Source organism: Duganella sp. CF517 (assembly GCF_900110275.1).
In the GTDB taxonomy this organism is placed as follows: domain Bacteria; phylum Pseudomonadota; class Gammaproteobacteria; order Burkholderiales; family Burkholderiaceae_D; genus Rugamonas.
In genome coordinates this window covers 57085-114755 of sequence record NZ_FODC01000002.1, presented here as the reverse complement: position 1 = coordinate 114755, position 57671 = coordinate 57085, and the positions used below count along the sequence as shown (strand labels likewise).

The following is a 57671-nucleotide window of genomic DNA, read 5'->3' as shown; positions in this document are numbered from 1 at the left end:
GAGGCCGACGTCGATGCCGCCTGCCGCCGGCTGGTGCGCCAGCTGGGCGAGGGCGGCTGGCTGCGCCACGCGGTCGCCGGCACCGCGCACGGCGGCGAGGCCGACGTCATCGACACCCGCGCCATCTGCCTGATCCGCGAGACGCTGGCGCGCCACGACGGCCTGGCCGATTTCGCCTTCGCCATGCAGGGGCTGGGCGCCGGCGCCATCAGCCTGCACGGCGACGCCGCGCAGCGCCAGGCCTACCTGCCGCGCGTGGCGCGCGGCGAGGCCATCGCCGCCTTCGCGCTGTCCGAACCGCAGGCCGGCTCCGACGTCGCCGCGATGCAGTGCGCCGCCATGCGCGACGGCGGCGACTATGTGCTCGACGGCGAAAAAACCTGGATCTCCAACGGCGGCATCGCCGACTTCTACGTGGTGTTCGCCCGCACCGGCGAGCAGCCGGGCGCGCGCGGCATCAGCGCCTTCATCGTCGATGCCGGCACGCCCGGCTTCGCGATCGCCGAGCGCATCCAGGTGATCGCGCCGCATCCGCTGGCGCGGCTGGTGTTCGACGGCTGCCGCATCCCGGCCGCCAACCGCATCGGCGCGGCGGGGCAGGGCTTCAAGGTGGCGATGGCCACGCTCGACGTGTTCCGCACCTCGGTCGCCGCCGCCGCACTGGGCTTCGCGCGGCGCGCGCTGGACGAGGCGCTGGCCCACGCCACGCGGCGGCCGATGTTCGGCCAGATGCTGTCGGAGTTCCAGTTGACGCAGGCCAAGCTGGCGCAGATGGCGACCGGCGTCGACGCCGCCGCCTTGCTGACCTACCGCGCCGCGTGGCAGCGCGACCAGGGCGCGGGCAACCAGCGCATCACCAAAGAGGCGGCGATGGCCAAGATGGCCGCCACCGAGACGGCGCAACAGGTGATCGACGCCGCGCTGCAGATGTTCGGCGGCCTGGGCGTGGTCAGCGGGCAGCCGGTCGAACGGCTGTACCGCGAGGTCCGCGCGCTGCGCATCTACGAGGGCGCCACCGAGGTGCAGCAATTGATCATCGCGCGCGAGCTGCTGCGCGCGCAGGCGGACAAGGACGCATGATGGAGATACTTCAACCGCCGCAGTGGGCCAAGCCGCGCGGCTATTCGAACGGAGTGGCCGCCAGCGGCCGCATGGTGTGCGTCAGCGGCATGATCGGGTGGGACGGGCAGGGCGTGTTCCACACCGACGATTTCGCCGGACAGGTGCGCCAGGCCCTGGAGAACATCGTCGCCGTGCTGGCCGAGGCGCACGCGCGGCCCGAGCACATCGTGCGCATGACGTGGTACGTGATCGACCGCAAGGAGTATGTCGCCGCCTACAAGGCGGTGGGGGCGGCGTACCGCGACGTCATCGGCGCGCACTACCCGGCGATGACGGCGGTACAGGTGGCGGGCCTGGTCGAGGACCGCGCCCGCGTCGAGATCGAGGTCACGGCGATCGTGCCCTAGCGGCGGCGTGGGCGGCACGGCCCCCGCGCCGCCCGGGTTGCGTTTTAGTTTTTGATGAGGACGCCGTTTACTTTCGACGCGGTCCAGACACCGCTGTCGGCCAGCACCGCCACCGAGATCTTGCCCAGCGCCGCGTCGGGCCAGGTGAACGTGGTCGACGAGCCGTTGCCCAGGAAGCCGCTGTCGTAGTACAGCGCGGTGCCGACCCGCACCTGCAGACGGACGGTGGCGCCGCCGCTGGCGACCGACGTGAAGCGCATCTTGTCGCCCCGCTTGAGCGCGCTCCAGCTGACGTGGCTCGCGGCCGTGCTGTAGTTGACCTGGCTAAGCTTCTTCTCGGTGTACGGGAAGACCAGCGCCTGCTGCCAGGTGTCGAAGCTGCCCGGTCCGTTGCCGCCGCCGCCGATTTTCTGCCAGTCGCCGCGCATCGACAACACGCCCAGCTTTTGCGGGTCTTCAAACGAGTTGCCGTCGCCGTCGACCCATTTCTCGCCCCACAGCACCGGGCGCAGCGCCGCGCGGATGCGCTCGAGGTCGGCCACCACGCGGGTGTCCCAGCCGTTGGGCATGAGCGTGTAGTTGGCGCCGTTCTCGACATAGATCCCGAACGCGACATCATAGGTGCGGTCGACCACCATGGCGCCGAAAACCTTGAGCGTGTTGGCGACCTTGCGCAGCGCCGGGCTGGTGATCGATTTGTGGTCGAACGAGGCCGGCAACATCATGCGCGTTCCCAGCGGGATCTGGCCGGTGTTCAGGTGCGCCGTGGCGTCGGCCGTGGTGGCCGGGAACACGTAGCTCGGGTAGGTCACGCCGTTGGCCAGCGACTGGCTGGGCAACGCCATGGCCAGCGCGTGCTGGTAGTAATCGGCGCCGTCGTCGATCTCGTGGCGCCGGATCAAGCCGCCCGTGGGCGGCACGCCCGACGAGCGCACGCCCTGGGTCCAGTGCACCGCGTCGCCCCAGCCGCGGCCGTCGATCCGCGTCCACGAGTACATGGTGGCGGTCCACCTGCCGCCCACCCAGCGCAGCTGGAAGAACGAGTGGACGATGCCCGTTTGCGTATCGACAATGTCGGCGTGGCCGTCGCTGCCGCTGGCCCCGGTCACTCCGACCGGCCAATGCGGCAGCGTGACGTTGCGCGAGTAGCTGGCCGAGTCCGGGTCGGCCACGTTATAGACCGTCATCGGCGTGTCCGTGGCCGAGGCCTTGAACACCGTGAGCGAATAGGCGCCGTCGTCGACGGCCGGCAGCCAGGACGGATTGAAGACCGGCTTGCGCAGCTCGAAAGTGCCGAGTTGCGGACGGATCGGACGGGCGTTCCACGGCGAATCGGCGGAGAACGGCCGCTTGTAGGTGCCCCATCCGGTGGCGGCATCGTAGGCGGTTTGCGCCTGCGCGGTGAATGGAATCGACGCCATGACGGCGCCGGCGATGCAGGTTGACGCGAGCAGGGCGCGCAGTTGGGTAAGGCTAAATCTCATGTACAGTCCTCGAAATTGATGAAGGCTGTAACTGACCGTGAGCAATTTATGCTTTTATGAAACTTATTATAGGGCATTAAATTTCCTTTGTAAAATTTCTTTTGAGAATATTTTACAGTGCCCCAAAGCTATCAATAGTTCCTGAAAAGATTGTTTTATAAGAGAAATGGTGCGATGCGGAATTTAGTGTTTCGCTGTATTAAAGGTGCTTGCGGCGCGTCATCGGCGCCAGGCGCTTATTTTTTGTTGCGCCGCAAAATAGCCCGCAAAAGCAGGTAAGATGTCCGAATGCTAAATTTTTACCTGTCTTTAAAACACTTCTAATTCGTGGGGGATTTATGCTAACGCTGCAACAAACGTCCGCTTTGTCGGGGCATCGTCCCACCGGTTTCGACTATCTGCGCATCCTGCTCGCCGTGTTCATCGTCGCCTGGCACTCGGTGTCGATTTGTTACGGGGCCGCCGTCGAGAAGCAATATTTCCTGCCCATGCGGCCGCTGATCCTGACGTTCGTGCCGGCGTTTTTCGCGCTGAGCGGATTTTTGGTGGCGGGCAGCCTGTTCCGTACGAGCCATTTGCCGAGTTTTCTGACATTGCGCGCCCTGCGCATCTTCCCGGCGCTGTGCGTCGAGGTGGTGATCTCGGCGCTGCTCATCGGCGCCGCGCTGACCACGCTGCCGCTCAACGAGTACTTCGCCAGCCCGATGCTGCACAAGTACTTCCTGAATATCCTCGGGATCATCCAGTACACCTTGCCCGGCGTGTTTGCCGATAACAATACCAACATGGTCAATGGCCAGCTGTGGACCATTCCGTACGAGCTCGAATGCTATATCGCCATCTCGATCCTGTATGTGGTGACCCTGCACCGGCGTCCGCGCACCTTTGTGGTGTTGCTGGCCTTGCTGACGGTGGCGGTGACCGTGCGCAGCTTTACCAAGGATCTTGGCGAGTTCAACTTCAAGCCGTCCGGTCGTTGCGCGCTGTGGTCGTTCCTGTGGGGCGTGGCGCTGTACACGATGCGGGAAAAGATCAAGCACAGCACGCTAACCTTCGTCGCCTGCATCGGCGCGGCGTGGGTGGCGTTGCAGTGGCGCGAGGGCGAATATTTCGCCTCGGCGGCGATCGCCTACATCACCGTGTATATCGGCTTGATCGACTTCAGGAAGACGTTCGTGCTGCGCGCCGGCGATATTTCTTACGGCATTTATCTGTACAGTTATGCGATCCAGCAGGCGGTGTACCAGCTGCTGCCCGAGCACCGTGCGTGGCACGAGAATTTCGCCATCTCGCTGGCGCTGTCGTGCTGCGTGGGTTATCTGTCGTGGACGTATGTGGAGGAGAAAGTGCTGAACCGGAAGAGGGCGGCGCTGGCGTTCGTGAAGTCGGTCACCGACCGGTTGAGCGCGGCCTTGCCGAGGCGGACTTGAATCGCCCGCCCGGCCGGCGTGTCAACCCGCGGCGGCCGACAGCGGTTGCGCGGGCGTTTCCTGCGCGCGGTCGGCCGTTTCGGCCGGCAGCGCGACCCGGTTGTAGCGCACCGCCACGATGACGATCGCCATCAGTTGCAGGATCCAGATGATGCGGCCCTGGTAGCGATCGTGCGGCGTCGACAGCGCGCCGCAGACGCCGGCGTTGATGACCATGCTCAGCAGCATGATCGCGATCAGCGTCAGCTCGGCGTAGCGCCGCCGCCTGAACAACACCACCACCGCCGCCAGGCACACCAGCAACGCCGCCACGCTGGTGACCTGGATCAGCAGCGCGGAATAGGCGACGTTGAACTTGCCCTTGGCCGCGCGCGTGCTCTCCAGCACCGCCTGCTCGTCGGCCGGGATCTTCGGTTCGAAGTTTTGCACCATGCCCGGCACGTAGACAAATTCCTCCAGGCCGATATACCCCAGCTGGGCGGCGATGTTGCGCGCCGAGTTTTCGATCACCTGCAGCGGATACTCGGCGAAGACGGCCTTGGCGAAGGCGAAATCCTCTTGGCCGAGGCGGGTGCGCGAGGCTTTCGAGGCCAAGGTGAAGACGCCGATGCGCGGGTCCGCGCTCCACAGGAAGTCGTCCGAGGTCGCGCGCGTGAAGTCCCTGGCGTAGTCGCAGACCTCGAAGCCGGCCCGCGGGCACTGGCTGTGGACAAAGGTGTTGCCGGGACCGTCCGCCAGCAGGCGCGCGCTCATGAACGGCGGCCGGATCGGCGTGGTGTGGGTGAAGTGGCGCACGCCGAAGTTGAACGCGGCCTCGCCGGCCAGGCCGGCGCCGACCAGCGCCACCGCCAGCGCCACCGCCGTCCAGCGCAGCGGTTCTTGGCGGTTGAGCACGAACCACAACACGACCAGCGTAATGATGGTGGCGAGGATGATCATGATATTGGCGGTGTGGAACAGCACGGCGGCCACGGTGAGCAGCGCCCAGAACAGGCGCACGCCGCCGGGGGCGCGCGGCATCATGATCAGGGCGACCACGCCGGCGATGCCGAGTCCGGCGAACACGTCCGGCATCAGCATGCTGTTGAAGAACGGCAGCGGGCTGGCCACGGCCAGCAACAGCAGCGCGGCGGCGATGGTGCGGTAATCGATGGTGTAGCGCTGGCGCAGGAAGGTGGTGATCATCGCGGTCGACAGCAGCGCCTGCAGCAGCGGCACGCCTTGCAAGCCCAGCAGGCAGGCGGTGACGAACATGAACATGCCGTAGTAGATCGAACGGCCCGAGATCACGCCGCTTTTATCGGGCGAGCTGCTCAGTTGCGCCGACGGCGCCGGGACCGGCGCGGCGGCGGGCGCGGCGCCGGCCTGGGCCGAGGCCGGGTGGGCGGCGCCGGGCGGCGGCATGCCGGCCGTCAGCCAGTTGCGCGCGGTTTTGGTTTCCACCAGCAAATTGGCGGCGCTGGCGGCGCCCTTGATGTAGGCGGTGGTGTCCTGGAACAGGAACGGCTGGCCGTTGAACCAGGCGGGCCAGCTCAGCAGAAATGGCAGGACCAGGAACGTCAGCAGCTTGTAGGGGTTCAGTGATTTCATCGTCTTAGCGCGTCATGTTCTTTTTGTTGAAAACAAAGAAATTTGCCATGATGAAGTTGGCGAACAGGCCGGCAATGCTGCCAACGGCGGTCGACAGCCAGGCGTTGTTCTGCGTGAACGGCAGCGAGTGGAACGCCAGCAGCGAGGCGCCGGCGTTGATGCAGGCGCCCGGCAGCTGCGACGCGGCGAACTTGAGCAGCTCGCGCCAGTCGGCGCGGCCGGCCTGGCGGCGGAAGGTCAGCGCCCGGTTCAGCGCCCACGACAGCGTGATGGCCAGCGCCACGCTGATGACGCGCGCCAATGACGGCCAGCCGGTCAGCTTGATCAGCAGCCAGAAGCAGGAAGCGTCGAACAGGAAGACGACGCCGCCGATGCAGGCGAACTGGAGAAACTTGATGAGGAAGGCGGTGTCGAGGCGCATGGGCTTACTTCGGTCGGGTGAAGTAGCGCGGCGTCGCCAGGAAGGACAGCTGCTTGACCTCGCGCCGTCCCTGGGTGACCGAGCTCAGGATGAGCCCGCACACGGCGCTCAGCACGCCGAGCGAGACGATGAAGGCCGCCAGGATCGCCGTCGGCAGGCGCGGCACCAGGCCGGTGTGCAGATAGTCGCTCAGCACCGGCAGGAACAACGCCAGCGCCAGCAGCACGGCCACGGCGCCGAAGCTGTTGAAGAACAGCGCCGGGCGTTCCAGCTTGATCAGTTTGAAGATCATCCACAGGATCTTGAAGCCGTCCTTATAGGTGCTCAGCTTGCTGACCGAGCCTTCCGGGCGGGCGCCGTAGTTGGTGTCGAAGTCTTCGCTGCGCATGCGCAGTTCCAGGGTGTGCACGGTCAGCTCGGTTTCGATCTCGAAGCCCTTGGACACGACCGGGAAGGACTTGACGAATTTGTGCGAGAACACGCGGTAGCCGGTCAGCATGTCGCGCGTGGCGCGGCCGAACAGCTTGGCGACGATGGTGGTGAGCATCCAGTTGCCGAATTCGTGGCCCTGGCGATATGCCTCGATGGCGGTCGAGTGGCGCACCGCGTTGATGCAATCGAGCTGCCCCTCGACCAGGCGGCGCACCATCGCCGGCGCCACCGAGGCGTCGTAGGTGTCGTCGCCATCGACCATCACATAGACGTCGGCGGTGATGTCGGAGAACATGCGGCGGACCACGTTGCCCTTGCCTTGCAGCGGCTCGTGCATGACGACCGCGCCGGCGGCCAGCGCGATGGCGCTGGTGTCATCTTTTGAATTGTTGTCGTAAACGTAAACGGTGGCGTGCGGCATTGCCAGTTTGAAGTCGGCAACCACTTTGGCCACGGTGGTCGCTTCGTTGTAGCAGGGTACTAAAATGGCGACGGAAATATCTGACAAATTTTTTTGTTCGAATGTCATTGCTGGCAATCCTTCAAAATGAACGGGGGCAACAGATATAGCGTTGCGGGCGACGACGCCGCGTTAGCTTTATCCTAATGCCGCTAGTATAACGCTGCGCTGCACAAAAAGGTTATCAAAGGAAAATCAAACAGCAACTTTCGCGATGAAATAGGCGCTTGCGGGCCGGCCGCGAGCGACCGGCGACGACATGCCATGGTGTAATAATTGCGTTTTGGAAATCTTTTCGGCGGCCGGCACCCCGCTTGCGGCGCCGGACTTGCCACTGCGGCAGGCTCGGCGCGGGAGCGAGGAGAGCTCGCGTCCCGCAGCGTCAGCCAGGCGGTATTGCAGTGGTCATTGTCGGTGCAACGCAGGCCGAGCCGCCTATTGTAGATGATACATCGAGCGGTGTCGCGCACGCGCGGGCGCCGCGCCGGCGCCGTCGGACCGATGCGCCCGACCCGGAGGCCGACTGGCTTTTTAGCCAGCGCCCATCCAATCGTGCGCAGCCCGGCATGGCTTAAAATTGCGTTTGATTAATGTTGAGTGAATGACGTGATTATTTCCAGCCCACCCGCAGTGCCTAAAAAATGGATAGACGTCCTGAAGGGGATCGGCATCATCGCGGTCGTCGCGGGGCACGCGTACACGTGGGAAAACGGTTTGATCCTGCCCTTCATCTATCTGTTCCACATGCCGCTGTTTTTCTTCTTGAGCGGATACCTGTACAAGCCCAGCCCGGATCTGGCGGAGTACTTCCGGAAAAAAACGTTCCACCTGCTGGTGCCGTACGCGGCATTCCTGTTGCTGCTCGTGATCGTGCCGGAAATCTACCGTTTCATCGCCACCCAAAATTTCGTCATGTACGAAGCGAAACTGCTCATCAAGAATGCGGTGCTGGGCGGGCACAGGCTCGAAGGCGTGGCCGCCGTTTTCTGGTTCGTCACTTGCCTGTTTCTGACGCAGCAGATATTTAATTTTCTTGTGGTCCGGTTCAGGCAAGGGATGCTGCTCCCGGTGATCGCCCTGGCCACCGCGTTAGGCTTCGTCAACTCATGGTGGTATCGCGCCGCGCAGGCGCCCCTGGCCGCCAACGCCGTGCTGGCCGCGCTCCCCCTGTTCTATGCCGGATATGTGTTTAAGCGGCACGAGAAAGCGCGCTGGATCACCCCGCTGGCCTGTTTCATCGGCGGCCTCGCGGTCGTCTCGCTCAAGGCCGGATTGGCCAATTTTTACGATATAAAAGTGACGGTGTACGGGATACCCGGTGTGACGATGGTGAGCGCCCTGGGCATCACGATCGCGCTCATCGCGGTCGCCAAGCAGCTGGCGCGGGTTCCGCTCGCCGCCGACGGGCTGGTCGCCCTGGGGCAGGCGTCCATGGTGATCATGTTTGTGCATCAAACAATTCTGCTTCGGCGGGCCGACCTCGGTTCCGCGAATCGGGTCTACGGCATCGTTCTTGCCATTGCCGTTTCCTACCTTCTCTACCTGGTGTTTAAGCGCTTTACGCTGTCCAGGGCCTTCTTGTTAGGCTCGGAAGCGGATCTGCGCAAGCTGCTCGCCTGGCTCAGGCCGGGCAACCGTGCGCCGTCCTTATCGCCTTGACTGCTTCGTTAACGCCGCGGACAAGAAAAAACCCGCGCTCCATGATGAAGGCGGGCGATGCCGTCGCAAGCCTCGCTTGCGGCGGGGTGCTGGTCCCCCCGACTGGAATCGAACCAGTATCCCACGCTTAGGAGGCATGTGCACTATCCATTGTGCTACGGGGAGGACGCTAGAAGCGAGCGCATTATAGCCGAAGCCGGGCCGCCCGTGCAGGCGATGGCGGCAGCCGTGGCGCAGAATACCCTTGGCAAACAGGTAACGCCACGCTACAGTGCCGGGGTTGGCCGAGTCGGCCCCAGCTCCCACGCCATCATGGACCAAAAAGACATCATCACCATCTCCCAGTTTCCGATAGAGAGCACCACGCAGCAGCAATTGGCGCGCCGCTTGTTGGACGCTGTTGAGACAAAACAACAAGTTATGTTGTTTTTTGCAAACACCAACCTGGTGGTCAAGGGGCGCTTCCTGCTCGCGCACACGGCGGACCCGGCGTTACTGCTGGTGAACGACGGGGTCGGATTGGATATCGCGGCGAAATTACTGCACGGCAGGAAGTTCAGGGAGAATCTGAACGGCACCGACTTCACGCCGTTCCTGTTGCGTCAGAGTCCGTCGCCATTGAAGGTGTTCATGATCGGCGGCAAGCCGGAGGTGCTGGCGCGCGCGGCCGAGTACGTGCGCACGGTGTTGGGCCAGCCAGTGGTCGGCGTCTGCGACGGCTATGACGGCATGCGCCAGGGCGGGCTGGTCGAGCGCGTCAACGCCAGCGGCGCGCAGGTGGTGCTGGTGGCGATGGGCAATCCGATCCAGGAGCGCTGGATCGTCGAGCATCGCGCCGCGCTGCAGGCCAATATTTTGATGGGGGTCGGCGCGCTGTTCGACTTCTGGGCCGGCGACAAGCCGCGCGCCCCGCGGCTGTTCCAGCGTCTGCGGCTGGAGTGGTTGTACCGTCTGAGCCTGGAGCCGCGCCGCCTGCTGCGCCGATATACCTGGGATATCCTGGTGTTTCTGCGGTTGTGCTTCAAGTACCGCTAGATCGCAGGGCGGCGCCGCCGCCGCGTCAGGCGGAAGCGGTCGGTGCCGGACCGCGCGCCAGCAGATAGATATGCTTGGCGCAGCGGGTCAGCGGTTTTTCGAGCAGGAAATGGCACAGCAATCCGACCGCCACGCACGCGATCATCGCAGCGATCGCGCCCCCTTCGGCGGCCACCGACGGATAGCCTAGCCGGGTGAGTTTGCCCATCGCCCGGGGCGCGACGGTGTAGAGAACAGTGACATGCACCAGATAGATCGAATAGGACGCGTCGCCCAGCAGGATGATGGCGCGCGGCCAGCGAATTTTGCTTTCCGATAGCAGCACAAAAGCGAATAGCAGTGCGGCCGGCACGCCCCGCGTAAGCAGCCGGAAGCCTTCGTCCGCCGGCACCGGGGCGAATATCGCCAGTACGACAAGCCCCGCCGCCAGGCAGGCGTAGGCATGTTTTGCCACCAGTGCGCCTCTCATATAGGCGCTCGCGACCGTCGCCCCCAGCAAAAATTCCAAGATCACGCTATTGAACAGGAAGGCGCGCAGCACCGAGCCGTGCGGCAACAGTGCGCCGATGGCGTAGCTGCCGCCGACCAGGACGACCGCCACGGCAAGGATGTGTTTTCTTTCTATCAAGATGGCTGCGGCGAACACCAGGTAAAAAAACACCTCGTAGTTCAGCGTCCAGCCTACTCCCAGAATGGGTTGCAGCACGCCGGCCTCGTTGAAGGAGGGGACGAAAAATAGCGACAGCAGCCGCATCGGGGTCAGATCGAAGCCCGAGCCGCCGGCGCGGGTGTTGTAGTAGGCTTGGCACAGCAGGAGGACGGTCACCACCGCGTACAGCGGCCATACTCTGATCAGCCGGTTCGCGACGAAATCCGCGGTCGACTTGTGTCCCTGCTGGTACGGGCGTGAGATGTAAATCATCAGGAAGCCGCTGAGTACGAAGAAAAGGTCGACACCCATCGCTCCGAGGTCGACCAGGATGGGGTGCGATAACAGCGGGGAGGCCGGCAGATGGAGGTCGGCGGGCCGGTTGATCGTGACCGCGCGCAGCACGTGGTGGAAGACCACGGCCAGCGCAGCCAATCCGCGTAGCGCTTGTAGCGAAGTTATACTTTGTTTAGACATTGGCGGGTTGGCGTGGATGCTGGGTGGCGGCTGACCGGCCGGCGTCGGTACGGTTGGCGGGCGGCATGTCCGGAAGTTGCGATATTACATTTATTATGTTCGGTTTGCAATTTTGTGTTGCTTCGCCGCGAATCCGGCTTGGCAAAGGAATATGGCACCTTCACGCCCACTGTCGGTACAATGCACGTTTCTTCCATCTAATGACGTCGGGCCCGCCCGCGGCGCGTCGCCAACACACTCTACTCACTATGGCTGTCATCTCTCTTTCTTCGGCGCAACTCGCGTTCGGACACGTCGCGCTGCTCGATCACGCGGAATTTTCATTGGAGGCCGGCGAGCGCGTCGGCCTGATCGGCCGCAACGGCACCGGCAAGTCGTCGCTGCTGAAGGTGATCTCGGGCCGCTTCAAGCTCGACGACGGCTTGCTGGTGATGCAGCAAAACTTGCAGATCGCCTATGTCGAGCAGGAGCCGGTGTTCGATCCGGAGATGAACGTGCATGACGCCGTCGCCGCCGGCATGGGCGAGCTGCCGGCGCTGCTGAAGGAATACGACGCGCTGACCGGCCAGTTCGGCCAGGGCAACGACGACGCCGTCATGGAACGCATGCACGACATCCAGGTCAAGCTCGACGCCGGCGACGCCTGGAACCTGTCGAACAAGGTCGAAACCGTGCTCGACAAGCTGAACCTGACCGGCGACATGCTGATGAAGACACTCTCCGGCGGCATGCAGAAGCGCGTCGCGCTGGCGCGCGCGCTGGTGTCGGCGCCGGACGTGCTGCTGCTCGACGAACCGACCAACCACCTCGATTTCAGCTCCATCCTGTGGCTCGAAGGCCTGCTGCGCGACTTCAAGGGCAGCGTGCTGTTCATCACCCACGACCGCTCCTTCCTCGACAACGTCGCCACCCGCATCATCGAATTGGACCGCGGCCGCCTGCTGTCCTACCCGGGCAACTTCACCACCTACCAAAGCCGCAAGGCCGAGCAGCTGGAGAACGAGGAAGTCGAAAACGCCAAGTTCGACAAGTTCCTGGCGCAGGAGGAGGTGTGGATACGCAAGGGCGTCAAGGCGCGCCGCGTGCGCGACGAGGGCCGCGTGCGCCGCCTCGAGGCGCTGCGCCTGCAGCGCTCGGCGCGCCGCGAGCAGCAGGGCCAGGTCAAGCTGGAGGTCGGTTCGAGCGAGCGCTCGGGCAAGATCGTCGCCGAGCTGGAAAACGTCAGCAAGCGCTTCGGCGAGCGCGTCATCGTTGACAACTTCACCGGCACCATCCTGCGCGGCGACAAGGTCGGCCTGATCGGCGCCAACGGCGCCGGCAAGACCACCATGCTCAAGATGATCCTGGGCGAGCTGGCGCCGGACGGCGGCAGCGCGCGCCTGGGCACCAAGCTGCAGGTGGCGTATTTCGACCAGATGCGCACCCAGCTCAACGAGGAGGCCAGCCTGATCGAAACCATCTCGCCGGGCAGCGACTGGGTCGAGGTCAACGGCCAGCGCAAGCACTCGATGAGCTACCTGAACGACTTCCTGTTCTCGCCGGAACGCTCGCGCTCGCCCGTCAAGTCGCTGTCCGGCGGCGAGCGCAACCGCCTGCTGCTGGCGCGCCTGTTCGCCAAGCCGGCCAACTGCCTGGTGCTCGACGAACCGACCAACGACCTCGACATCGACACCCTCGAACTGCTGGAAGAGTTGCTCGAGGAATACACGGGCACCGTGTTCCTGGTCAGCCATGACCGCACCTTCCTCGACAACGTCGTCACCCAGGTCATCGTCGCCGAGGGGCAGGGCCAGTGGCGCGAGTTCGTCGGCGGCTACAGCGACTGGGAGCGGGTGCGCGACACCGTGGTGGCCACGCCCAAGGCCAAGCCGGCGGCGGGCGCGAAGCCGGCCGAGCCGGTCTCGACGATGGCGGCGCCGGCCGCCAAGGCCAAAAAGCTCAGCTTCAAGGAGCAGCGCGAGCTCGACGAGCTGCCCAAGCTGATCGCCGCGCTCGAGGACGAGCAGAGCGCGCTGGCGCTGCAGCTGTCGGACCCGGATTTCTACAAGAAAAACGCGGCCGAGGCCAAGCGGGTCAACACCCGCGTCGAGCAGATCGAGGGCGAACTGCTGGCCGCGCTGGAGAAGTGGGAAGAGATCGAGGCGCGGCAGCGATAATCCCCGTCGGCGCGTAAAAATGTTGCGGTGCGGTATAGACACTCCGGGTTGCTTCAAATATAATTTTACGGCGCCGGTCTCCCGCCGCCGATGCAGAAAATGTAATGTGTGGAAGTCTTGTTATCATGGTGATATGATTCAGCGTCGCCGTCACGGCCCCGCTTCCGTCCTGTGTCGGCTGGGCTGTTTCACGGGGTTTTCCACAGTGCGCCACGCAGGCGTGCACTCTCTAGGACTAAGAGCAAAAAAATGTTGAGATCGCATAAAAGAACATCCTGGTTGTTTCCCCTGACGGCGCGGACGGCACTGTGGGCGTAAGACGCGCTCCCGGCGCCGGGAAACTCATCGCGTTGCCGCTCATTATCAGCGGCCTGTTCGCCCCCGCGGCGCGGGCGCAGATCAGCGACACCATCCATCCGTACGTGTCGGCCGGCTATGCGTACGACGACAATTTGCTGCGGCGTGACAATACCAACAATGCCGACGCGGCCCAGTCCGACACCTACACCACGCTGATCGCCGGCGTGGCGCTGGAGCGCCCGATCGGGCGCCAGCGGGTGACCGCCTCGGCGCGCGCCAGCAAGGTCGCGTTCAACCGTTTCACCGAACTCGACTATACGGGCAAGGACGCCGCCGCCGAATGGAAATGGCAAGTGGGCAACCAGCTCAGCGGCCACCTCGGCGCCAGCTACAGCGAGTCGCTGGCCTCGTTCGCCGACTTCCAGAGTACCGCGCGCAACATCCGCACCGACAACAAGCGCTACGTCGACGCCAACTACCTGTTGCACCCGTCGTGGCAGGTGCACGCCGGCTACACCAACGAGCGCTTCGGCTTCGACCTGCCGTCGCAAAGTTATAACAACCGCACCGAGAAGACCGTCGAAACGGGCTTCGATTACATCGCCAGCAGCGGCAGCACCTTCGGCCTGGTGTTCCGCCAGCTCGAGGGCGTCTACCCGACGCAGGGCCTCAACCAGGTCACCGGCCTGCCGGTCGACAACGGCTACAAGCAGGACGAGGTCAAGTTCAACGTCAACTGGATCGCCAGCGGCGTGACCCAGGTCACCTTCCTGGGCGGCTGGGTCAATCGGCGCCACAACACCGAGAAGCTGCGCGACGACAGCGGCGCCAACGGCCGCCTGATCGTCAACTGGTCGCCGCTGGGCCACACCCAGTTCAACGGCATGATCTGGCGCGAGTTCGGCGCCGCCGAAGGCACGCTGGTCAACAGCGCGCTGAGCACCGGCGCCAGCGCCGGCGCCTCGTGGTCGCCGACGGCCAAGCTGAGCTACAACGCCAACGTCAAATACGAAAAGCGCGATTTCGAGCCGCTGAGCGGCGTCTCCGGCCTGGGCGGGCTGACCGACAATTCGCGCACCGCGTCGGTCGGCGTGACGTACCAGGCCTGGCGCCAGGTCAGCCTCAATCTGAACGGCTTCACCACCCGCCGCGACGGCAGCGCCGCGGCGGCGACCTCGAGCTTCCGCGCCAAAGGCGTCTCTTTCAACGCCACCGTGAAGTTTTAAGCGTCATGACGGTCAACGAGAGTCCCCTGATCACCTTTTTCGAGCGTGTCGTCGATCCCCTGATCATCATGGGGATGTTGTATTTGTGCACGATCGCGCTCGGCGCCAGCTTCACCGGGTATTCGCTGGTGCTGACGATCATCGCGTTCTTCGTCGCCTCGTCGGTCTACAAGTATATCGATCCCTACCGCAGCTGGCACACCGGTGGGCGCTGGGCCGCCGCGCGCGACCTGGTGCTCGGCTGGCTGCTGACGGTGGTGCTGCTGACGCTGATCGGCTACGCCAGCGGCATGGTGCCGCACTACGACCGCACCGTGGTGCTGGTGTGGATGGTGGCCACGCCGGTGGCCATGCTGCTGTGCCACCTGGCGGCGCACCGGCTCGGCGCCGACCCGCGCCGTGGCCAGCTGAGCTCGGTGGTGATCGTCGGCGCCAACGATGTCAGCGTCAAGTTCGCCGCCACCATCGGCCGCCTGCCCAACCTGTTGATGAACGTGCACGGCTACTTCGACGACCGCGGCCCGGAGCGCCGGGTCGACGGCGTGGCCCATCCGATGCTGGGCAAGATGTCCGACATCGCCGCCTACGTGCGCCAGCACCAGATCAAGATGATCTTCATCAGCCAGCCGATCTCGGCCCAGCCGCGCATCCGCCAGCTGCTCGACGAGCTCGAGGACACCACGGCGTCGGTCTACTTCCTGCCCGACATCTATGTGTTCGACCTGATGCAGGCGCGCTTCGGCAGCGTCGGCGGCATGCCGGTGATCGGCATCCGCGAGTCGCCGTTCACCGGCGTCAACAGCATCGTCAAGCGCTGCAGCGACATCGTGCTGGCGCTGGCGATCCAGATCCTGTTGATCCCGGTGATGGTGGTCATCGCGCTGGCCGTCAAGCTGTCCTCGCCCGGGCCGATCATCTTCCCGCAGCGGCGCTACGGCCTCAACGGCGAGGAGATCATCGTCTACAAGTTCCGCTCGATGACGGTGACCGAGAACGGCGACAAGGTGGTGCAGGCCAAGAAGGGCGACAGCCGCATCACCCGGGTCGGCGGCTTCCTGCGCCGCAGCTCGCTCGACGAACTGCCGCAGTTCTTCAACGTGCTGCAGGGGCGCATGAGCATCGTCGGGCCGCGCCCGCACGCGGTCGCCCACAACGAGCAGTACCGCAAGCTGATCAAGGGCTACATGTTGCGCCACAAGGTCAAGCCGGGCATCACCGGCTGGGCCCAGGTCAACGGCCTGCGCGGCGAGACCGAAACGCTCGACAAGATGGAGGCGCGCATCGAGTACGATCTGGACTACCTGCGCAACTGGTCGCTGTGGCTCGATCTGTGGATTATCGTGCGCACGGTGCTGGTGGTGGCCAAGCGCGAGAACGCGCATTGACGGCGCGGCGGAAGGTCCGCCAAGGCGCCGTCGCCGAAGGAAGACGAATTGAAATGCTGCATTGCGATATTTGTGCCACAATCCGGGTCGGAGGTTGCATTTAATGCATAGCCTTTATAATATTGACAATCGTTTGAGTGGCACGCATACTTTGCCCCCACGCCGGTCGCAGCCGTTGACCGCCGCCACACGTGACTGAGGAAGACTATCTTGAACCATACACAATTTGACGGCGTCACGCGACGCCACGGTCTGCGCCGCGTCGGCGGCGGCGCGCTGGCGCTGCTGCTGGTGGCCGGCTTGGCCGCCTGCGGGAAGAGCGACACCAAATCCGGCCAGGCGCTGGTCAAGGTCGGCGGCGAGGAGATCACCGCGCTGCAACTGAACGAGGAACTGGCGCGCTCGGGCGTGCCGGGCGCCCAGCAACAGCAGGCCCGTCCGCAGATCCTGGCGTCGCTGGTCGACCGCCAGCTGCTGATCAACGAGGCCGTCAAGGACAAGACCGACCGCGACCCCAAGGTGGTGCAGGCGATCGAGCGCGCCAAGTCGCTGATCCTGGCCCAAGCCTACCTGCAAAAGAAGGTCGGCACGCCGGCCAAGCCGACCCGGGACGAGGTCAAGGAGTACTTCGACAAGCATCCGGCGCTGTTCTCCCAGCGTAAGACGATCGACATGCGCCAGTTGGTGTTGCCGACGGCCGACCTGAACGACGGTCTCAAGAAGGAGATCGACGACGCCAAGACGCTGGACGACGTCGCCGCCTTGCTCGACCGCAAGAACGTCAAGTACGCCCGCAACCAGATCTCGCGCAGCTACGCCGATCTGGCACCGGCGTTGGGCGACAAGCTGCTGTCGCTGCCCAAGGGCCAGCTGTTCATCATCCGCGAGGGCGAGCGCAGCACCGTGGTGACCATCACCGACGTGCGCGACACGCCGGTCGAGCTGGCCGCGTCGACGGCGCAGATCGAGCAATACCTGATGAACACCCGCGGCAAGGAGGCGGCCGCGGCCGAACTGGCGCGCTTGCGCGCGGCCACCAAGGTCGAGTATGTCAACAAGGCCGACGAGCCGGCCGCGGCCGGCACCCCCGGTGCGCCGGCGGCCCCGGCGGCCCCGGCCGCGGCGGGCACGCCCGCGCACGACGACGCCGCCGCCCGCGGCGTGGCAGGACTCAAATAACGGGGCGGCCCGTCGGGCCGCCCACCGCACACACGGAGAACATACTATGAAACGACTCGTATTTTGGATGATGGCGTCGCTGCTGGCGCTAACCCTGGGCACGGCCGGCGCGGCCGAGCTGTTGCTCGGACCCGGCGACGTGGTCAAGGTCTCGGTCTACAACAACCCCGACCTGACCACCGAGACGCGCGTGAGCGCGTCCGGCTTCATCACCTTCCCGCTGGTCGGCCAGGTGGCCGTGGCCGGCCTGCCGACGGCGGCGGCCGAAAAGAAACTGGCGCAACTGCTGGTGTCGGGCGGCTTCGTCAAGAACCCGCAGGTCAACATGATCGTCACCGTGCTGCAAAGCCAGCAGGTGTCGGTACTGGGCCAGGTGGGCCGTCCGGGCCGCTATCCGCTGGACGGCAGCCGTAGCGTGCTCGACGTGCTGGCGCTGGCCGGCGGCGTCGGTGCCGAGGGCGGCGACACCGTCACCGTGCTGCGCACCCGCAACGGCACCACCACCAAGGACGTCATCGACGTCGCCGAACTGGTTCGCACCAGCAACATGAAGGCCGACCTCGACCTCAGCGGCAACGACGTCGTCTACGTCGAGCGCGCGCCGCGCTTCTACATTTACGGCGAAGTGCAGCGGCCGGGCATGTTCCGCATCGAACGCTCGATGACGGTGCTGCAGGCGCTCGCCGCCGGCGGCGGCCTGACCCCGCGCGGCACCGAGCGCGGCCTGCGCATCAAGCGCCGCGACGCCGAAGGCAAACTGCAGATCCTCGAAGCCAAGTACGACGATCTGGTGCAGAACGACGACGTGCTGTACGTGCGCGAAAGCCTGTTCTGATGACGTGGGCCGGTGCGGCCCTCCGGCCCGCCAGCCGTTGCGGCGTTCGATCGATTCTTTAGAAAGACAATCATGAATTTCACCCATTTGCTCCTGGCGCTGCGCGCCCGCTACAAGATCTTGCTGCTGATCCTGGCCGTCACCGTCGCCGCCACCGTGGTCATCAGCCTGATGCTGCCCAAGGTCTACCGGGCCAGCACCGCGCTGGTGCTCAACACCAAGGGCGTCGATCCGGTCACCGGCATGAGCCTGCCGGTGCAGATGATGTCCGGCTACGTCGTCACCCAGGCCGACATCATCCGCAGCAAGAGCGTCGCGCTCAAGGTGGTCGACAACCTGCGCCTGGCCGACAGTCCGGCCGTGCAGCAGCAGTTCGCCGACGCCGTCAAGGGCAACACCGACGTCACCATCAAGGAATGGCTGGCCAACCTGTTGCTGGCCAAGGTCGACATCGAGCCCTCGCGCGATTCGAGCGTGCTGACGATTAACTTCCAGGGCGCCGATCCGAAGTTCGTCGCCGCCGTGGCCAACGCCTTCGCCGAAGCCTACATGCAGTTTTCCGTGCAACTGAAGACCGATCCGGCGCAGCAGGCCTCCGGCTTCATCAACACCCAGATCAAGCTGCTGCGCGAGCAGTACGAGGTGGCCCAGAGCCGCCTGTCGAAATACCAGAAGGATAACAACATCTACAACGCCGACACCCGCGTCGACGTCGAGATGGCGCGCCTGAACGAACTGTCGAGCCAATTGGTGCAGGCCCAGGGCCAGACCATGGAGGCGCAATCGCGCTCGCGCCAGGCCACCGGCGGCGCCGAGAGCTCGCCCGACGTGCTCAACAACGGTCTGATCCAGGGCTTGAAGTCGTCGCTGGCGCTGGCCGAGGCCAAGCTGGCCGACACCTCGGCGCGCCTGGCGCCGAACCACCCGCAGTACATCTCGGCCAAGTCCGAGGTCGACAAACTGCGTTCGAGCCTGAACGACCAGATCCGCATCGCCTCGAGCGGCGTGGCCGGCACCAGCACCATCTTCAAGCAGCGCGAGGGCGAACTGCGCGCCGCGCTGGCCGCGCAAAAAGCGCGCGTGCTGGAGATGAACGGCGCGCGCGACGAGTTCGTCGTGCTCAGCAACGAGGCCGACAACGCCCGCCGCTCGTACGAGTCGGCCATGGCGCGCTACAACGCCACCAACCTCGAGGGCCAGTCCAAGCAGTCCGACATCGCCGTGCTGTCGACCGCCAACACGCCGGGCTCGCCGTCGTCGCCGCGCCTGATGGTCAACCTGGCGCTGTCGCTGGTGATCGGCACCATCCTCGGCGCCGGCGCCGTGCTGCTGCTCGAAATGCTCGACCAGCGGGTGCGCTCGGCCGCCCACATGGCCGACGCCTTCGGCCTGCCGGTGCTGGGCGTGATCGCCACGCCGCGCGCGGCCAAGCGCGTGCTGCGCCGCAACCGCCCGGCCGCGCCGATGGCCCAGCTGCAGTAACCGACCCGCACGCGGACCACTGACATACACGGAGCACCAACATGAATTCCAATTCCACCGTCCCATCCTACCCGGCGCCGGAGCTGCGCGACAAGCCGCCGGCGGCGTCCGTGCCGGACCGCTCGATCGGTGCCATCCTGATCAAACAGGGGCGCCTGTCGGTGGCCGACGCCGAAAAGGTGATGCGCCACCAGGTCGAGCACAACGTGCGCTTCGGCGACGCCGCGCTCGCGCTCGGCGTGCTCAGCACGGCCGACATCGAGTTCGCGCTGTCGCGCCAGTACGACTATCCGTACCTGCTGCGCGGCGAAAGCGCCATCAGCGAGACCGTGGTGGCCGCCTATGAACCGTTCACCGCCCGCGTCGAATCGCTGCGGGCGCTGCGCAACCAGCTGATGTGGCGCTGGTTCGAGACCGGCGACGAGCGCCGCGCGCTGGCCGTGACCGGCGCCGAGCGCGGCGACGGCCGCAGCTTCCTGGCCGCCAACCTGGCGGTGGTGTTCTCGCAGCAGGGCCAGCGCACGTTGCTGATCGACGCCGACATGCGCCACCCGAGCCAGCACGCGCTGTTCGGCCTGGAGAACCGGGTCGGCCTGTCGTCGGTGCTGTCGGACCGCAACGGCGTCGAGGCGGTGCAACGGGTGCCGGCGCTGCTGGACCTGTCGGTGCTGACGGCCGGCGCGCCGCCGCCGAACCCGTCCGAATTGCTGGGCCGCCCGGCGATGGGCAAGCTGCTGCGCGAGCTGGCGCCGCAGTTCGACGTGATCCTGATCGACACCCCGGCCGGCAGCGAATGCTCGGACGCGCAAATGGTGGCCGGCCGCGCCGGCGCCGCGGTGGTCGTCACCCGCCAGGACGCCTCGCGCATCAACGAGGTGCATAACCTGATCGGCGCCCTGGGCGAAGCCCGCGTGCACGTCGTCGGCACCGTGCTCAACAACTTCTAACGCGATGGATACCATGGCCACCCAACCAGTCGGCACGGCGCGCGCGGCGCTGGCTCCCTCGATCCTGCTGCTGGTCGGACTGGGCGTGGTGTATCTGCCGACGTTCTGGGACCTGTTCCACGGCGCCTGGAGTTCGGACCGCAACGCCCACGGCCCGATCGTCATGACCGTCGCCTTCGGCTTCCTGTATTTCCGCATGCGCCAGCTGCTGTCGCAGCAGCGCTTCGAGCGCAACCCGGCGCCGCTGGCCGGCGCCGCCGCGCTGCTGGTCGGCCTGGTGTCCTATGTGCTGGGCCGCTCGCAGGGCGTGCTGCTGTTCGAGGTCGGCTCGCTGCTGTTCGTGCTCAGCGGCGTGCTGATCGCCTTCTACGGCGTGCGCACCTGGTCGCGCATGTGGTTCGCCTTCTTCTTCATGCTGTTCATGATCCCGCTGCCGGCCTCGATCGTCGACGTGCTGACGTTGCCGATGAAAATCGGCGTCTCGTACGCCACCGAGCACCTGCTGTACTGGTTCGGCTACCCGATCGCCCGCAGCGGCGTGATCCTCACCATCGGCCAGTACCAGTTGCTGGTGGCCGACGCCTGCGCCGGCCTGAACTCGCTGTTCACGCTCGAGGCGCTGGGCCTGCTGTACATGAACCTGGTGCGCCACCCGTCGGTGGTGCGCAACGTCGTGCTGGCGGTGCTGATCGTGCCGATCTCGTTCACCGCCAACACCTTGCGCATCATGTTCCTGTCGCTGATCACCTACCACCTCGGCGACGCCGCCGGCCAGGGCTTCCTGCACGGCTTCTCCGGGCTGGTGCTGTTCCTGTCGGCGCTGCTGCTGATCATCGGCGTCGACAGCGCGCTGAGCTGGCTGGTGCGCAACCGCACCAAGCGCGACGACGACGAACAGGCCGGCCTGCAACTGCCGGCCGTGGCGGCCGGCGCCTGGAGCAAGCTGACCCACGTGGCGCTGCGCCCGGCGCTGGCGATGCTGGTGGCCATGGTCGCCACCGTCGGCCTGGCGCACGCGCTGACCCCGACCCTCGAGGCGGCCGCCGGCGGCACGCCGCTGGCCAACAGCGTGCCGACCCGCTTCGGCGACTGGACCGAGGTGCCCAACGCCGGCGCCCAGGCCGAGCTGTCGACCGCCGAGGACGGCGGACGCAGCCTCGAGCAGCCGTACGACGACGTGCTGATGCGCACCTATGTCAACCGCGACGGCGTGCAGGTGATGCTGGCGCTGGCCTATGCCAAGGAACAGCGCCAGGACGTCAAGCTGCACCTGCCGGAGATTTGCTACCCGGCCCAGGGCTACAAGGTGATCTCGCTGAGCCCGGCGAGCCTGGCGGTGACGCCGGCCGGCGCGCTGCCCGGCAAGCACATGGTCGCGTCCAGCCAAAACCGGCTCGAGGCGGTGACCTACTGGACCCGCATCAGCGACGCCTACCCGCAGGGCGGCTTCGACATGCGCATGAAGATCTTCCGCGACGGCCTGGCGGGCAAGGTCGCCGACGGCATCCTGGTGCGGGCGTCGACCCTGGTGCGCGACCAGAGCGAGACCAAGGCGGCCTACGCGATGCAGCAGGACTTCCTGCGCCAGCTGGTGGCGGCCAACGACCCGCGCGGCCACGCGCTGGTGGCGCGCTAAGGCGTGTTAAGGCGCGTTAAGGCGCGTTAAGGCGCGTTAAGGCGCGCCGGCGCTGTCGGCGGCGCGGCCGGGGGAAAGCAATGCCGTTCAGTCCAGACTGAACGGCATTTTTTTTTGGGGGATGGCCGACATCAGCCGATGCGCGCGGCCGGCGTGCCATGTTGGATGGGGGTTGCTGGGGCGCGCCGGCGCCGGTTGCGGGGCGCCGTGCGGGCCGCCGGCGACGCGGGCGGCCCGCACGGCCGGCATCGCCGGCTCGATCGGCGCGTTGCCCGCGGCGGCGGGCGGCGCCGCGGGCACGGCGAGGTCCGCCGTGGATCAGGTCAACGTGCCGGCCATCGTCGGTTTGAATTTGCGCCGGCGCAGCTGCGTGAACGCGTAGCCGCGCGTGGCCGGGTCGCCCGCCATCACCAGCAAATCGCCCAGGGTCAGCGTGATCTGCGGATACGCCCCCAGCGAGTGAAGCAAACCGGGCAGGGCGCCTTGCCCGTTGCCGTGCTTGGCGTAGAACAGCCGCGCCGCCTGCACGATCTTGTCGCCCGACTTGAGCGTGATGCGCTCGAACTCGTGCGAGATGTCCATCACATAGCTGTTGGCGCCGATGTTGTGCGCCGGGCCGCCGTGCGCCACCAGCCGCACCCACATTTCCCAATCCTGCCAGGCCGGCATGGCCGCGTCGAAGCCGCCGGCGCCGCGCAGCAGCGCCGGCGTGGTGAACACCTGGTTGCCGATGGCGTTGTCGCGCACGATACGCTCCATGGTGACCACCGGGTCGGTGTTGCCGAGGTTGACGCTGGGGCCATGGTCGAAGATGCGGCGGTCGAACAGGCACGAGAAGCGTTCGCCGGCGGCCGTGCGCCGTTCCCAATGGGCCACGAAGGTGGCCAGGCGGTGCGGCAGGAACAGGTCGTCGTCGTCGAGTCCGGTGATGAACTCGCCGTGCGCCACCGCGATCGCCTGGTTGCGCGCCGCGCAGGCGCCGACCGAGGTGTCGTTGTGGATCAGCTGGACGTTGTGGCGCCCCTGCAGGCTGCGCACGTAGTCGCAGGTGCCGTCGGTGGCGCCGTCGGATACGACGATGAGTTCGACGTCGGTGTGGGTCTGGCCGAGCACCGAATGGACCGCGCGCCGCAGCAGCGTCTCGCGGTTCTTGGTGGGGATGTAGATGGAAACGAGTTTGCCCATGGGACGACGGAACTCCAGTAGATAGATAGCGGATGAGGCGGGAACGGCGGCGGCCGCGGACGGCGCCGCCGGCGCCTAGCTGGACAGGCCCAGCATTTTTTTACAATCCTGCACCAGCGCCTTCGAGAACAGCAGCGTCAGCCCGCCGTACACGGCCGCGCCCAGCACGGCGATGACGACCAGCTGCAGCTCGGGACCGGCCTGACGCGCCAGCAGCCATTGCAGGGCCGGATAGATCGCCGCCACCATCAGCAGCGCGAACAGCGGCGGTTGCCAGATCGCGCGCGCCAGGGCGCCCATGTCGCTGTGCAGCTGGCGGGTGGCGTAATAGAAGTGCGGCAAGCCGTTGAGCACGTTGGCGGCGAGGTAGCAGATCGCCACCCCTTCGATGCCCCAGTGCACGCCGATGAAGAAGCTGCCCACCTGCAGGATCGAGCCGAGCAGGCCGAGCCGCATCATCAGGTCGGTGCGCCCGGTCGACATGAACACGGTGCCGGTGGTGGTGATGAGCGACTGGATGAAGCCGACCGGCGCCAGCCAGGCCAGCACCACCGGCACGGTGCCCCATTTGGGGCCGAGCGCGACGGTGACGAACGGTTCGCGCAGCACCCACAGGCCGGCCATCATCGGCGCCGTCATGGTGGCGATCAGGCGCAGCGCGCGCAGGTACAGCAGCGCCATCTGCGGGCGGTCGTTCTGCTGGCGGCTCATGACGGGGAACAGCGCCCGCCCGGCCACCGCGCTCATGCTTTGCAGCGGGAACATCATCAGCTTGTAGGCCTGGGCGTAGATGCCCAGCTGCACCTGGCCGAGCACGCGGCCGATGACCAGGCTGTCGGCGTTGCGGGCGAAAAAGTTGATGAAACTAAAGCCGGTCAGGTTGCCGCTGAAGCCCCACAGCGACTTGAACTCGGCCATGCTCCAGATTTTTCTCGGGCGCCAGTCGTTGGCCAGCCACAGCTGGATCGACGACACGGCTGCCGCCACCACGGTCTGCCACACCAGCGCGTAGACGCCGAAGCCGGCGTAGGCCAGCAGCACCGCCACCAGCAGGCCCGACAGCGCCGACACCAGCTCGACCCGCGCCAGCGTGCGGAAGCCGGAGCGGCGCTCCAGCAGCGCCTGGTGCACCGCGCTGGCGCTGGTGACGGGGAAGGCCAGCGCGAGCAGGCACAGCACCGGCGCCAGGCGGTCGGTGCGGAAATACGTGGCCGCGAACGGGGCGGCCGCGCACAGCACCAGGGCCAGCAGCGCGCCCATGCCGACGTTGAGCCAGAACACGGTGTTGGTGGTGTGTTCGCTGAGGTCCTCCTTTTGCACGATGGCGGCGGCGGTGCCCATGTCGCGCAGCAGGTAGGCGAAGTTCATGGCCACGGTGGCCATGGCCAGCAGGCCGTACTCGGCGGGGGGGAGCAGGCGCGACAGGATGACCAGCGACACCAGTTGCAGCACGATACGTGCCGCTTGCGCCAGCGTCAGCCAGCGCGCGTTCGACATGGCGGACATCAGGCGGTGCTTCTTTCATTGGTGAAACCGTAGGCCGCGATCATGGCCCGGATTTGTTCGTCGTTGTAATTGGCGCCGACGTTGTCGAGCCACAGCGCCACCTCCTGGGAACCGTCCCAGCAATAAATCTCGTGGCGGGCGTCGGCGCGGCGGAACGTGGCGCCGCGGTCGCGCGCCATCCACCAGAACCAGATGTCGTCGCCGCGCGGGCACAGCCGCGTGAAGGCGTCGACGTCGAGCACCTCGGGGCCGAACAGGCCGGCCGGATACAAGGTGCCGCCGATGCCGGTGGGGAAGTTGAGCCGGCTCGATTCGCGGTTGCCGGACTCGAATTCCCACTGCGTGTACGGCAGCGGCAGGCCGGCGCCGTCCAGGCGCATGCGGTGCATGCGGTGGCAGATGACCTCGAGCTTGCCGGGCACCTGCATCTCGGTGAGCTGGCGCAGCCAGTCGCGCCAGTAGTAGACGTCGTCGTCGGCGGTGACGATGGCGCGCCGCTCGCCCTGTTGCAGCAGCGGGATCATCTTCTTGTACGAGCGGGTGTCGTCGCAGGCCTCGATCTCGAGGCCGGCCGCGCGCAGCGCCGTCACCGCCGGCGGCAGCCGGTCCATGTCGCCGTGGGCGATCCACAACACCACCCGCGCCGGCGCCTGCGACTGCGACAGCAGCGACTTGAGCGTCAGGTGCAGCGTGGCGAAGCGCGGCGGATAGGAGGTCAGCGAGACGACCACGCCGGCGCCGCCGTCGGCGCCGCGGCGGGCGTCATAGTGCCGCCCGTACGCGAGCCAGTCGCGTTCGAGCAGGATGAAACGGCGCAGGTTCGCCGCGCGCTGGCGCAGCCGGCGCGCTTTGTTCATCAACCAATTGGTCATCGGCCGCCGCCCTTAGCCGGCGTGCTTGCCGGCGCGGCCGATCGCGTGGTATTCCACCCCGGCCCGGTGCATCGCGCCCGGTTCGTACAGGTTGCGGCCGTCGAAGATCAGCGGCTGCGTCAGCGCGGCCTTGAGCGCGGCGAAGTCGGGGCTCTTGAACGCCTTCCACTCGGTCATGATGATCAGCGCGTCGGCGCCGGCCACCGCGTTCATCGGCGCGTCGCTGTACGACAGCTGGCGCTGTCCGGCCGGCAGGTCGGCCAGGTCGAGCTCGAAGGCGTGGCGCGCCTCCTCCATCGACACCGGGTCGAACGCGACCACCTTGGCGCCGCGCTTGAGCAGCTCCTTGACCATCACGCGGCTCGGCGCGGCGCGCATGTCGTCGGTGTTGGGCTTGAACGCCAGGCCCCACATGGCGAAGGTCTTGCCGCTCAGGTCCTCGCCCAGGCGGGCGACGATCTTGCCCAACAGGATTTGTTTTTGCTGGTTGTTGACCGATTCGACCGCGTGCAGGATTTCCAGGTGCTGGCCGAACTCGCTGGCGCTGCGCACCAGCGCCTGCACGTCTTTCGGGAAGCACGAACCGCCGTAGCCGGTGCCGGCGTACAGGAACGAGAAGCCGATGCGCGGATCCGAGCCGATGCCCTTGCGCACGTTTTCAATGTCGACGTCGAGCTTGTCGGCCAGGTTGGCCAGCTCGTTCATGAACGAGATGCGGGTGGCCAGCATGGCGTTGGCGGCGTACTTGGTGAACTCGGCCGAGCGCACGTCCATGTACAGGATGCGTTCGTGGTTGCGGTTGAGCGGGGCGTACAGTTCGCGCATCTTGTCGCGCGCCTGCTGGCCGGCGGCGTCGGTGTCGGCGCCGATGACGATGCGGTCCGGACGCATGAAGTCGTCGACGGCCGCGCCTTCCTTGAGGAACTCGGGGTTCGACACCACGGTCACGCCGACGTCGGCGCCGCGGGCGGCCAGTTCCTCGGCGATGGCCGCGCGCACCTTCTCGCCGGTGCCCACCGGCACCGTCGACTTGTCGACGACGACCTTGAAGGACGTCATGTGGCGGCCGATGTTGCGCGCCGCGGCGACCACGTACTGCAGGTCGGCCGAGCCGTCCTCGTCGGGCGGGGTGCCGACCGCGATGAATTGGATGTCGCCGTGGGCGACGCTGGCGGCGACGTCGGTGGAGAAGGTCAGGCGGCCGGCGGCGCGGTTGCGCTCGATGATTTCCTTCAGGCCCGGCTCGTAGATCGGCACGCCGCCGTTGTTGAGGATGTCGATCTTGCGCGCATCGACATCGAGGCAGAACACCGAGTTGCCCAACTCGGCCAGGCAGGCGCCCGTCACCAGGCCCACATAACCCGATCCGATCACAGTAATATTCATTCGCGTTCCTTTTTTGTTCGACTAGCAGTTCAACCGTGCGGCGGGCGTCCGCGCCATGTTCTGTCGCGCAAGGAGGCGTCGCCGGTCCGTATTCTCATGATATGCTTCAGTGCAGCATTGTTGGGAATTTTACACGTTATCGCCGGGAAAATCGCATTATTTTTCCAATCGAACACGTTATGAATGCCCTTGAGAATTTTTGTGCCGCACCGCAGCATCGACTAGGCCTTGATTTTTTCGCATGTTAGAATGGCGCAGGCCGGGCAGGGATATATCCGTCCGGCAATGAACACGCGGCCCCGCCGCGCCCCCCCGCCGCGCCGCCGGCGGGGTTTGATGAACGTGTACGCAGGAGCTTGCAATTGGCGAAGATAGATATCTTGTTGCCCGTGAAAAACGGTGTCGACTTTCTGGCGGAGTCGCTCGACAGCGTGCGCGCGCAAACCTTCCAGGACTGGCGCCTGCTGGTGCTCGACCACGGCTCGACCGACGGCAGCCGCGAGATGGCCGAGGACTACCAGCGGCGCGATCCGCGCATCGAGGTGCACACGCTGCCCGAGGCCAACGGGCTGTCGGGCCTGCTTAACTGCGGGCTGGACCTGGCCGACGCCGAGTTCATCGTGCGCCACGACGCCGACGACGTCTGCTTCCCCGACCGCTTCGCCGTGCAGCTGGCCGCCTTCGCCGCGCAACCCGGCATCGTCGCCATCGGCGGCCAGGCCGACGTCATCGACGCGGCCGGCGCCGCCATCGGCGTCATGAGCATGCCGATCGGCACCGCCCGCGTGGCCGCCGCCAGCCTGTTCCGCAATCCGATCGCCCACCCGACGGCCATGCTGCGCCTGGCCGGGGTGCGCGAGATGGGCGTGCGCTACGGCATCGACGTGCTCAAGGTGCTGCCCGAGCACCAGCGCATCGAGGTGCCCAACCTGGCCGAGGACTATTTCCTGTTCGGCCAGCTGGCCATCGTCGGCAAGTGCGCCAACGTGCCGCAAAAGCTGATCCGCTACCGTTGGCACGGCAACAATGTCAGCGCCACCCGCTTCATGGACCAGATGGAGGTGTCGCTGCAGGTGTCGCGCTTCCTGGCGCGCTCGTTCTGCGCGCTGCACGGCCTGCCGTATTTCGATCCGGCGCCGTTCTGCAACCACGGCGGCATCCTGATGGACGTCGACGGCCGCAGCAATTTCGACGCCGAGTTCGCCGCGATGGCGGCCACGCTGCGCCAGGGCCTGGGCCAGTCCGCCGAGCTCGAGCGCGAGCTGGTGTACCGCAAGGCCATCGCCACCCGCGGCGAGGCGCGCCTGCTGTGGCGGTTCAACCGCTTCCGCCACGCCCACACGCCCGAGACGGGCGAATGGAACGCCGTGCGCTCCTGGCTGATCCGCCGTTTCCCCGGCAAGCGCAACATGCGCGTGGCCGCGCAACCGGCCTGAGCAAGATCCGCGCGGGCGACCGCGCCGCATTTATTTTGATAGGTATCCTATGGCAGTCTCGCTCAAATGGCCCGCTTTCAGTTCGTTTAAAGCGCCCGACATCGTAAAAAACCCGCTGCGCCCGGTCTATCTGCTCGGCGCGCTGTTGTTGCTGGTGGCGGTGGTGCTGGGCGCGGCCACGCCCCTGCTGGTCAACCTGATGGGCGCCAGCCCGGGCAAGCTGGTGGCGCTGCCGGCGGCCATGCTGTTCGGCCTGCTGATCATCTACGACCGCAAGCTGACCTTGCTGATGATTGTGCTGCTGCGCGCCAGCGGCGACAACGTGCTCGAGCTGACCCGCTTTTCGATCGGCAGCTATCCGCTGGGCATCGGCGGCGTCATCAACGGCATGGTCATCGTGCTGGCCATGATGCTGGTGTTCGAAAAGCCGGCCCTGGTGCCGCGGCGCGGCTACACCGCCTGGGCGCCGTTCCTGCTGGTGACGCTGTTCGGCGTGGCCACCTCGCCGGAAAAGGGCGAGGCGGCGCGGCTGTTCCTGACCCAGGTGTCCTACTTCGCCATGTTCATCGGCGGCTACTTCTGCGTGCGCACGCGCGAGGATTTCCGCGCCTGCCTCAAGCTGGTGCTGTGGTCTTCCGCCATCCCCGTACTCTACAGCTTCTACATCCTGGCCTACGTCAAGCTGGCCGTCGGCGGCGAGTTCCGCATGCGCGGCACGTTCGGCCATCCCAACGTCATGGCGTTCTACCTGACCGTCATCATCGGCGTGGCGTTCTACCTGCTCAAGACGTTGCCGGCGAAGGCGCCGACGCGGGTCAAGGTGTGCATGACGCTGTACCTGGTCGTGTTGCTGGGCATGCTGCTGCTGACCAAGACCCGCAGCGCCTGGACCGCCGCGGCGCTCGCCTTCGGCCTGTACGCGCTGATCTTCGAGCGGCGCTACCTGATCTACATGGCGGTGCTCGGCGCGCTGGCGCTGATGATCCCGGGCGTGGGCGACCGCCTCACCGAGCTGGGCGAGGGCAACAAGGTCACCATCTACGCCAACCTGAACTCGTTCGCCTGGCGCGTCTACCTGTGGGAGACGGCGATCGGCTACATGCAGCCGATCAGCTTTGTCATCGGCAACGGCCTGCAATCGTTCACCAAATATTCAATCGTGTTCTTCCCGTTCGCCGGCAAGACCAACTACGGCGCCCACAGCGTGTATGTGCAGCTGCTGTTCGAACTGGGCGTGTTCGGCCTGGCCGCGTTCGGCTGGCTGGCCTATTCGCTGTTGCGGCAGCTGGCGCCGGTGCTCAAGGTCGACAAGCTGGCCGGCTTCTCGCTCATCGTCATGGTCGTCAACCTGCTGGTGTGCTCGATCAGCGACAATATGTTCTATTACCTGTCGTACAACTGGTATCTGTGGTTCGCCGTCGGCGCCGGTTGCGCGCTGTACCGGCTGCCGCCGGCCGCCGCCGCCGCCGCGCCGGGCCGTCCCGGCGTGCCCGCCGCCGTCCCGGCGCCGCCGGCCCGTCCACTGTACTGAGCCGGCGCCATGGCAAGCCTCCCACTCCCGCCCGCGGCCGTGCCGCCGGCGCATCCGGCCCATCTGTCCGTGCTCGACGGATGGCGCGGCATCAGCATCCTGTTCGTGCTGGCGGCCCACCTGCTGCCGCTCGGCCCGCACCACTACATGCTCAACTACAGCACCGGCATCCTCGGCATGGTGATCTTCTTCAACCTGTCCGGTTTCCTCATCACCTCCTTCCTGATCAAGGACCAGCGCGTGGTCGGCTTCCTGATCCGGCGCTTCGCCCGGGTGCTGCCGCTGGCCTGGCTCTACATGTTCGTCGCGCTGATCGCCAGCGGCGCGCCGCTGGCGATCTGGGCGTCGCACTACCTGTTTTACGCCAACTTCCCGCCCGGCGACGGCCGCTTCAACCTGCTGCTGCCGATGACCGAGCACCTATGGAGCCTGTGCATGGAGATGCAGTTCTATGTCGGCGTGGCGTTGCTGGTGTGGGTGCTGCGCGCGCGCGGCCTGCTGTTGCTGCCGTTGCTGGCGCTCGGCTTCACCGGGCTGCGCGTGTGGGACATCGTCACCGCCTCGTCGGTCAGCTATTACCGCATCGACGAAATCCTGGCCGGTTGCACGCTGGCGCTGGCCTACCACGGCAAGCTCGGCGCCAACGCCCGCGGCTGGCTGGCGCGCGTGCCGCAGCTGCCGGTGCTGGTGCTGCTGGCGTGGTCGTGCATGCCCCAGGGCCAGTGGCTCAACTACCTGCGTCCCTACCTGGCCGCGCTGCTGGTCGGCGCCACGCTGGTGCGTCCCGACGCCACGCTGGGCCGGGCGCTGCACGGGCAGCCGCTGGTGTTCGTCGCCGGCATCTCCTACGCCCTGTACGTGATCCATCCGCTGCTCACCCATACCTGGCTGGGCGACGGCGACGGCGACGTGCTGGTCAAGTACGCCAAGCGCCCGCTGCTGTTCCTGGTGCTGTTCGTGCTGGCCTGGCTGTCGACCAAATACTACGAGGCCTGGTTCATGGCGGCCGGGCGCCGCTGGGCCGATCGGTTCGGCGGCCGCCGGGCGCCGTCGCCGGCCGTCCCCGGCCAGCCGGCCAAGGCCGACGATGCCACCCTTTCCCAGCCCTAAAGCGCTTCGCCGCGCATACCAGTGAGCTTCATGAAAATAGCGTATCTCATCAATCAGTACCCCAAGGTCAGCCACAGTTTCATCCGCCGCGAGATCCTCGCGCTCGAACGCCAGGGCTTCGACGTGCAGCGCATCGCGCTGCGCGGCTGGGCCGACCATCTGGTCGACGCCGAGGACCTGCGCGAGCGTGAAAAAACCCGCTACCTGCTGCGCGACGGCGCGCTGGCGCTGGCGCTGTCGACCCTGGGCGTGATGGTCAAGGCGCCGGGGCGCTTCTTCGGCGCGCTGGGGCTGGCGCTGCGCATGGCGCGCCGCGCCGACCGCCCTTGGCCGCTGCACCTGATCTACCTGGCCGAGGCCTGCCGCATGCTCGGCTGGCTGCGGGCGTCGGGCGCGCGCCACCTGCACGCGCACTTCGGCACCAACCCGGCCGAGGTGGCCATGCTGGCGCGCGCGCTGGGCGGGCCGGCCTACAGTTTCACCGTGCACGGGCCGGAGGAGTTCGACAAGCCCGAGTTCCTGCACATCAAGGAAAAAATCGCCCGCTCGGCCTTTGTCGTGGCCATCAGCAGCTTCGGCCGCAGCCAGCTGTTCCGCTGGATTCCGTACACCGAGTGGCCGAAGGTGGAGATCGTCCACTGCGGCCTGGAGCCGGTGTTCCACGCCGGCCCGGCGGTGCCGCCGCCGGCCGCGCCGCGGCTGGTGTGCGTCGGCCGCCTGTGCGAGCAAAAGGGCCAGCAGCTGCTGGTGCGCGCGGTGGCGCAGCTGGCCGCGCGCGGCGTGGCGGTCGAGCTGGTGCTGGCCGGCGACGGCGAGATGCGCGCCGAGATCGAGACGCTGGTGGCGCGCCACCAATTGCAACACGCGGTGCGCATCACCGGCTGGATCAGCAGCGACCAGGTGCGCGAGGAGATGCTGGCCGCGCGCGCGCTGGCCCTGCCGAGCTTTGCCGAGGGCTTGCCGGTGGTGGTGATGGAGGCGATGGCGCTGCGCCGTCCGGTGCTGACGACCTATGTGGCCGGCATTCCCGAGCTGGTGCGCGACGGCGTCGAGGGCTGGCTGATCCCGGCCGGCGACGTCGACCTGCTGGCCGCCGCGCTCGAACGCGCGCTGGCCACGCCGCTCGACGAACTGGCCGCGATGGGCGAGCGGGCCCACGCGCGCGCGCTGGCGCGCCATTCGATCGATACCGAGGCCGCCAAGCTGGGCGCGCTGATCAAGGCCCTCCCGCAGCGGTGAGCGCTTTACCGCCGCGGCGACCCCGCCGCCGGCAAACCAAGGAGTGTTGGCGATGAAAATAGCGTACCTGATCCAGGCGCACAACAATGTGGCCCAGCTGGCGCGCTTGCTGGCCGCGCTCGACGGGCCCGACGTGTCGTTCTTCGTGCACATCGACAAGAAGGTCGATAGCGCCCCGTTCGCCCATCTGGCCGCGCCCAACGTGGCGCTGGTCGAACCGCGCGTGGCCGTCTACTGGGGCGACTTCAGCCAGGTCGAGGCGACCTTGGTGCTGATCGCGGCGGCGCTGGCCAGCCCGGCCGGCGCGACGCGGCTGGTGTTCCTCAGCGGCGCCGATTTCCCGATCCGTTCGCGCGCCGAGATCGGGCGCTTCTTCGCCGAGCGCCCGCAAGCGGAGTTCATCAACACCGTGGCGATGCCGGCCGACGCCATGGGCAAGCCGATCTCGCGCCTGACGCGCTACCATCCGCGCCCGAGCGCGCCGCGCCTGCTGCGCGGCCTGCAAAAGGCGATGCTGCGCGTGGGGCTGCTGCCGCGCGAGCGCGACTACCGCCAGCACCTCGACGGGTTGCAGCCGTACGGCGGCTCGAGCTGGTGGGCGTTGACGCGCGCCACCTGCGAACACATCCTTCGGTTCGTCGAGCAAAAACCGGCGGTGGTGGAATTCTTCAAGCACACCGGGTGTCCGGACGAGTCGTTCTTCCAGACCATCGTCTGCAACACCGACGCCGCCGCCCGCGTGGTGCCCAACCTGACCTACACGGTGTGGGCGCCCGGCGCGGCCAGTCCGGAATATATGTCGGAGAAACACTTGCCGATCCTGCGCGAGGCCGCGCGCACGCGCACCACGACGTCGTTTGGGGAAACCGACATCCTATTCGCGCGCAAGTTTTCCGATCAACAGGCCGACGTGGTGGCGCAGTTGACGCGCCAGATCGCGCAGGACCAGGGGCCGGTCTAAAGGCCGGTCGGGCGGCGCCAGGCGCCGCGGTATCGGGGCGCCCGGCGGCAAGCGCCGCATTATCGGGGCGCCCGGCGGCAGCGCCGCATTATCGGGGCGCCCGGCGGCAAGCGCCGGGCGGTGCCGTTCAGGACGCCAGCAGGCCGCTCTGCCAGCGCCAGGCGTCGGCGCACATCTGGTCGACGCCGCGCGTGGCTTTCCAGCCCAGCTCGCGCTCGGCCAGATCGGTCGCCGCGTAGCACACCGCGATGTCGCCGGGACGGCGGGCGTTGATGGCGTAGGGGATCGGTTTGCCGCACGCCTTCTCGAACGCGCGCACCATGTCGAGCACGCTGCTGGCGGCGCCGGTGCCCAGGTTGTAGGTCAGCACGCCGGGGCCGGCGGCCAGTTTCTCGAGCGCGCGCAGATGGCCCACGGCCAGGTCGACCACATGGATGTAGTCGCGCATGCCGGTGCCGTCGGGGGTCGGGTAATCGTCGCCGAACACGGCCAGCCGCTCGCGCCGGCCGTCGGCCACCTGGGCGATGAACGGCAACAGGTTGTTGGGGATGCCGCGCGGGTTCTCGCCGATCCGGCCGCTCTCATGGGCGCCCACCGGGTTGAAATAGCGCAGCAGCGCGATGCCCCAGTCGGGCGCGGCGCGGGCGTGGTCGCGCAGGATGTTCTCGATCATCAGCTTGGAGCCGCCGTAGGGATTGGTGGTGCGCAGCGGCGAGTCCTCGGTGATCGGCACCGTGTCCGGGTCGCCGTAGACGGTGGCCGAGGAACTGAACAGCAGCCGCTTGACGCCGAACTCGGCCATCGTCTGCAGCAGCACGATGCTGCCGTAGACGTTGACGTCGTAGTAGCGCAGCGGTTGCGCCACCGATTCGCCGACCGCCTTCAGGCCGGCGAAGTGGATCACGGCGTCGAAGCGCTGGGCGCCGAACACGGCCGCCATGGCGGCGCGGTCGCGGATGTCGGCTTCGACGAAGCCGGGCGCGCGTCCGCCCAGCTCGGTGATGCGCTCGACCACGCCGGCCTCGCTGTTGGACAGGTCGTCGACGATGACCACGTCGTGGCCGGCGTTGAGCAGTTCGACGCAGGTGTGGGAGCCTATGTAGCCGGCGCCGCCGGTGACCAAAACTTTCATCGGTATTCCTTTTCCAGTTGCTTGATTGGGGTTATTCCGTGTCGCGCTTGGAGCGCACCCACTCGACCTGGCGGTTGACCAGGAAGCCGATATACACCGGCACCTTCCAGAACACATACAGCACCGCCATGGCCAGGTTGGCCGCGCTGAGGATCTTGCGGCCGTAGCGCCACCACGCCACCAGCACCGCCACGCCCAGCGCCGCCAGCAGCGCCACGGCCGCCAGCAGCGGGCCGGCGCCGCCGCCGAACAGCGTGAACACGGCGGTCAGCGCGCCCAGCGCCAGCACCATCAGCACCAGCAACGCCAGCGGCGGCACGGCCAGGTCGAGCGCCATGCCTACCATGCCGGGACGGCCCTTGAGCAGGCCTTCGAGCAGGAAGCGCGGCGCCGCCGACAGGATCATGCTCAGATGGCCATGCTCCCAGCGCTTGCGCTGGGTCTCGGTGCCGGCGTCGCTGGCGGGGAAGGTGCTCGACACCAGCGCCTGCGGACAGAACAGCGGCGGCGTGCCGGCGCGCGCCAGATCCATGCCCAGCTTCATGTCCTCGACGATGTGGCCGTTGGCCAGCGAGGCCGTGCTGATGATGCCCCACGGGAAAGCCATGCCGCTGCCCATCAGCGGGCAGGGGATGCCCAGGCGCAGGAAGCCGAGCGGCCGCACCAGGTTTTTGACGGCCCAGGCGAATTCGGCGATTTTCTTCATCGGGCCGCTGCCGGCCGGCGAGCGCATCAGGTACAGCGCCTGCACCGGGCGGCCGCTGGCGACGGCGGTGCGCGCCAGGCGGTCGATCGCGCCCGGTTCGACCAGGCAGTCGGCGTCGACGATCATCATCACCCCGGGCGGGTCCTCGGCCAGGCAGCGCACGCCGAAGTCGAGCGCGTAGCCCTTGCCGCGCAGGGTGGCGTCGAAGCGCTCGCGCACCTCGGCGCCGGCGGCGCGGGCGGCGCCGGCGGTGTCGTCGGAGCAGTTGTCGGCCACCACCAGCACCCGGTCGCCGTCCTGCAGCTGCGGCAGCAGCGTGGCGATGGTGGCGCCGACGCCGTCTTGTTCGTTGTGGGCCGGCACCAGGATCGCGATGCGCGGGCGGCGCCCGGCCGGCGGCGCGCCGGGGCCGGGCGCGGCGATGGCCAGCAGCGCTTGCGTCAGCAGCACCAGCACCGGCACCGCCAACAGCGCCAGCACTATATAGAGGAGACCGGCCAGCACGGCGCTCATGCGGCGCTCCGGGCGCCGACGGTGTCGCCGGCGGCCGCGCCGGTCGATGGAATTACGCGCGCCGGCGCGCCGACGGCGGTGGCGCCGTCGGGCACGTCGCACAGCACCACCGACATGGCGCCGATGCGGGCGTTGTCGCCGATGCGCACGCCGCCGAGCACCTGCGCGTATGCGCCGAACTCGACGTTGTCGCCGATGACCGGGGTCGGGCCGTCGGGATGGCGGTTGCCGATGGTGACGCCCTGACGCAAGGTGCAGTTGGCGCCGATGACGGTGTCGGCATGCAGGAAGATGTTACCGAAATGCCAGATGCGCAGGCCGGGGCCGATGCGCGCGCTCTTCGGCAGGCTCACGCCGGTGGCCGTTTCGATCGCGCGGAACATCAACCAGTACAGCGCCAGCGACAGCTTGCGCAGCGCGCCGGCGGGGGCGCGGTCGAGGCGGCGGCCACGCCGATACAGCCAGACGGCCCAGATCGATTGTTCTTTTAAGAAGGGGCGCCGCATCGCGTAGCGTTGCAGGTCTGCCGCCCAGTCCGGGTCATAGCTCATAAGATCGGTGCTTTCGTTGCCAGGCGGGCGCCGACGGCGGCGTCCATTGAAAAGATGTATTTTAATCCATTGCCGTCGGCGTCGCCGCTTTTTTGGTGCACCGCAAAAGAAAAGGCGCATGGCCGAGCGCGGGAAGCGTCGGGCATGCGCCGGGCCCGCTTTCGCGGGCGGGAAGCGTGCAGCTTATTTTTTGACGACGGTCGCGGTCGCGAGCGCGGCTTTGGTGGCGTCCGTTTCCGTGACCGCGGCCATTTCGGCGCGCACCGTGGAGACGGCGTTGGCGGTGCCGCTGATGCCGGTCAGGATGATCCAGGCGCCGCTCGGCCAGACGAAGCGCGCCGATTCACCGTTGGCCATGTTGCCCGACTGGAACTTCATCGTGCCGCCCGAATAGACCTGGATCTTCAGGCGGGCGCCGCCGGTGGCGATGACGCTGAACTTCTGCGTGCTGCCCACCACCGGCTTGCCCCAGGTGATCTTGCTCAAACCGGTCGAGTTGGCGTTGCTGACGACGGTGGTGGTCGGCGATGCCGGGAACACCAGCGCCTGGGCCCACGAATCGAAGTACGGCGTGCTGGTGCCGGAGCTGCGGGTCCACGGACCGCGCATCGACAGCGAGTTGACGCTGGCCGGCGCGGTGCCGCTGACGGCCCTGCCGTTGCCGTCGACCCAGCTTGGCGCCGACACCACTTGGCGCAGGTTGGCGCGGATGCGGTCGAGCTCGGCGGCGACGGCATTGTTCCAGCCGCTGCTGCCGTGCAGGTTGAACGGCGCGCCGTTTTCAACATAGATGGCGAACGGCGTGCCGACGTTGCGGTCGACCACGTAGGCGCCGTAGGTCTTGAGCGTGTCGGCGACCTTGCGCAGCGCCAGGTTGCTGATCTTGGACGTGTCGTAGCTGGCCGGCAGCATCATCAGCGCGCCCTGCGGGATCTGGCCCGAGTTGGTTTTGGTGGCGTCGCCATCGGACGAGGTGGCCGGGTAGATGTACGGCGTGGTGGCCGACAGCGCATTGTAGGTGAGCGACATGGCCAGCGCGTGCTGGTAGGTGGCTAGACCGTCGTTGATCTCGTGGGCGCGGATCAGGCCGGCGGCGGCGGGCACGCCGGTGGCGCGCGCGCCATGGTAGTAGTGCGCCGGATTGCCCCAGCCGGTGCCTTTCGACGGCGACCAGGCGTACAGCGCGGCGACCCACTTGCCGTTCACTTGCTTGAGCTGCCAGAAGGAGTGGACGATGCCGGTGACCGGATCATAGATGTCGGCGTGGCCGTCGCTGCCCGTGGCCGGCAGGGTGTCCTTCGGCCAGCGCGGCAGCGTCACCGGGGCGGCCACGGTGGTGTCCGGATTGTTGACGCCGGATACGCCGTTCAGGCCGTAGACGGTCATCGGGGTATCGGTCGTCTTGGACAGGAACAGGCCGGTCGACCAGGCGCCGCCCTGCACGGCCGGGAAGTAGCTCGAGGTCGGAATCTGATAAGTGCCCAGCACCGGATTGATCGGGCGCGAGTTCCATGGCGAGGTCGCCGAGAACGGCTTTTGATAGGATTCGAACGTGGTCGCCGTGGTGGTGGTCTGGGCACCGGCGTTGAACGCCAACGCGCCGGCGCCGAGCATCGACCAGCCGACCAGCTTAGCGAGGTGTTGGCCAGAGGTGCCAGTTGATTTGCCGAAGAACATGATTAACTCCTGAATATAGATGAATGTGGAGGGCATCAACCGCATCCCTGAAAAATATTATACACAGAAATTCTTGCCGTATGGAATTATTTTGAATATGTGGTTTTGAATGTGGCATATTCGCCCTATAACCGTGGCGCGGGGCGGCGGCATTGTCATTTTCTATTTCCTTCCCTTCAATACGGGGCGGCGACGCCGCCGCGCGGGCCGTTCTTGCGTAAATGGTACGTGCTATTTTCTAAAGTTAATCTAAGCATTCTATTAACTCCGAGCCGTTTCCGGAATATAAAAGGTGGTCGTGGTGATTAAATACCACGGGTATTAAAATAGAATTAATTAATCCGCGGCGCACGCCGCGTTACCGTGCCCGAATTAACCGCGGCGTCTTTGTCGTGGCGCAAAGCTTGGGCGCGGCCGCGCCGCGCCGGCCTGCGGAGCGCGGCCCGCCCGCGCCTGTCTGCTATATTTCGGTAGCGAAACGCAAGAGACGGGCGCGGTCCGGGAAATTTATGTGCGCACGCAGCATTTTTGGCTGGCCAAAGTGTTGTTGCTATGTCATGATCCTACCCGTCGGCCCGCGCCCTGGCCGCGCGGCGCCCCGCGCCGGCCGGCGCCGACGAACATTTTTCTTACCAATCTGAAGAGGACCATATATATGAAGGCGATGATTTTGGCAGCAGGCAAGGGGACCCGGGTGCGCCCGCTGACGTTCGATTTACCGAAACCGATGATACCGGTGCTCGGCAAACCGGTCATGGCCTACCTGATCGAACACCTGGCCAAATACGGCGTCAACGAAATCATGGTCAATGTCAGCTACCTGCACGAAAAGATTGAAGAGTACTTCGGCGAAGGCGACCAGTACGGCGTGCAGATCGGCTACTCGTTCGAAGGCTACACCAACGATAAGGGCGAGGTCGTCCCCGAGGCGCTCGGCTCGGCCGGCGGCATGAAGAAGATCCAGGAGTTCGGCGGCTTCTTCGACGACACCACCATCGTGCTGTGCGGCGACGCCGTCATCAACCTGGACCTGAAGTCGGCGCTGTTCGAACACCGCCGCAAGGGCGCCAAGGCCAGCGTGATCTGCCGCGAGGTGCCGTGGGACAAGGTCGAGAGCTACGGCGTGGTGGTCAGCGACAAGGACGGGCGCATCAAGCAGTTCCAGGAAAAGCCGAAGCAGGAAGAGGCGCTGTCGAACTTCGTCAGCACCGGTATCTATATCTTCGAACCGGAGATCCTCGACCTGATCCCGGCCGGCAAGGTGTTCGACATCGGTTCCGAGCTGTTCCCGCTGCTGGTCGAGCAGGGCGTGCCGTTCTACTCGCAGAACCGCACCTTCAGCTGGATCGACATCGGCAGCGTCAAGGACTACTGGGAAGTGTCGCAGAGCGTCATGATGGGCGAGGTCGCCCACATGGACGTGCCGGGCATCCAGCTGGCCGACGGCATCTGGGCCGGCCTCAACACCAGCATCGACTGGGAAGGCACCACCATCGAGGGGCCGGTGTATATCGGTTCGGGTTGCAAGATCGAAGCGGGCAGCACCATCATCGGCCCGACCTGGATCGGCCACGGCAGCCATATCTGCGCCGGCGCCAACATCGTGCGCAGCGTGCTGTTCGAGTACACCCGTGTGTTACACAACGTAAAACTGGACGAGATGATCGTCTTCAAGGATTATAGTGTCGACCGCGCGGGCGAGATGCGCCATGTGTCAGAATATGGCGATGGCGAATGGACCAACGCCCGCGACCGCCGCAACAAGCGGCGCAACCCGGCCGAGGCCGATAAATAACAAGGAAGTTGCATGAAAATTTACCCGGTAATCCTGTCCGGCGGCGCCGGTACCCGGCTGTGGCCGTTGTCCCGGGCCGTGCTGCCCAAGCAACTGCTGCCGCTGGTGTCCGATAAGACCATGCTGCAGGAAACCGTGCTGCGTTTGACCGGCGGCGCCGAATTGCAGGCGCCGCTGGTCGTGTGCGGTAACGACCACCGTTTCATGGTGGCTGAACAGTTGCGCGAGATCGGCGTCACGCCGCTGGCCATCATGCTCGAGTCGGCCGGGCGCAACACCGCGCCGGCGGTGGCCGCCGCCGCCGAGTACCTGCGCGCGATCGACCCGGAGGCGCTGATGCTGGTGCTGCCGGCCGACCACGTGATCACCGACCGCGCCGCCTTCCACGCCGCCATCGCCAGCGCCGCCCGCTTGGCCGGCGAGGGCGCGCTGGCCACCTTCGGCGTGGTGCCCACCGCGCCGGAGACCGGCTACGGCTACATCCACCGCGGCCAGGCCGTCGGCGCCGCCTACAAAGTCGACCGCTTCGTCGAAAAGCCGGACCAGGCCAAGGCCCAGTCCTTCCTCGACGACGGCGCCTATTATTGGAACAGCGGCATGTTCCTGTTCCGCGCCGAGCGCTATTTGAGCGAGCTGGCCGGTTTCGCGCCGGCGATCGCCGCCGCCGCCGCGACGGCGGTGCACAAGGCCTACCGCGACATGGACTTCTGCCGCCTGGACGAGGAAGCCTTCGCCGCCAGCCCGTCCGATTCGATCGACTACGCCGTCATGGAGCGCACCTCGCACGCGGTGGTGGTGCCGGCCGACATCGGCTGGAGCGATGTCGGTTCATGGTCGGCGCTGCGCGACGTGCTGCCGCATGACGCGCAAGGCAACGCCACCCGTGGCGACGTCTACCTCGACGGCGTGAGCAATTCGCTGGTGCGCGCCGAAAGCCGCATCGTGGCGCTGGTCGGCGTCAGCGACGTCGTCGTCGTCGAGACCGCCGACGCGGTGCTGGTGGCCCACAAGGACCAGGTGCAGCGCGTCAAGCAGGTGGTCGAGCACCTGAAAACCACCGAGCGCACCGAGCATCTGCACCATACCAAGGTGTACCGCCCGTGGGGTTGCTACGAGGGCATCGACATCGGCGAGCGCTTCCAGGTCAAGCGCATCACGGTCAATCCGGGCGGCAAGCTGTCGCTGCAGATGCACCACCATCGCGCCGAGCACTGGATCGTCGTCAGCGGCACGGCCCGCGTGACGTGCGGCGACAGCGTCACCTTGCTGTCGGAAAACCAGTCGACCTATATCCCGATCGGCATGAACCACCGGCTGGAAAACCCGGGCAAACTGCCGCTGCACCTGATCGAGGTGCAATCGGGCAGCTACCTGGGCGAGGACGACATCGTCCGCTTCGAGGACGTCTACCAGCGCGTTTGACGTGAAAAAGCCCGGCCGCGCGCGGCCGGGCTTTTTTTTTCCGCTGTCAGCCACGCCCGCCTTTCGGCGGGCGTTTTGCGTGCTGGCCTACGGTGTCTGTGCCGAGCGTTCGGCGCCGGCGTCGCCCTGCACCGTTTGCGTCAGGTAGGTCACGGCGTCGCGGCTGTAGCTCGGGCGCATGTGCAACGGATCGGTGTAGATCGGCGCGCCGGCCGCGTCGAGCACCGGGCACTCGTTGTCTTTGCACAGATACCGGCTCGGGTCGATCACGTGGGCGCCGTTGGCGGCGGCGATGCCCTGCAGCCTGGCGCGCGTGCTGGCGTTGTCGGCCAGGAACTTGTCGAGCTTGAGGGGGGCGATGCGGGGCAGCGGATGGATGCTGTTGAAGCGCGAGCCCTGGTACATATTGCGCGGATCGTACATGGTGCCGCTGGGCGGCTGCAGCACGATGAACACCCGCTTGCCCAGCAGGCGCAGGTGGCGCACCGTTTGCGCGAACGAGGCGTAGGCCAGCTCGTGAGCGGCGTCGGACGGGAACGACAGCTTGCCGTTGCCGGTGTCGTACTCGATCTCGTTGTTGTAGCCGGAGAAGTGGACGTGCCAGGCCGCGCCGATGACCACCGTGGTCACGTCCGGCTGGCTGGCCAGGTCGTAGGCCGCCGCGATCGCCTTGCGGCACTGCGGGAAGCGGATCAGCGGCAGGCGGATGGCGTTGAGGATGGGCGGGCAGCCGCCGGCGGTGGCGAACACCACCTTGTTGTAGCGCAGCGGCGCCGAGGCCGTCAGTTGCTCCATCTGCGGGCCGTACTGCTGGACCAGAGAATCGCCGATGAACACCGTCTTGCCGGGGGCGTCGGCGGCCAGCTGCTGGAACACGATGCCGTTGTGGCGCAGCGGGGTGAAGCGTTGGCCGGGGAACTCGAAGTCGTTGAGCGCGTTCAGGTAGACGTCGCTGCCGTGCACGTCGATGCGCTCGCGCAGCGCGCCGGCGCCGACGGCGATGCCGAGCGAGGCCATGACGACCATGCCGGCCGTCAGCCCGCCCACCACGCGCCGCTTGGAGGCGACGCCGCGCAGCGGCACCTCGACCAGGCGGTAGGTCAGCCAGGCCAGCGCGACGGCGCCGGCCATCAGCGCGATCTTGAGCTGGTAGGACGGTTTTTCACCGTAGATGATGTAGGCGAACGACAGCAGCGGCCAGTGCCACAGGTACAGCGGATAGCTGATCAGCCCGATGCGCGTGGCCAGCCAGTTGCCCAGCACCACCCGGTTGATCGGCGTGGCCGGACCGGCCATGATCAGCAGGAACGTGGCCGACACCGGCAGCAGCGCCGCCCAGCCGGGGAACACCGTCTGTGGCGTGATCAGGCTGAACGAGGCGACCATCAACAGCGCGCCGGCGATCGAGGCGATGCGCTTTTGCTGGTCGCTCCAGGCCGGACGGTGCAGGTGCAGGTAGGCGCCGACGCCGCCGGTCATCAGTTCCCAGAAGCGCGACAGCGGCGAGTAGAACGCCGCCGTCGGGTTGTCGTAGACGGTGCCCAGGTTGACCGCCATCGAGGCGGCGAACACCAGCCCCATGACGAGGGCGAAATTGAGGCGCTTGCGCATCACGGCCCACAGTATCAGCGGCCACAGGAAATAGAACTGTTCCTCCACACCGAGCGACCACAGGTGCAGCAGCGGCTTGGTGGCGCCCGAGTTGTCGAAGTAGCCGGACTCGAACCACAGCACCAGGTTGGCGATGAAGCCGCCGCCGGCGGCCACGTGGGTGCCGACTTGGCGGAATTCGCCGCGCAGCAGGATGTACCAGGCCACGGCCAGCGTCGCCGCCATCATCACCAGCAGCGCCGGGAAGATGCGGCGCACGCGGCGCGAGTAGAAGTCGAACAGGCTGAAGGTGCCGGCCTCGAGCTGGGTGAGCAGGATCGATGTGATCAGATAGCCGGAGATGACGAAAAAGATGTCGACGCCGACGAAGCCACTGACGAACCAGAGCGGCCAGCAATGGAATAGGATGACGGCCAGCACGGCGACGGCGCGCAGGCCGTCGATATCGGGGCGATATTTGACGGCGTGGCTGTCGGATGCGATGGGTGCGGTGCGCAGAATAACCTCCTGAAATTTGGACTACCCGAAATATATGTATCGGCGGCGCAGGCGGTCATGCGCGCGCGGCCGGTGTTGTGTTCCACGCGCCGTCTGCCGGGTTGCAGCAATGCGTGGGGTATTGCTTGATTGTCAGATTTGTGGCCGTCAAGAAAAGTCCTGCCAGCCTAAAATTGTAATGTTGTTAAACACTTCGCGCATCATATTTTTCACGCTTGGGCAAATACGCCGCGTTTACGGCGCGATGCTGTGGTGTTTTTTGTGTTTCCAAAAAATAACATTTCCTAGAACGCACTACCAGGATCAAGTCGTTGATTGTAAAGTAAATATTTTCGCCGGACCGCCGGGTGACTAGCGCGTTGCAAGGTGGAATTTCGCATTGCGGAATAGAAAAATGTCGCACTGCAATATTTTTTTCATGCTATGAAAAGACTTTCAAAAAAATTATGTAAAATAAAAATAAAGCAACTTAATTGCTAGCTTTATGATATGATCCATCTCAGTTGCTAGTGAACAAACAAGTGGCCGACTTCGGCGGCCTATAACCTCCTTAAGGATTTTCTAATGAAACTGAAATACATCTTCGCAGCTCTGCTGGCCGCCGCTTCGTTCAACGCCATGGCAGCAAACCAGTCCGTACAAATCTACGTGACCCCGCCAACCAGCGATGACAACCACTTCAACGGCAAGTCCGTTGCTGGCGACGGCATCCTGTCCGGTGGCAGCGACGTCATCACCTTCACCGGCCTGGCTGCCGGTTACTACCTGGTTGACGTCAGCGTCAGCGGCCAGAACCTGACCTGGTCGGCACAGTCGAACCTGAACGGTGTTCCTGGCGAACTGACCTCGGCTGGTAAAGGCCGTTACGCTTTCTTCAGCTCGAGCCCAGCGTCGTCGTTCACCCTGAACCTGTTCGGTACCGCCCTGGCCGGCGCCACCTACAGCGGTGACGTCACCGTGACCGCCGTGCCGGAAGCCGAAACCTACGCAATGATGCTGGGCGGCCTGGGCCTGCTGGGCTTCATGGCTCGTCGTCGCAAAGCTAAAAACGCTGCTTAATCAGCACCGCGTTCGCCGCGGCCGCGCCCAACGGCGCGCGCGGCATCCAAAAGCCCCGGCTACGCCCCGGGGCTTTTTTTATTTTTACGGCCACCTTTCCACCTCTATAATGATGCAAGTCCGGTCACATCGACCGGCGCACGCGGAGGAGGGACGGTGCGCGCCACGCCCTGGAAATTACAGACACTCGCCCCCGGCGCCGCCATCGCCGCGCTGGGCTTGACCTTGTCGGGGCCGGCCGCCGCCGCGCTGACGGCGTCGCAGCTGGCGCTGGTCGTCAACGACGACGAGCCCAACAGCGTCGCCATCGGCGCGCTGTACCGCGACGCCCGCGGCATCGCCGAAAAAAACATCGTCCACGTGCGCATCCCCAAGTCGCCGCGCCAGCTCACGCCGGAACAATTCGCCCCGCTGCGCCAGCACATCGTCGACCGGCTCGGCCCTGACATCCGCGCCGTGCTGATGGTGTGGACCGCGCCGTACGCGGTCGGCTGCAATTCGATCACCTCGGCGCTGACGCTCGGCTACGACGCCGCCCAGTGCGCGGCGCCGTGCGGACCCGGCAAGCCCAGCGGCTGGTTCGGCGCCGACCAGGTCTCGCCGGCCATGGCGGCGATGAAGATCAGCATGCTGATGCCGACCGGCTCGGTGCCGCTGGCCAGGGAGCTGATCGCCCGCGGCGGCACCCGCTACTTCCGCTTCCCGACCGCCAGCGCCTACTATCTCACCACCTCGGACGGCCTGCGCAGCGTGCGCTCGCGCCTGTTCCCGCCGGCCGGCAAGGTGGCCTCGCACGAGTTGACGATCAAGCGCCTGAGCGCCGACGCCCTCGAGGACGCGCAGGACATCATGTTCTACCAGACCGGCATGGTCAAAGTCGACAAGCTCGACACCCTGCGCTTCCTGCCGGGCGCGCTGGCCGACCATTTGACCTCGACCGGCGGCGACCTGCTGGGCGATGGCCAGATGAGCAGTCTGCGCTGGCTCGAGGCCGGCGCCACCGCCAGCTACGGCACCGTGTCCGAGCCATGCAACCACGTGCAGAAATTCCCCCATCCGACCGTGCTGCTGAAGCGCTACCTGAGCGGCGACAGCGCCGTCGAAGCCTATTGGAAAAGCGTGGCCTGGCCGGCGCAGGGCGTGTTCATCGGCGATCCGATGGCGGCGCCGTACGCACGCTGAGCGCGCCGGCGGCGCGCCGTCTTTGCGCCGATGCAACACTTGATACATGTGAAACATTGTCGCTGTCATCAGGCGGTCATGACGATGTCATAATATGCAAATTGCTATATTTAATAACAATTTTCCACCTGGATCGTTCATGAAAACTCTCCGCACTCCGTCCGTTTCCCGCGCCGCCGCCACGCCGGGCCGCCGCACCCTGATCGCCGCCGCCTTGTCGGCGCTGTTGTCGGCGCCCGCGCTGGCCGCGTCGCCGGTCGTCATCAGCCAGGTCTACGGCGGCGGCGGCAATTCCGGCGCCACCTTCAAAAACGATTTCATCGAATTGTTCAACCGTGGCGACGCGGCGGTCGACATCACCGGCTGGAGCGTGCAGTACGCCAGCGCCGCCGGCGGCACGTGGGCGGTCAGCAAGGTCACCGGCAACGTCAGCCTGCAGCCGGGCCAATACTTCCTGCTGCAACAGGCGGCCGGCAGCGGCGGCTCCGAAAACCTGCCGACCCCGGACACGCTGGGGTCGCTGGCGATGGGCGGCAGCGCCGGCAAGGTCGCGCTGGTCAGCAACAGCACCGCGCTGAGCGGGGCGGCGCCGTCGAGCGCGGCGCTGATGGACCTGCTCGGATATAACGCCGGCTTCTTCGAGGGCGCCAACGGCCCCGGCCTGAGCAACACCACCGCCGCGCTGCGCGCCGCCGGCGGTTGCACCGACACCGACAACAACGCCAGCGACTTCGCCACCGGGGCGCCGGCGCCGCGCAACAGCGCGACCGCGCCGCGTCCATGCGGCGTGCCGCAGGCGCCGCCGATCGTGGCCAGCTGCCCGGCCAACCTGGCGCTTGCCTTCGGCGTCGACGGCGCCGCCGCGCTGGGCGCCACCGACGCCGACGGCATCGTCAATAGCGCCGCCATCACGGCCGGCGCCGTGCCGGGCATCAGCCTGGTCGACTTCGTGGCCGCCGGCGCCGCCGGCGCCAGCGCCAGCGCCAGCCTGCACGTCGCCGCCAGCGTGCAGGCCGGCAGCTATCCGGTGGTCGTCACCTTCGGCAACGACCAGGCCCAGCAGGCCATCTGCAACATCAACGTCACGGTCGCCGCGCCCGCCACGCTGACCCACACCATTCCGCAAATCCAGGGCAGCGGCGACACCAGCCCGTACGCCGGCACCGTCCAGACCACCGAGGGCGTCGTCACCGCCAAGGTCGGCAGCAGCTTCTTCATCCAGGACGAGCATGGCGACGGCGACCCGTCGACGTCGGACGGCCTGTTCGTCTTCACCACCGCCGCCAACACCGGCACCGTGCAGATCGGCGACCGCGTGCGCATCAGCGGCACCGTCACCGACTACGCGCCGGTGGCCGGCGGCCGCGTCTACACCGAACTGACCGCCGTGACCGCCATCGTCAAGCTGGCCGGCGGCATCGCCGTCACGCCGACCAACGTCAGCTTGCCGCACCCGAACCTGGGCCAGCTCGAAGGCATGCTGGTGCGCTTCACGTCGCCGCTTACCGTGGCGCAACTGCAATACCTGGGCGACCGGGGCGAAGTCACGCTGTCGTCCGGCCGGCTCGAAGTGCCGACCAATAAATACGCCGCCGGCACGCCGGAAGCGGTGGCGCTGGCCGCCGCCAACGCCCGCAACCAGATCATCCTCGACGACGGCATCTTCACCACGCCGAGCGTGATTCCGTACCTGGGCGCCGACGGCTCGCTGCGCGCCGGCGACACCGTCGACAACCTGACCGGCGTGGTCGACTTCGGCGCCAAGGGCGGCGGCGGGGCCGGCTTCAAGCTGCAGCCGACGCTCGCGCCGGTGTTCGCGCAGGACAATCCGCGTCCGGCCGCGCCGCTGCTGGCCGCCGGCAACGTCAAGGTCGCCAGCGCCAACGTGCTGAACTACTTCACCACCTTCACCGACGGCACCGATATCACCGGCGCCAGCGGCCAGGGCTGCGTGATCGGCGGCGGCGCGCCGTCGCGCTCGAACTGCCGCGGCGCCGACAACATCGCCGAGTTCAACCGCCAGAGCGTCAAGATCGTCGGCGAGCTCAAGGCGCTCGACGCCGACGTCTACGGCCTGATGGAGATCCAGAACAGCGGCGACTACTCGGTCACCAAGCTGGTCGACGCGCTCAACGAGGCGATCTCGCCGGGCACCGGCCTGAAGACCTACGCGGTGGTGCCGCAGCCGCCGGCCACCGGCACCGATGCCATCCGCGTGGCGATGATCTACAAGCCCGCCCGCTTGACCCTGGTCGGCAACGCGCTGTCGGACGCCGACGCCATCAACAACCGGCCGCCGATGGCGCAAACCTTCAAGGCGGCCAACGGCGGCAGGTTCTCGCTGGTGGTCAACCACTTGAAGTCCAAGGGCAGCTGCCCGGCGCCATCGAGCGTCGACGGCGACAAGGGCGACGGCCAGAGCTGCTGGAACGCGACCCGCGTGCAGCAGGCCCAGCGCCTGGTGGACGTGTTCGTGCCGCAGGTGGTGGCCGCCGCCGGCGACCCGAAAGTGCTGCTGATCGGCGACTTCAACGCCTACGGCCACGAAGACCCGGTGCGGGCCATCATCAACAAGGGCTATGTCAACCAGCTCGAGCGCTACATCCGCGGCGCCGGCGCCATGCCGTACTCGTACGTGTTCAACGGCGAGGCCGGCTACCTGGACCACGCGCTGGCCAGCGCCGCGCTCAACGCCTCGGTGGTGGACGCGGCCGAGTGGCACAACAACGCCGACGAGCCGACCGTGGTCGACTACAACCTCGACGGCAAGCCGCAGGACAAGTACACCGCCGCGCCGTACCGCGCCTCCGACCACGATCCGGTGGTCGTCAGCCTGAAGCTGCCGGCGCCGGCGTTCGACGTCACCGCCGGCGTGCGCGGCCTCGGCTCGGGCCTGGTGTTTACGCGCCTGACCGGCCGCTGGAGCGGCAACTACGCGATCACCAACACCGGCACCAGCCCGATCAGCGGTCCGCTGCAGATCGAACTGGGCGGCCTGGCGGCCGGCGTCACCCTGGTCAACGCCAGCGGCAGCCGCAACGGCGCGCCGTACATCACCGCCAACGTCGGCTCGCTGGCGCCGGGCGCCACCATCACCGTGCCGCTGAGCTTCACCAAAACCGGCGCGGCCGGCATCAGCTACTCGGCCAAAATTTACAGCGGCAACTTCTAAGGAAAAAATATCATGATCGTCAAATTCCCCGTAGCATCCCTGCGCCGCGCGTTGCTGGCGCTGGCCCTGGGCGCCTGCGCCAGCGTGGCGTCGGCCGCGTCGACTTTCCACGTCGAACTCGACACGTCGTCGTTCGCCGCCACCGGCTGGATCGACCTGCAATTCAACCCCGGTGATCCGTCGAGCCCGTTGGCGCAGGTGTCGCTGACCGGCTTCAGCGGCTTCGGCGACCCGGCCACGGCGCAGCTGACCGGCAACGCCGGCGGTTCGCTGGCGACCGGCTACACCTTCGTCAACAATGGCGCGGGCGGCGCCAACGGCTTGTTCCACGCGGTCGACTTCGGCGGCAAGATCGGTTTCGACGTCACCTTCAGCGGCGCCGCCGATCCTGGCGCCAGCCACGCCTCGGTGTTCGCGGTGGCGTTGTACAACCAGGCGCAGGACGCGCTGCTGGGCACCGACGATCCGAGCGGCTCGCTGGTGTTGCTGAACTGGACGCCGGCCGGCACCGTGGTGCCGACCATGCTGAACAACACCATCGGCACCAGCGTCAACGCGGTGAGCGCCGTGCCCGAGGCGCAAACCTGGCTGATGCTCGGCGCCGGGCTGGCGCTGGTCGGCGGCGTCGCGCGCCGCCGCAAGCTGGCGGCGTAAGGCGTCGGCAACAACGCCAGGGCGCGGCGCCACGCCGCGCGCCGGCAAACCAGGACGGCACATGCGAATGTGCCGTTTTTTTTGCGCTGGCGCGGCGCGCGCGCGGCGGCAACCCCGCGTGCCTTTGGCGATCGCCGGCGGCCCGGCCGCGCGGGGAAAAAAAAACCGCCACACCCTGGCGGGTGCGGCGGTTTCGATGGCAGGTCGCGCCCCCGCGGGGGCGTCCGAGCGGGTTACCGCGCGCTGATCTTGCGGCTGACCTTGGCCGCGCCCTCCGCCAGCGGCACCGGATTGTCGGTCTCCACCAGCAAGGTGGTCGACGAGGCGACGGCGCCGTTCAGGTCGAGGTATTGCACCCCGCCGTAGTAGCGCTTGCCGGTCGCCAGGCCGCTCCAGCTGGCCGTGACCGTGGCCACGTTGCCGGCGTAGACGCGGCTTGGCACGGCCGCCTTCAGCGCGCCGGTCGTGTCGCCACGGGTGGCCACGGCCGACGACAGGTTGAACGCGGTCGAGACGCCGTCGGCCGGCGCGTAGCCGACCACGCAGACGCGGTAGTTGCCGGCCGCAGGGCTGTTCAGGCGCACCCATTCGTTGGAGCCGCCGCGCAGGCTGGCGCCGGCCACGCTGCCGTCCGGAGCCAGCACCACCAGGTCGAGGTCGTCACCGCCGTTGGACGACGTGTCGCGGTCGAACAGTTCGAAGGCGGCGGCCACCGTGTTGGCCGGGATCGCCACCGGAATGGCGCGCACGCCGACCGTGTTGGCCACGCAGGCGGCGGCCACCTCGGCGGCCGTGTCGAGCGGCGCCAGGATGGCCGGCACGGTCTGGGTGGCGCTCTTGCTCACTTCCTTGAAGCCGCCGACGGCCGTGCCCATGCGGCCGTTGAAGCCGGCGAGCACGCTCAACAGCACCGTGCTGGCGGGCCGGGTGCTGGCCGTCAGCGCCGGCGACGAGATGGCCCGGCCGCTGCGCGCCGTCAACGGCACGCGCACCACGTGGTTGGCGTCGGTCCAGGTGACGTCACCGTATTGCCATTCGTTGAACACGGCGTCGGTGCGGGTCAGCTTGACCGTGTAGCTGGCGCTGGCGTTGGGCGCCAGGGTCAGGCTGGCCGGCGTGAGCACCGTGTTGAAGCCGGGCAGGCTGACGCTGCCGCTGTAGGTGGCGGTGCTGGCGCCGACGTTGGTGACGGTGCGGGTGACCTCGACCGTGCCGAGCGCGTTGTTGACGGTGATCGACGGCAGGTTCAGGTTGTAGCCGGTGATCGAGCCCTCGGTGCACTCGGCGCTGAAGCCGGCGCCGCACTGGTAGCGCTTGTAGTCGCGCGCGCCCAGGTCGTACACCAGGCCCGGGTCGCTGGCGCCCTTGCTGTTGTAGGCGCGGCCGTCGGCCGGATGCGGCACGGTGCCGTACGGATTGATGTGGCCGGCGCCCTGGGCCCATGGCAGCACGCCTTGCTGCAGCCCGGCCAGCACGTCGGGGTAGGTCGGCGTGGCGCTGGTCATCAGCGCCGACTTGATCGCCGCCGGCGACCAGGTCGGATGTTGCTGGCGCAGCAGCGCGGCCACGCCGGCCACGTGCGGCGACGACATCGACGTGCCCTGGTACAGCGCCCAGGCCGGCGGCGGCGTCAGGGTGCCGTTGACGACGTTGGCGCGCTGGGTGGCGGTCAGCTCGGGGGTGACGCCGGCCAGGATGTCGACGCCGGGGGCGGTGACGTCCGGCTTGAGCACGTTGCCGTCGTAGCGGTTCGGGCCGCGCGACGAGAAGCCGGCCGAGACCGGCGCGTTGGGCACGATCACGTTGCTGAACACGCTCAGCGCGGCGGAGCCGGTCTGGGCCGCCGCGTAGGCCTTGATGGCGTTGCCGTCGGCCGCGCTCACGTGCACCGTCGGCACCGAATGGATCTCGGCCACCAGGCCGGCGCCGTTGTCGACCATGATCATGCCGACGCCGCCGGCCTGCTTAACGGCCAGGCTCTTGTCGACGCGGGCGTTGGTGCCGCGCACGCAGGTGACGACCTTGCCGGCCACCTTGGCCGGGTCGAGCGTCGGGCCGCCGTTGGCGCCGACGCTGTAGCACAGGCGCGCCTCGCTGGCGCTGGCGCCGGCCAGCACCGCGTCCTCGGAGCGGATCAGCGCGGTCTTGGGCAGGGCGTGGTTGTTGAGCGAAACGCCCTTGTAGGTGGCGTTGTTGCCGAGGGTGACGGTGCCCTGGAACACGCGGTTGTTGACGGCGGCGGCGATCGTGGCCAGCCACGGGCTGACGTGGTTGACCTCGTTGGCGGGACCGTCGTTGCCGGCCGACGCGGCCACGAACACGCCGGCGTTGGCCGCGTGCAGGAAGGCTTGCTCGACGGCGTCGTTGATGACGGTGCCGCCGCTGATCGAGTAGTTCAGCACGTCGACGCCGTCGGTGACGGCCTGTTCGACGGCGGCCACCGCGTCCGCACCCCAGCAGCTGTTCTTGCCGCCGGTGGGGTCGCTGGCGTCGTTGAAGGTCCAGCAAATCTTGTAGGAGGCGATGCGCGCGCGCGGGGCGATGCCCGACACCTGGCCCATGGCGATGTTGTCGCCCAGGGTGGCCGTCACGCCGTTGTTGCCGGCCGCCGTGGTCGAGGTGTGCGTGCCGTGGCCGCCGTGGCCGACGGTGCCGCCGATCGAATCGCGCGGCGAGACGAACTCGGTCCAGTGCAGCTGGCGGCCGGTGGCCCGGAAGCCGTCGATGAAGTAGCGCGCGCCGATCAGCTTGTTGTTGCACTGGGCCACGGTGAAGCCTTCGCCGGTGTCGCAGCCGCCCTGCCAGCCGGCCGGCGCGTCATACGCCAGCGTGCCGCTGTTGTCGAAGGTCGGTTTGCCGTTGGCGTCGACGCGGTCGGCGTAGGACAGGTTCTCCGGCCAGATGCCGCCGTCGATGATGCCGACCACGACGTCCTCGCCGGCCTTGTCCTTGCCGCCGAGCTGGGCCCACAAGCCGTTGGCGCCGTCCAGGCCGAGGAAGGTGGGGGTGTAGTTGGTCAGCATCTGGCGCGGGGTGTCGGCGGTGATGTTGGCCACCGCGCTGTTGCCCTTGAGCGCGCGCACTTCGTCGTCGGTGAGCATGGCCGAGAAGCCGTTGAGCACCACCTTGTAGTCGTACAGCAGCGGCGCGGCCGCCACGACCGCCTTGACCGACTGTTGTTTCTGGATCAGGTAGCCGCTATAGGCCTGGGCCGCGCTGGTGTTGAGGTCGAGCCGCCTGCCGGCGGCCGGCTTGGTGGCGGCGATGCCGGCCACGCCGCCGGTGTACGACGACAGCGGCTTGTCGGCCAGTTGCACGATGTACGGACGGCGCGTGTCGTCGGCGTGCGCGGCCAGGCTCAGGCCGGAAAGCAGCAGCAGGATCGCTGCGGAAACAGGGCGTAATTTCATTGTGGGGTTCCTCGATGGGTGGCTCAAACGGCTGGCGTCGATGCTTGGACTTGTTTACGGCGGCGCGCGGCGCCGACCACGCCGAGCAGGCCGGCGCCCATCATCAGCCAGGTCGACGGCTCGGGCACGGGCGCGGCCACTCCGGAGGTGGTGGTGATGTTGTCGATGGCGAACTGGCCCAGGCCGGTGTCGAACGCCGAGCAATCCTGGTTGGCGTCGCAGACGAAGGCGAAGAAGTACAGGCTGGTGAACTTGGCCGTGCTGAACAGCGAGGACGCCTCGTAGCTGTTGAACTCGAAGCCTTCGCTGCCGGGCGGGTAGAACCGGTAGTCTTCCCACACGGTGCTGTTGTCGGCGTAGAAGCCCTGCACGCGCAGGAAGCCCGGCAGCGCCGGGTAGTCGTAGGCGTTCGAGCCGAGGAAGGAGGCGTCGAACGATTTGACGCCGAACGTGGCGCCCGGGGTGGTGCTGGTGAGCTCGAGGTAGCCGTCGTTGACGAAGCTCGCGTAGCTGCTGTTGCTGGCCGGGCACTGCAGGAAGCCGCACGAGGCGACCGAGTCGGTGCCGTCGATGATGGCGCCGACCGCGTCGCCCGCCTGCGCGTCGGGGTCGGGGGAGTAGGCGCCGATGTTGAAGCCCTGGCTGACGATGGCGTCGGCGTGCGTCAAGCCGATCGGCGGCAAGCCGTTGAAGTCGATGGTGACGTCGGCCGCCCGGGCCGACGGCAGGGCGGCCATCGTCAGGCCGGCGAGGATGGTGGCCCGGACCAATGGTGTCAGTCGGAGGCTCGACGCGGCGCGTGGCGCATCGATGGGGGACGAGCTGCGTTTCATGGATCTACCCTTTTGTAAGTGAAGCGGATGGACGTTGATGCCCCTTGACGCGCCGGGACAAGCGTGTGCTCCCGTCTGCGCGGGAGATGTCAAGAAGTGTAGCAACGCCGACAATAAAAAGGCAAAAAGTTTAGGAATGAAAATTCGGGTAACTAGCATTTTTGCAGCGATAAATTCGGTTTTCGCTGGGAGCGGCGCTGAACCGTAATTGTTGATGCTTGTGAATAATTCGCAACATTGTTGAGCTGGCACAAAGAAGGTGCGTGCGTGGCGCCGTTTTACGGTAGAGTATTGAGCCTCGAAAATAGGCCCGCCAGCGGCCGCCGACGGGTCGCCAAGGCGGCGCGGCCGGCGCGACCGAAGAAAAGATTGTATGAGTGGCAAAGCGCATGGTAGCCTCTGTCAGCGCCGAGGCGCCGTCGCGGCGCCCGGCACGCGGCGCACTGTTACGGGTGATTTAAGGAGTTGGTCGGATGGAAGTGGCGAAGAATCGCGGTTGGACGTCGGCCCGCAAGGCCGGCGGCTTCACGTTGTTGGAATTGCTGGTGGTGATCGTCATCATCGGCCTGCTGGCGGCGTATGTCGGCCCCAAATATTTCGCCCAGCTGGGCAAGTCCGAGGTGACCATCGCCAAGGCGCAGATCGACGCGTTCGAGAAATCGCTCGACACCTACCGGCTCGACGTCGGCCGCTACCCGAGCACCGAGGAGGGGCTGGCCGCGCTGGGCACGGCGCCGGCCACGGCGGGCGCCAAGTGGAACGGCCCGTACCTGAAAAAGGGCGTGCCGCCCGACCCGTGGGGCCACCCGTACCAGTACAAGGCGCCCGGCGCCAAGTCCGAGTTCGAGATCATCTCGCTGGGCCGCGACGGCCAGCCCGGCGGCACCGGCGAGGACGCCGACATCGGCGCGCAGTAAGCGTTCCGATTCACGCCACCCACGCGCCACCGTCAACGAAAGCCGCATTCGTCATGCAGTTCGATGTCCGCACCTTGTCGGCCGATATGGTCATCGCCCATCTGCTCATCGATGGCCGCGATGAGGCCGACGCGCGCCGCCAGGTCGAGGCGCGCGGCCTGTTCGTCAGCGCCATCGCGCCGGCGCGCAAGGGTCTGGCGCGCGGCGCCGGCAAGCGCCCCGCGCTGCCGCTGGTGTTGTTCAGCCAAGAGTTGCTGGCGCTGTTGACGGCCGGCCTGGGCATCGTCGAGGGACTCGAGGCCTTGCTGGAAAAAGAGGGCAATCCGGCCACCCGCGGCGTGCTCGAGCGGCTGCTGGCCGGCCTGCGCGAGGGCCAGCGCTTCTCGGCCGTGCTGGCCGAGCAACCGGACCTGTTCCCGCCGCTGTACATCGGCATCGTCAAGGCGGCCGAGGGCACCTCCGACCTGCCGCGCTCGCTGTCGCGCTTCATCGACTACCAGCAGCGCATCGATCTGGTGCGCGGCAAGCTGGTGTCGGCCGCCATCTACCCGTGCATCCTGCTGCTGGTCGGTGGCGGCGTCAGCCTGTTCCTGATCGGCTACGTGGTGCCGCGCTTCGCCGAGGTCTACCAGGGCGCCGGGCGCGACCTGCCGTGGCTGTCGCAGCAAATGCTCAACTGGGGCCAGTTCGCCAGCCAGCACACGGTGCTGCTGCTGGGCGGCATCGCGGCGGCGCTGGCGGCGCTGGCGCTGACGGTGCGCCAGCTGATGGGCAGCGGCGGCATCGTGCGCCTGCTGGGACGCCTGCCGGGCATCGGCGAGCGCGTGCGCATCTACGAATTGTCGCGCCTGTACCTGACCCTGGGCATGCTCAGCGAGGGCGGCATCACCATCGTCCACGCCATCGAGACGGTGCAGGGCATGGTCTCGGCCGGCATCCGCCAGAACCTGCAGGCGGCGCGCGCCGCCATCGAGGCCGGCCTGCCGCTGTCGACCGCGTTCGAGGCCAACCACTTGACCACGCCGATCTCGCTGCGCATGCTGCGCGTGGGCGAGCGCACCGGCGACATGGGGCCGATGCTGACCCAGTCGGCGGCCTTCTACGACGGCGAGATCACGCGCTGGATCGACCGCTTCACGCGCACCTTCGAACCGCTGCTGATGGCCGCCATCGGCCTGATCGTCGGCGCCATCGTGGTGCTGCTCTACATGCCGATCTTCGATCTGGCCGGAGACATGTCATGACGGGCCACGCCAACCCGGTCGATACCGGCGCCGGCGCTTCCCCGGTGCCGGCGCTCGACACCGCGCTGGTGGCGCGCGCGCGCCATCTGCGGGGGCAATCGAAACGCACGCTGGTCGAGGAGCTCGAGGCGCTCAGCGGCATGGAGCCGCGCCTGGTGGTGCAAGCGCTGGCCGAGCCGTTCGGCATGACGGTGCTCGAGACGGTCGACATGCTGGCCTTCGTGCCGGCCTTCGACCTGCTGCCGCTGTCGCAGGCGATGGCGCGCCATTGCGTGCTGCTGCGCGGCTTCGACGGCGTGGTGGTGGGCGTCATCGCCGATCCGTTCGACCTCGATCTGCAAACCTGGCTCGGCACGCAGGCGCGCGCCACGCCGCATGCGCCGCTGCCGGTGCGCCTGGCGCTGCAGGCCGACATCCAGGCCTATTTGTCCAAGCAGGAGGAATCGGCGCGCGCCACCGACTCGTTGCTGCCCGGCGCCAGCGAAGGGCGGCGCGACGGCAAGACCGCCGCCGTGCTGTCGTTCGCGTCGGTGTCGGAGGCGGCCAGTCCGGCGGTCCGGCTGGTCAACTCCACCCTGTACGACGCGCTCAAGGCCGGCGCCTCCGATATCCACCTGGAGAGCACCTCGGGCGGCCTGGCCGTCAAGTACCGCGTCGACGGCGTGCTCGATCACGCCACCGCCGTCAACGGCATCGAGGTGGCCGAACAGATCATCTCGCGCCTGAAGGTGCTGGCCGAACTCGATATCGCCGAGCGCCGCGTGCCGCAGGACGGCAGCTTCCGGGTCGAGGCCAACGGCCGCGAGATCGATCTGCGCGTGTCCATCATGCCGAGCATCCACGGCGAGGACGCCGTCATCCGCATCCTCGACAAGCGCGCCATGATCGAAGCCTACGGCTCGCTGACACTGGAGGCGCTGGGCTTCGACGCGCCGTCGCTGGCGACCCTGCGGGTGCTGGCGCAGGAGGCCTACGGCATGCTGCTGGTGACCGGTCCGACCGGCTCGGGCAAGACCACCACCCTGTACGCGGCGCTGACCGAGATCCACAACGGCCGCGAAAAGATCATCACCATCGAAGACCCGGTCGAGTACCAGCTGCCCGGCATCCTGCAGATCCCCGTCAACGAGAAGAAGGGCCTGACCTTCGCCAAGGGGTTGCGCTCGATCCTGCGCCACGATCCGGACAAGATCATGGTGGGCGAGATCCGCGACCGCGAGACGGCGGAAATCGCCGTGCAGTCGGCGCTGACGGGCCACCTGGTGCTCACCACCGTGCACGCCAACAACGTGTTCGACGTGTTCGGCCGCTTCACCCACATGGGCATCGATCCGTACGCTTTCGTGTCGGCGCTGAACGGCATCTGGGCCCAGCGCCTGGTGCGCATCAACTGTCCGCACTGCGCGGTGGAATACACGCCGGACGAGCACGAACTGGCCAGCGTCGGCCTGCACCGCGCCGATGTGTATGACTACCGCTTCATGCAGGGGCCGGGCTGCGGCGACTGCCGGGGCACCGGCTACAAGGGTCGCCGCTCGATCGCCGAGATCCTGACCTTGAACGACGAGATCCGCGAACTGATCGTCGACAAGCGGCCGATCCGCCAGATCAAACAGGCGGCCTACGAGAACGGCACGCGCAGCCTGCGCCAGGCCGCGCTGGAACTGGTCAAGCGCGGCGGCACCACGCTGTCGGAAATCAAACGGGTGACCTTGCATGCGTAGAGCCATCGGACAATCGCTGCGTATCGGCGTGGCCGGCCACGCGGTCAGCCTGGCGCGCGTGAGCCGCTGGCGCGGGGAGCCGTTTACCGTGCT

General features: G+C 66.8%; 45 protein-coding genes and 1 tRNA gene (2 of these 46 only partly in view). 28 read left to right on the top strand and 18 right to left on the bottom strand.

What is annotated here, in order from left to right:
• Together BMX85_RS07615 and BMX85_RS07610 are read left to right on the top strand one after the other, a co-directional pair.
• Positions 1-1080, top strand: partial view of an acyl-CoA dehydrogenase family protein gene (locus BMX85_RS07615; protein ID WP_090315471.1) — the 3' portion only. Its footprint begins 123 nt before the window's first position; the window shows 1080 of its 1203 coding nt (coding positions 124-1203); its start codon lies off the left edge, out of view; the stop codon is at positions 1078-1080.
• Positions 1080-1469 (top strand): RidA family protein, encoded by a 390-nt coding sequence (locus BMX85_RS07610; RefSeq protein ID WP_090315470.1) that lies wholly within the window; start codon positions 1080-1082, stop codon positions 1467-1469. The genes BMX85_RS07615 and BMX85_RS07610 overlap by 1 nt, the downstream gene beginning before the upstream one ends.
• 44 nt (positions 1470-1513) lie before the next feature.
• Here the strand turns inward: BMX85_RS07610 and BMX85_RS07605 are convergent, their stop codons facing one another.
• The gene (locus BMX85_RS07605) at positions 1514-2953 is read right to left on the bottom strand and encodes a hypothetical protein (protein ID WP_090315469.1); all 1440 of its coding nucleotides are present in this window, start codon (positions 2951-2953) and stop codon (positions 1514-1516) included.
• A 338-nt stretch (positions 2954-3291) separates the two neighbouring features.
• Between BMX85_RS07605 and BMX85_RS07600 the strand changes: the two genes are divergently transcribed.
• Positions 3292-4383, top strand: a complete 1092-nt coding sequence (locus tag BMX85_RS07600) for an acyltransferase family protein (protein WP_090315467.1) — start codon at positions 3292-3294, stop codon at positions 4381-4383.
• A gap of 21 nt (positions 4384-4404) precedes the next feature.
• On the opposite strand, the gene BMX85_RS07595 is transcribed toward BMX85_RS07600, so the two are convergent.
• Genes BMX85_RS07595 through BMX85_RS07585 form a run of 3 tightly spaced genes read right to left on the bottom strand, consistent with a single transcriptional unit; the run spans position 4405 to position 7334 of the window.
• Complete coding sequence (locus BMX85_RS07595) at positions 4405-5973, bottom strand: hypothetical protein (RefSeq protein ID WP_090315465.1); 1569 nt, start codon at positions 5971-5973, stop codon at positions 4405-4407.
• 4 nt (positions 5974-5977) lie between these two features.
• The gene (locus tag BMX85_RS07590; RefSeq protein WP_090315463.1) at positions 5978-6394 is read right to left on the bottom strand and encodes a GtrA family protein; all 417 of its coding nucleotides are present in this window, start codon (positions 6392-6394) and stop codon (positions 5978-5980) included.
• 4 nt (positions 6395-6398) lie between these two features.
• On the bottom strand, positions 6399-7334 hold the full coding sequence (locus BMX85_RS07585) for a glycosyltransferase family 2 protein (protein WP_307172927.1): 936 nt from the start codon (positions 7332-7334) through the stop codon (positions 6399-6401).
• Between the two features lie 558 nt (positions 7335-7892).
• On the opposite strand from BMX85_RS07585, the gene BMX85_RS07580 reads away from it, so the two are divergent.
• On the top strand, positions 7893-8945 hold the full coding sequence (locus BMX85_RS07580) for an acyltransferase family protein (protein ID WP_177196689.1): 1053 nt from the start codon (positions 7893-7895) through the stop codon (positions 8943-8945).
• 90 nt (positions 8946-9035) lie between these two features.
• Here the strand turns inward: BMX85_RS07580 and BMX85_RS07575 are convergent.
• Positions 9036-9110: transfer RNA gene (locus tag BMX85_RS07575), tRNA-Arg, on the bottom strand.
• Between the two features lie 255 nt (positions 9111-9365).
• On the opposite strand from BMX85_RS07575, the gene BMX85_RS07570 reads away from it, so the two are divergent.
• Positions 9366-9980 carry a WecB/TagA/CpsF family glycosyltransferase gene (locus tag BMX85_RS07570; RefSeq protein WP_229210340.1) on the top strand — a complete coding sequence of 205 codons (615 nt, stop codon included), beginning with the start codon at positions 9366-9368 and terminating at the stop codon, positions 9978-9980.
• A gap of 25 nt (positions 9981-10005) precedes the next feature.
• Here BMX85_RS07570 and BMX85_RS07565 read toward each other — a convergent pair whose 3' ends face one another.
• Positions 10006-11106: an acyltransferase family protein gene (locus BMX85_RS07565; RefSeq protein WP_090315457.1), complete on the bottom strand. Its 1101-nt coding sequence runs from the start codon at positions 11104-11106 to the stop codon at positions 10006-10008.
• Positions 11107-11354: 248 nt separating this feature from the next.
• Between BMX85_RS07565 and BMX85_RS07560 the strand changes: the two genes are divergently transcribed.
• The 8 genes from BMX85_RS07560 (at position 11355) to xrtB (ending at position 22252) form a co-directional block, all read left to right on the top strand.
• Positions 11355-13262 (top strand): ATP-binding cassette domain-containing protein, encoded by a 1908-nt coding sequence (locus BMX85_RS07560; RefSeq protein ID WP_090315455.1) that lies wholly within the window; start codon positions 11355-11357, stop codon positions 13260-13262.
• Positions 13263-13612: 350 nt separating this feature from the next.
• Entirely contained in the window at positions 13613-14788 is a 1176-nt protein-coding gene (epsL, locus tag BMX85_RS07555; RefSeq protein WP_177196686.1) for an XrtB/PEP-CTERM-associated polysaccharide biosynthesis outer membrane protein EpsL, read from the top strand.
• A 5-nt stretch (positions 14789-14793) separates the two neighbouring features.
• Positions 14794-16173, top strand: a complete 1380-nt coding sequence (locus BMX85_RS07550; protein ID WP_090315449.1) for an undecaprenyl-phosphate glucose phosphotransferase — start codon at positions 14794-14796, stop codon at positions 16171-16173.
• 210 nt (positions 16174-16383) lie between these two features.
• Positions 16384-17352, top strand: coding sequence for an EpsD family peptidyl-prolyl cis-trans isomerase (locus BMX85_RS07545; protein WP_229210339.1), 969 nt, complete (start codon positions 16384-16386; stop codon positions 17350-17352).
• A 46-nt stretch (positions 17353-17398) separates the two neighbouring features.
• Positions 17399-18187: a polysaccharide export protein EpsE gene (gene epsE / locus BMX85_RS07540; RefSeq protein WP_090315448.1), complete on the top strand. Its 789-nt coding sequence runs from the start codon at positions 17399-17401 to the stop codon at positions 18185-18187.
• Positions 18188-18259: 72 nt separating this feature from the next.
• On the top strand, positions 18260-19669 hold the full coding sequence (gene epsF, locus BMX85_RS07535) for a chain length determinant protein EpsF (protein WP_177196685.1): 1410 nt from the start codon (positions 18260-18262) through the stop codon (positions 19667-19669).
• A gap of 41 nt (positions 19670-19710) precedes the next feature.
• Positions 19711-20616: a chain length determinant protein tyrosine kinase EpsG gene (gene epsG, locus BMX85_RS07530; RefSeq protein ID WP_090315446.1), complete on the top strand. Its 906-nt coding sequence runs from the start codon at positions 19711-19713 to the stop codon at positions 20614-20616.
• Between the two features lie 13 nt (positions 20617-20629).
• Complete coding sequence (gene xrtB / locus BMX85_RS07525) at positions 20630-22252, top strand: exosortase B (RefSeq protein WP_229210338.1); 1623 nt, start codon at positions 20630-20632, stop codon at positions 22250-22252.
• An 87-nt stretch (positions 22253-22339) separates the two neighbouring features.
• Here the strand turns inward: xrtB and BMX85_RS07520 are convergent, their stop codons facing one another.
• From BMX85_RS07520 to BMX85_RS07500, 5 genes are all read right to left on the bottom strand, one after another.
• The gene (locus BMX85_RS07520) at positions 22340-22552 is read right to left on the bottom strand and encodes a hypothetical protein (protein ID WP_090315442.1); all 213 of its coding nucleotides are present in this window, start codon (positions 22550-22552) and stop codon (positions 22340-22342) included.
• Between the two features lie 18 nt (positions 22553-22570).
• Positions 22571-23437 (bottom strand): glycosyltransferase, encoded by an 867-nt coding sequence (locus BMX85_RS07515; protein WP_090315439.1) that lies wholly within the window; start codon positions 23435-23437, stop codon positions 22571-22573.
• A gap of 75 nt (positions 23438-23512) precedes the next feature.
• Positions 23513-24943, bottom strand: a complete 1431-nt coding sequence (locus BMX85_RS07510; RefSeq protein WP_177196684.1) for an MOP flippase family protein — start codon at positions 24941-24943, stop codon at positions 23513-23515.
• Positions 24943-25815, bottom strand: a complete 873-nt coding sequence (locus BMX85_RS07505; protein ID WP_143067922.1) for a glycosyltransferase family 2 protein — start codon at positions 25813-25815, stop codon at positions 24943-24945. The genes BMX85_RS07510 and BMX85_RS07505 overlap by 1 nt, the downstream gene beginning before the upstream one ends.
• A gap of 12 nt (positions 25816-25827) precedes the next feature.
• Entirely contained in the window at positions 25828-27201 is a 1374-nt protein-coding gene (locus BMX85_RS07500; RefSeq protein ID WP_090315433.1) for a UDP-glucose dehydrogenase family protein, read from the bottom strand.
• Positions 27202-27590: 389 nt separating this feature from the next.
• Between BMX85_RS07500 and BMX85_RS07495 the strand changes: the two genes are divergently transcribed.
• The 5 genes from BMX85_RS07495 to BMX85_RS07475 are packed head-to-tail and all read left to right on the top strand — an operon-like array spanning position 27591 to position 33478.
• A complete protein-coding gene (locus tag BMX85_RS07495) occupies positions 27591-28637 on the top strand; it encodes a glycosyltransferase (RefSeq protein ID WP_229210404.1) in 1047 nt (348 codons plus the stop codon).
• 49 nt (positions 28638-28686) lie between these two features.
• The gene (locus BMX85_RS07490) at positions 28687-30168 is read left to right on the top strand and encodes an O-antigen ligase family protein (protein WP_090315431.1); all 1482 of its coding nucleotides are present in this window, start codon (positions 28687-28689) and stop codon (positions 30166-30168) included.
• Between the two features lie 9 nt (positions 30169-30177).
• A complete protein-coding gene (locus BMX85_RS07485; RefSeq protein WP_090315429.1) occupies positions 30178-31278 on the top strand; it encodes an acyltransferase family protein in 1101 nt (366 codons plus the stop codon).
• 30 nt (positions 31279-31308) lie between these two features.
• On the top strand, positions 31309-32517 hold the full coding sequence (locus BMX85_RS07480) for a glycosyltransferase family 4 protein (protein WP_090315427.1): 1209 nt from the start codon (positions 31309-31311) through the stop codon (positions 32515-32517).
• A 52-nt stretch (positions 32518-32569) separates the two neighbouring features.
• Positions 32570-33478: a beta-1,6-N-acetylglucosaminyltransferase gene (locus BMX85_RS07475; protein ID WP_143067921.1), complete on the top strand. Its 909-nt coding sequence runs from the start codon at positions 32570-32572 to the stop codon at positions 33476-33478.
• 127 nt (positions 33479-33605) lie between these two features.
• On the opposite strand, the gene galE is transcribed toward BMX85_RS07475, so the two are convergent.
• From galE to BMX85_RS07455, 4 genes are all read right to left on the bottom strand, one after another.
• The gene (gene galE, locus BMX85_RS07470) at positions 33606-34610 is read right to left on the bottom strand and encodes a UDP-glucose 4-epimerase GalE (protein WP_090315423.1); all 1005 of its coding nucleotides are present in this window, start codon (positions 34608-34610) and stop codon (positions 33606-33608) included.
• Positions 34611-34641: 31 nt separating this feature from the next.
• Complete coding sequence (locus BMX85_RS07465) at positions 34642-35829, bottom strand: glycosyltransferase family 2 protein (protein WP_090315421.1); 1188 nt, start codon at positions 35827-35829, stop codon at positions 34642-34644.
• Entirely contained in the window at positions 35826-36380 is a 555-nt protein-coding gene (locus tag BMX85_RS07460) for a serine acetyltransferase (RefSeq protein WP_090315419.1), read from the bottom strand. Before BMX85_RS07460 ends, BMX85_RS07465 begins: the two co-directional genes overlap by 4 nt.
• Before the next feature lie 183 nt (positions 36381-36563).
• A complete protein-coding gene (locus tag BMX85_RS07455) occupies positions 36564-38057 on the bottom strand; it encodes an Atrophin-1 multi-domain protein (RefSeq protein ID WP_143067920.1) in 1494 nt (497 codons plus the stop codon).
• A gap of 655 nt (positions 38058-38712) precedes the next feature.
• Between BMX85_RS07455 and BMX85_RS07450 the strand changes: the two genes are divergently transcribed.
• Both BMX85_RS07450 and BMX85_RS07445 read left to right on the top strand, forming a co-directional pair.
• Positions 38713-39852: a nucleotidyltransferase family protein gene (locus BMX85_RS07450; RefSeq protein ID WP_090315415.1), complete on the top strand. Its 1140-nt coding sequence runs from the start codon at positions 38713-38715 to the stop codon at positions 39850-39852.
• A gap of 12 nt (positions 39853-39864) precedes the next feature.
• The gene (locus BMX85_RS07445; protein WP_090315413.1) at positions 39865-41274 is read left to right on the top strand and encodes a mannose-1-phosphate guanylyltransferase/mannose-6-phosphate isomerase; all 1410 of its coding nucleotides are present in this window, start codon (positions 39865-39867) and stop codon (positions 41272-41274) included.
• Between the two features lie 87 nt (positions 41275-41361).
• Here the strand turns inward: BMX85_RS07445 and BMX85_RS07440 are convergent, their stop codons facing one another.
• On the bottom strand, positions 41362-43320 hold the full coding sequence (locus BMX85_RS07440; RefSeq protein WP_373923531.1) for an acyltransferase family protein: 1959 nt from the start codon (positions 43318-43320) through the stop codon (positions 41362-41364).
• A gap of 627 nt (positions 43321-43947) precedes the next feature.
• Between BMX85_RS07440 and BMX85_RS07435 the strand changes: the two genes are divergently transcribed.
• The 4 genes from BMX85_RS07435 to BMX85_RS30425 all read left to right on the top strand — a co-directional run bounded on the left by BMX85_RS07435 (position 43948) and on the right by BMX85_RS30425 (position 49450).
• A complete protein-coding gene (locus BMX85_RS07435) occupies positions 43948-44442 on the top strand; it encodes an FxDxF family PEP-CTERM protein (protein WP_090315406.1) in 495 nt (164 codons plus the stop codon).
• A gap of 156 nt (positions 44443-44598) precedes the next feature.
• Positions 44599-45624, top strand: coding sequence for a TIGR03790 family protein (locus tag BMX85_RS07430; RefSeq protein WP_229210337.1), 1026 nt, complete (start codon positions 44599-44601; stop codon positions 45622-45624).
• Positions 45625-45763: 139 nt separating this feature from the next.
• A complete protein-coding gene (locus BMX85_RS07425; protein ID WP_090315404.1) occupies positions 45764-48796 on the top strand; it encodes an ExeM/NucH family extracellular endonuclease in 3033 nt (1010 codons plus the stop codon).
• A gap of 12 nt (positions 48797-48808) precedes the next feature.
• Positions 48809-49450 (top strand): NF038129 family PEP-CTERM protein, encoded by a 642-nt coding sequence (locus BMX85_RS30425; protein WP_090315402.1) that lies wholly within the window; start codon positions 48809-48811, stop codon positions 49448-49450.
• Positions 49451-49683: 233 nt separating this feature from the next.
• Here the strand turns inward: BMX85_RS30425 and BMX85_RS07415 are convergent, their stop codons facing one another.
• Complete coding sequence (locus BMX85_RS07415) at positions 49684-52860, bottom strand: S8 family serine peptidase (protein ID WP_090315400.1); 3177 nt, start codon at positions 52858-52860, stop codon at positions 49684-49686.
• A gap of 23 nt (positions 52861-52883) precedes the next feature.
• Complete coding sequence (locus BMX85_RS07410) at positions 52884-53693, bottom strand: NF038120 family PEP-CTERM protein (protein ID WP_177196682.1); 810 nt, start codon at positions 53691-53693, stop codon at positions 52884-52886.
• Positions 53694-54166: 473 nt separating this feature from the next.
• Between BMX85_RS07410 and gspG the strand changes: the two genes are divergently transcribed.
• The 4 genes in view from gspG to BMX85_RS07390 are tightly spaced (at most 53 nt apart) and all read left to right on the top strand, a layout consistent with a single transcriptional unit that may run on beyond the window.
• Positions 54167-54610, top strand: a complete 444-nt coding sequence (gene gspG / locus BMX85_RS07405; RefSeq protein ID WP_090315397.1) for a type II secretion system major pseudopilin GspG — start codon at positions 54167-54169, stop codon at positions 54608-54610.
• 53 nt (positions 54611-54663) lie between these two features.
• Complete coding sequence (locus tag BMX85_RS07400; protein ID WP_090315395.1) at positions 54664-55854, top strand: type II secretion system F family protein; 1191 nt, start codon at positions 54664-54666, stop codon at positions 55852-55854.
• Positions 55851-57578 carry a GspE/PulE family protein gene (locus tag BMX85_RS07395; protein ID WP_177196681.1) on the top strand — a complete coding sequence of 576 codons (1728 nt, stop codon included), beginning with the start codon at positions 55851-55853 and terminating at the stop codon, positions 57576-57578. The genes BMX85_RS07400 and BMX85_RS07395 overlap by 4 nt, the downstream gene beginning before the upstream one ends.
• On the top strand, positions 57571-57671 hold the start of the coding sequence (locus BMX85_RS07390) for a hypothetical protein (RefSeq protein ID WP_090315394.1). Its footprint extends 742 nt past the window's final position; the window shows 101 of its 843 coding nt (coding positions 1-101); its start codon is at positions 57571-57573; its stop codon lies off the right edge, out of view. Before BMX85_RS07395 ends, BMX85_RS07390 begins: the two co-directional genes overlap by 8 nt.

What these genes read in the sequence shown, in the direction of transcription:
- BMX85_RS07610 (WP_090315470.1), top strand. Translation starts at nt 1,080, where the DNA reads ATGGAGATACTTCAACCGCCGCAGTGGGCCAAGCCGCGCGGCTATTCG.
- BMX85_RS07605 (WP_090315469.1), bottom strand. Translation starts at nt 2,953, where the DNA reads ATGAGATTTAGCCTTACCCAACTGCGCGCCCTGCTCGCGTCAACCTGC.
- BMX85_RS07600 (WP_090315467.1), top strand. Translation starts at nt 3,292, where the DNA reads ATGCTAACGCTGCAACAAACGTCCGCTTTGTCGGGGCATCGTCCCACC.
- BMX85_RS07595 (WP_090315465.1), bottom strand. Translation starts at nt 5,973, where the DNA reads ATGAAATCACTGAACCCCTACAAGCTGCTGACGTTCCTGGTCCTGCCA.
- BMX85_RS07590 (WP_090315463.1), bottom strand. Translation starts at nt 6,394, where the DNA reads ATGCGCCTCGACACCGCCTTCCTCATCAAGTTTCTCCAGTTCGCCTGC.
- BMX85_RS07570 (WP_229210340.1), top strand. Translation starts at nt 9,366, where the DNA reads ATGTTGTTTTTTGCAAACACCAACCTGGTGGTCAAGGGGCGCTTCCTG.
- BMX85_RS07565 (WP_090315457.1), bottom strand. Translation starts at nt 11,106, where the DNA reads ATGTCTAAACAAAGTATAACTTCGCTACAAGCGCTACGCGGATTGGCT.
- BMX85_RS07560 (WP_090315455.1), top strand. Translation starts at nt 11,355, where the DNA reads ATGGCTGTCATCTCTCTTTCTTCGGCGCAACTCGCGTTCGGACACGTC.
- BMX85_RS07550 (WP_090315449.1), top strand. Translation starts at nt 14,794, where the DNA reads ATGACGGTCAACGAGAGTCCCCTGATCACCTTTTTCGAGCGTGTCGTC.
- epsE (WP_090315448.1), top strand. Translation starts at nt 17,399, where the DNA reads ATGAAACGACTCGTATTTTGGATGATGGCGTCGCTGCTGGCGCTAACC.
- epsF (WP_177196685.1), top strand. Translation starts at nt 18,260, where the DNA reads ATGAATTTCACCCATTTGCTCCTGGCGCTGCGCGCCCGCTACAAGATC.
- epsG (WP_090315446.1), top strand. Translation starts at nt 19,711, where the DNA reads ATGAATTCCAATTCCACCGTCCCATCCTACCCGGCGCCGGAGCTGCGC.
- xrtB (WP_229210338.1), top strand. Translation starts at nt 20,630, where the DNA reads ATGGCCACCCAACCAGTCGGCACGGCGCGCGCGGCGCTGGCTCCCTCG.
- BMX85_RS07515 (WP_090315439.1), bottom strand. Translation starts at nt 23,437, where the DNA reads ATGGGCAAACTCGTTTCCATCTACATCCCCACCAAGAACCGCGAGACG.
- BMX85_RS07510 (WP_177196684.1), bottom strand. Translation starts at nt 24,943, where the DNA reads ATGTCCGCCATGTCGAACGCGCGCTGGCTGACGCTGGCGCAAGCGGCA.
- BMX85_RS07505 (WP_143067922.1), bottom strand. Translation starts at nt 25,815, where the DNA reads ATGACCAATTGGTTGATGAACAAAGCGCGCCGGCTGCGCCAGCGCGCG.
- BMX85_RS07500 (WP_090315433.1), bottom strand. Translation starts at nt 27,201, where the DNA reads ATGAATATTACTGTGATCGGATCGGGTTATGTGGGCCTGGTGACGGGC.
- BMX85_RS07490 (WP_090315431.1), top strand. Translation starts at nt 28,687, where the DNA reads ATGGCAGTCTCGCTCAAATGGCCCGCTTTCAGTTCGTTTAAAGCGCCC.
- BMX85_RS07485 (WP_090315429.1), top strand. Translation starts at nt 30,178, where the DNA reads ATGGCAAGCCTCCCACTCCCGCCCGCGGCCGTGCCGCCGGCGCATCCG.
- BMX85_RS07480 (WP_090315427.1), top strand. Translation starts at nt 31,309, where the DNA reads ATGAAAATAGCGTATCTCATCAATCAGTACCCCAAGGTCAGCCACAGT.
- BMX85_RS07475 (WP_143067921.1), top strand. Translation starts at nt 32,570, where the DNA reads ATGAAAATAGCGTACCTGATCCAGGCGCACAACAATGTGGCCCAGCTG.
- galE (WP_090315423.1), bottom strand. Translation starts at nt 34,610, where the DNA reads ATGAAAGTTTTGGTCACCGGCGGCGCCGGCTACATAGGCTCCCACACC.
- BMX85_RS07465 (WP_090315421.1), bottom strand. Translation starts at nt 35,829, where the DNA reads ATGAGCGCCGTGCTGGCCGGTCTCCTCTATATAGTGCTGGCGCTGTTG.
- BMX85_RS07460 (WP_090315419.1), bottom strand. Translation starts at nt 36,380, where the DNA reads ATGAGCTATGACCCGGACTGGGCGGCAGACCTGCAACGCTACGCGATG.
- BMX85_RS07455 (WP_143067920.1), bottom strand. Translation starts at nt 38,057, where the DNA reads ATGTTCTTCGGCAAATCAACTGGCACCTCTGGCCAACACCTCGCTAAG.
- BMX85_RS07450 (WP_090315415.1), top strand. Translation starts at nt 38,713, where the DNA reads ATGAAGGCGATGATTTTGGCAGCAGGCAAGGGGACCCGGGTGCGCCCG.
- BMX85_RS07445 (WP_090315413.1), top strand. Translation starts at nt 39,865, where the DNA reads ATGAAAATTTACCCGGTAATCCTGTCCGGCGGCGCCGGTACCCGGCTG.
- BMX85_RS07435 (WP_090315406.1), top strand. Translation starts at nt 43,948, where the DNA reads ATGAAACTGAAATACATCTTCGCAGCTCTGCTGGCCGCCGCTTCGTTC.
- BMX85_RS07425 (WP_090315404.1), top strand. Translation starts at nt 45,764, where the DNA reads ATGAAAACTCTCCGCACTCCGTCCGTTTCCCGCGCCGCCGCCACGCCG.
- BMX85_RS30425 (WP_090315402.1), top strand. Translation starts at nt 48,809, where the DNA reads ATGATCGTCAAATTCCCCGTAGCATCCCTGCGCCGCGCGTTGCTGGCG.
- BMX85_RS07415 (WP_090315400.1), bottom strand. Translation starts at nt 52,860, where the DNA reads ATGAAATTACGCCCTGTTTCCGCAGCGATCCTGCTGCTGCTTTCCGGC.
- BMX85_RS07410 (WP_177196682.1), bottom strand. Translation starts at nt 53,693, where the DNA reads ATGAAACGCAGCTCGTCCCCCATCGATGCGCCACGCGCCGCGTCGAGC.
- gspG (WP_090315397.1), top strand. Translation starts at nt 54,167, where the DNA reads ATGGAAGTGGCGAAGAATCGCGGTTGGACGTCGGCCCGCAAGGCCGGC.
- BMX85_RS07400 (WP_090315395.1), top strand. Translation starts at nt 54,664, where the DNA reads ATGCAGTTCGATGTCCGCACCTTGTCGGCCGATATGGTCATCGCCCAT.
- BMX85_RS07395 (WP_177196681.1), top strand. Translation starts at nt 55,851, where the DNA reads ATGACGGGCCACGCCAACCCGGTCGATACCGGCGCCGGCGCTTCCCCG.